This is a genomic window from Phocaeicola dorei, assembly GCF_013009555.1.
In the GTDB taxonomy this organism is placed as follows: Bacteria; Bacteroidota; Bacteroidia; order Bacteroidales; family Bacteroidaceae; genus Phocaeicola; species Phocaeicola dorei.
Genome location: NZ_CP046176.1, coordinates 1450241 through 1506605, shown reverse-complemented (window position 1 = coordinate 1506605; position 56365 = coordinate 1450241). Strand labels below are relative to the sequence as shown.

The window sequence follows — 56365 nt, the reverse complement described above, 5'->3', positions numbered from 1 at the left end:
TGATATGCGAAACCGAGGCCGACACCGTGAGCACCGCCATTGGAGGCGACCACGGACACTGGAGCGACCTCCTCCGGAAATGTTTCGACCATGACCGGCTGGCCTACAACCGGCGCACCAATCACGAATACCGCGAATGTAACGTCACGTTCCTCTGCGTGCTTCTCAGCGGCACGCCTGCACAAATCAAGCCCCTTATCCCATCGGCCGAAAACGGATTGTTCTCGCGCCAGCTGTTCTACTATATGCCTGCCATTGAAGAATGGGAAGACCAGTTCAACGAAGCGGATACAGACTATGACTCCCGTTTTCTGGAATGGGGGGCACAATGGAAAGAAGTGCTGGACGCCATCACCGCCTCGGTGAGCAACATCAACATGAAGCTCACCCACGAGCAAAAAGAGATATTCAACTTCCACTTTGCCCGTGTATTCGGACGAGCCTCCGCCATTCACGGTAACCAGATGAAAAGCGCTGTAACCCGTATTGCCATCAATATCTTCCGCATCATAAGCATTATCGCCCTGCTGCGCTCTCTGGAATCCCTGCTGCCGGGAGGCGAAAGGAGCGGCGAACCACAGGAAAACATCGTGCGTACCCTGCTGAACTGTCCCGGACTGACCCCGTCGGCCCATATTCCACAAGAAAACATAGCAGACGGAATCGTGCCGCAATTCAACCTCTCCATCCGCACCGACGACTTTTATGCCGTGCTGGCCTTGGTGGAACCTCTGTACCGCCATGCATGCCACATTCTCTCGCTCCTGCCCGCAGGAACCCCCAGCGCACCATCGGCGAACATGACTCCCGAAACCCTGTTCGACTGCCTTCCCCTGCGCTTCACCCGCAACGAAGCCATCGACAAAGGAGAACAGGTAGGAGTTCCGGCAGGCTCGGTGGACTCGCTGCTGAAACGTATGACCGAACGCGGACAGCTGGTCAAAGTGGGGCGTGGCGAATACGAATTCAACGCGCGCATGCACACACGTACGTGTGTGGGTGTGAGAGAGAGTGCAAGTTCTGCAAGTTTGCAAGATTCCTGAATTTAAAATGTATAAATATGAAAGATTTCCTTTATTTCCCATCCATGACAAAGGGTAGCCTGGCTCTGCTCTATTTTCCCGGTTCAAATCCCCGGATAGCCACCCGGCATCTGATGAGGTGGATAAACGGCTGTCCCCCTCTGATGGAAGAGTTATCCGCAACGGGTTACTATACCTCGCAAAAAGTCTTCACGAGCCGCCAGGTGACACTGATCAACCGGCATCTGGGCAGCCCCGGATAGCCCTGCAAGCTCTTTGGAACAGGATGAAAGCCATAAAGTGCCACAAGGTGTCATAAAGCGTCAGCACGCATTTCACAGTACCTATCTTTGCAATGTCAACAATGAGGGAGCCGATACGTTACTAACCTTCGGCCTAGCATGTTACTAACATGTAACCCCATACGTTACTAACCTTCAGCCTTACACGTTACCTACGTGCAATCCGCAAGAAAAGTAAAGTATTCTCCTTCTTCACTGACGAAATTCATTTTTTATTTTTCATCTCTTAAAACCCTATTTATCATGATTAACTACAGCACCTGCATGCGTGGTAACCCCACCGACAAAGACGCGGCCAAGAAGGCGTATGCCAACGCCCAGTACTCACAAGTAATGACACTGGACAAGTTCTGTTACCACATTGCCAGCCACGGATGTGTATATTCGCGTGCCGATATCCAGGCCATCCTTATTCTTGCCGTGGACTGCCTGCGCGAGCAGTTGTTGAACGGACAGCAGATACAGATGGGCGATCTGGGCGTATTTTCGAACAGTATCCGAAGCCTCGGCGCCCATTCGATGGCAGAGTTCACTGTGGACAACATCACCGAGGTGAACGTACTGTGGGCTCCGGGCGTCCGTTTCAACAACCTGCGCCAAGATGCCGAATTCCAACTGGTTCCCACACGCAAGGCAGCCGCCGAAGTAGTGAAGGCATTGAAGGCCGGAAAGACTACGGTAGACCTGACAGGCAATTCTTCTGCCGCCGGCATTGCCGCTGACGATGCTGACGCCTCCCGCATTCCAGCCGCTTCCGGTGAACCGGCAGACGAGAATAGCTGACCGGCTTGTTCCGCTCCACAGAGATAGCATGATGTGATTATGGAACACGGGCGACACGGATTCTTCTTTCACTCCCCCGTGTCCGTCCGCCAGTTCCGTAACCTCCTTTTGTTCCATTCGCATTTTAAACTGACAAAAAACAGATATTTCCATGAATAAATCCAACCACGAATCCAAGAAAATCACCTGGACACAAATTCTCCGGGCAGTTATCCAGGCAGCCATCGCGGCACTCACCGCTTTGGGCATTACCAGTTGCGCATCCCTCATCTAAAGAACAAACACAACATTTTCCAAATCTCAATTTATTATGATACAAGAAACATTCCCAATGATAATCGGTGAGGAAGAAATGAAGAACGAACGCCAACTCCTCACCGTAGAGGACGGAGCGCTGATGCAAGGACGCGAATCAGTGCGATACCTCATCCTCCACTGTAGCGCCACACGTTGTGACAAAGACTATACTGCCGAGCAATTACTTCGTGACCATAAGACCCGTGGTTTCCGGACTGTAGGTTACCACTTCTATATCCGTCGCGACGGCACCATCACCCAGCACCGCAAACTGCTGGAAGTGGGGGCACACTGCCGTCCCTGGAACCGTTGCAGCATCGGCATCTGCTACGAGGGCGGTCTGGATGCAGACGGACATCCGGCAGACACCCGGACCGCAGAGCAGACAGAACAGCTTATCTTGTTGCTGATGCGTCTGGCAAAGCTCTTTCCCGGTGCCCGGATAAGGGGACATAGGGATATGAGCGGAAGCATCCCGAAGGCTTGTCCGTGTTTTGACGCGGAAGGGGTGTTCGGATATTTGGAAAGGTAATTTCTTTTCCCAAGGTTTCCTTTTGCCAGTGTTCGTTTCTGCTCTCAAGTAGAGAGTGATACTACTGGCAGAGGGAAGTTCTTTACTAAGATCATCCGGTCGGTACCGACACACCGAAACAGACTATCATATAGATAAAAATTCTTTAGGAGTAAATATAGTAATATCAGAAAATAAAAAATCCTTCCTGTTACGGGTTATTATATAATCTGCGTTTATTTTTAAAGCTGAATAAATCCTAATCGGATAATCTTCTTTATTATTAAAACTCCGGGAACAAGCGCTCTCGTTCCCGGAGCTCCCCCTGCACTTTTCACAAAGGACAAGGGTTCTGATCTAACATTAGTGCCGGCTATGTTCCATTTCCGGCCGGCAGACGGAAATAACAGGCTGCAAAAACAAAGTTTTTTAACTGCTAAATTACTAAGGACCCTCATCGAGAAGGATCGTTAAGAACAGCCCGTTTTACTAATAGGCATTCTTCTCGCCACGGAAGACATTCGCCACCGTCCTGTACATGATGTAAAGGTCCAGACCGAAGCTCCAGTGCTCCAAATACCAGATATCACCACGGATACGGCCCTCCATGTCTTTTAGTTCCTTCGTTTCCCCACGGAAACCCGTAACCTGGCTCCACCCCGTTATACCCGGTTTCACAAAATGCCGCACCATATATTTATTGATCAACCTTGAATATTCCTGCGTATGGAGAAGCATGTGAGGACGAGGCCCCACGATACTCATATCTCCTAACAGCACATTGATAAACTGGGGCAGCTCATCTATATTCGTCTTACGCATTATATTGCCCCAGCGCGTCTTGCGGGGATCATGCTCTGTGGCCTGTATCCTGTCGGCATCTGCATTTACTTTCATACTGCGGAACTTGTAACAATAAAACTCCCTGCCGTTCAGCCCGTTCCGTTTCTGGCGGAAGAACAGCGGGCCGGGCATGGTCAATCCGGTCACTATCGCCACCACAATCAGAATAACCGGAAAAAGCGTACAAAGGAACACCGATGAGACTACTATGTCAAAGGTTCTTTTCAGCAGGCGGTTCCCCGGCCAACTTAAGGGATCGGGGCGAAGGCCCAGGTAAGGGACGTTCCCCATGATGTTGAACGACATACGGTGGTGGAGATAATTGCGCACATTGGGCACACTGAAGAAATGTACCAGATGGTTCTCGCAGTAATCAATCAGAGAAACAATGACCTCTCTGTCTTTTGAGGGCAGGCAGCAGAACAGGTAATGTACATAATCATGTTTCTCCAGATATTCCTGTACCTGCGCCGGCTGGCCCAAATACGGACATTCTACCGGAAAAGCAGGATTCGCCTGACCGTCAAAATAGCCCACGACCGAATAACCTGTATCTTCACTGCCCGACATCTCATGGTAGATTTCCAAGTTGTTGTCCGTACTTCCTACCAGTACCACAAAACGCGTATGTTTCTTGCTCATACGGTAAAGCCTGACGAGAAGACGAAGAGTGAAACGGAACGAAACAAGACACAGAAACAGGAGAAAAAGGTACTCCAGCATGAACAGGGAGGCTATATCCGCATAGTTTCCTACAGAAAGGACCAGACCGCCCAGGAGGACAAACAGGAACATATTCTCGAGCACACGTTTCCATATCTGAAGGGAATGCACTTTCCTCCGGTGAAGCACTACTCCTGAATGGATGGCGCAAAGGGCGTAACATAACATTAGTGTAAGCATGACTTGCAGAACGGTGGTTCCACCAACCTGCAGGCTATCCCACTGCATCTCATTGGACAGCTTGCTGAAAAGCAGGAATAGCAGACCGCAAAGAAAGGTCTCGGTGACAATCACAAAGGTCTCGATCAAGTGGTTGTAGGATGCTAATTTGTCTTTCATAGTGGTATGGGGGGTAAGTTTAAAGATGTATGCCGTATTATCCCCAACTGGGATTCTCATTATCTGTTCTTATACATCGACTCATAATATTTTTCATATTCGCCACTGGTAATATGATCCATCCATTCCTGATTGTCCAAATACCAACGGACCGTTCTCTCTATTCCTTCTTCAAATTGCAAACTAGGCTCCCATCCTAATTCGTGCTTCAGTTTATTGCTGTCAATCGCATAGCGGAGATCATGACCTTTGCGGTCGGTCACATAAGTTATCAGACACTCTGAAGTGCCTTCCGGATTTCCCAACAAACGATCCACGGTTTTGATTATTACTTTTATCAAATCTATATTCTTCCATTCATTGAAACCACCGATATTATATGTATCCGCTGTTCTGCCCTGATGAAAAATAAGATCAATAGCACGGGCATGATCCACAACATACAACCAGTCGCGTACGTTCTCTCCCCTACCATATACCGGCAATGGTTTTCCATGACGTATATTGTTGATAAAAAGCGGAATCAATTTTTCCGGAAACTGATAAGGACCATAATTGTTAGAACAGTTTGTTACAACGGTAGGCATACCATATGTGTCATGAAAAGCACGAACAAAGTGATCACTACTTGCCTTACTTGCAGAATACGGACTATGAGGCTGATATTTGGTTTCCTCCGTGAAGAAAGTCCCGTCAAATTCCAATGCCCCATATACTTCATCGGTAGAAATATGATAAAAACGTTTCCCCTCATACTTTTCCGGCAGGGATTCCCAATACAACTTGGCTGCCTGAAGCAAAGCCAATGTACCCATCACATTGGTTTGTGCAAAAGTAAACGGATCTTTGATACTTCTGTCCACATGACTCTCGGCGGCAAGATGGATAATACCATCCACTTGATATCGCACCAATAATTCCTGAACGGTTCCAAAATCACAAATATCCGCCTTTACAAAAATATAGTTCGGTTTGTCCTCTATATCCTTCAAATTGGCCAGATTACCGGCATAAGTCAGTTTATCCAAGTTTATAATGCGGTATTCCGGATACTTGTTTACAAAAAGACGTACCACATGGCTGCCGATAAAACCGGCACCACCGGTAATGATTATATTGCGTTTAAATGAATCCATAATTTAAAATATTGTTTTAATTAGTTATTGTTGAGTTTCCAATTCTAGCATACATTTCTTTAGAGAATCTTTCCAATAAGGGATAGTGATACCAAAAGTTTCCTTCACTTTTGTTTTATCCAGCACCGAAAAATGAGGACGTTCCACCTTACTGGGGAACTCATCGCTGTGACAAGGCTGTATGTCACAATTATTTCCGCTCAATTCACAAATTTCCTTCGCAAAATCATACCAAGAACATACCCCTTCATTGCTGAAATGATAGACACCTTGACGATCCAGCAAGTTCTCTTCGATTATGTTATAGATCAAAGCAGCCAAATCTCCGGCATAAGTAGGAGTGCCTACTTGATCAAAAACCACTTTCAGTGAATCTTTTGTTGAAGTCAATTGCCGCATGGTTTTCACGAAGTTCTTACCGAAAGGCGAGTAAAGCCAAGCTGTGCGGAAAATAAGATATTTACATCCTGCTTTTACCAAAGACTGTTCGCCCGCCAGTTTGGTTTTTCCATAGACACCCAACGGATCAGTTTCCCAAGACTCACGGCAAGGAATGTTTTTATCCCCTTGGAACACATAGTCTGTAGATACATGAATAAGCGTGGCACCTGTTTCTGCGGCAGCAACAGCCAAATTCTCCACAGCTTTGTTATTCAGCAAATCGGCCATAGCAAAATCATCTTCCGCCCTGTCTACATTCGTATAAGCAGCACAATTTACAATCACATCTATCTGCTCCTTTTTCAACATATTACAGACAGCTGTCGCATCTGTGATATCCAGTTCATTTACATCTGTAAAGAGATAACGATTCCGGCTGTCTAACGACACCCTGCGCATCTCATTGCCAAGTTGACCATTGGCACCTGTAACAAGTATATTCATCATTCATATAGATTAATAGTGTAGTCAAACGGAGAGTCATAGTCTTTCAACAAAGGATGTTTCAAATCCTTCTCACTTAAAATGGCCTCGGCAACGGGTATTTTCCAATCAATACCCAGACTTTCATCGCGCAGCTGAATGCCACCATCAGCTTGCGGTGCATAGAAGTTATCGCACTTATATTGAAAAACCGCTATTTCACTCAATACGGCAAAACCATGGGCAAATCCACGGGGGATAAAGAATTGGAGATGGTTCTCCTCCGTCAATTCCACCGCAACATGCTGCCCGTATGTAGGACTTCCCTTGCGGATGTCTACCGCCACATCAAGTACGGCACCTTTTACACAACGCACCAGCTTGCTCTGCGTATAAGGCATTTGCTGAAAATGCAACCCACGCATCACGCCATACGATGACATACTCTCATTATCCTGTACAAAATTGACAGGCATCACCTTTTCATTAAACTCCCGTTGAGAAAAAGATTCAAAGAAATAGCCTCTTTCATCTTTAAAGATGCGCGGTTCAATGACCACCACACCTTCTATTCCTGTTTTTATAACCTCCATATCTTAATCTAGATTTTCTTTGCCTGTACGTTCCACTTCATCAATCACTTTGAGCAGATACTGACCGTATTGGTTTTTCAGCATCGGTTTGGCAAGGTCACGCATCTTATCTGCCGTTATCCAGCCCTTGCGATAAGCAATTCCTTCCAGACAAGCCACTTTCAAACCCTGACGTTTTTCAATGACTTCTATATAAGTCGAAGCTTCTGCCAATGAATCATGCGTCCCCGTATCCAGCCAGGCAAAACCGCGTCCCAACGTCTGTACTTTCAGTTCACGATCTTCTAGAAAACGCTGGTTCACTGTCGTTATTTCCAGTTCGCCACGTGCGGAAGGTTTGATGTTCTTGGCCACTTCCACTACTTTGTTGGGATAAAAATAGAGGCCCACCACTGCATAATTTGATTTGGGCTGTTCCGGTTTTTCTTCGATGCTCAGGCAGTTACCTTCCGCATCAAATTCTGCCACACCATAACGTTCCGGATCGTTCACCCAGTAACCGAATACAGTGGCTTTTTGTTCTTCTTCCGCCATACGCACGGCTTCACGAAGAAGAGAACTGAAACCGTTACCATGGAAGATATTGTCGCCTAATACCAAACATGCAGAATCATTACCAATGAATTTCTCTCCGATAATAAAGGCTTGTGCAAGACCATCGGGAGAAGGTTGTTCGGCATACTCGAACTTCACACCATAGTCTGATCCATCGCCCAAAAGACGCTTAAAGCCGGGCAGATCATAGGGAGTGGATATAATCAGAATCTCACGGATGCCTGCCAGCATCAAGACTGAAATGGGGTAGTAAATCATCGGTTTGTCAAAGATGGGGAGAAGCTGCTTGCTTACTCCCTTGGTGATGGGGTACAGACGGGTACCGCTACCACCGGCGAGAACAATTCCTTTCATACGAATAAGTTATAGTGTTTGTTATTTTAAATGTACTTTAAATATCACTCCGCCTGACAAATGCTTACATTCTGTCATTTCTACCACAGCATTAATATAATCTTTCCAAAAACTATATTTTAACCCACAGTTTATGGTACGACTGTCGTATTCAGCCATTACATTAAGATTGTTTAATGCCTTCACAAAGAAATTTGTACCCGATAGATAAAAATGAAAATTTACTCCAACAGCCGGACCGTTTAAATGATAGTCTTTCCGTTTATTGTATAAATAAGCAACATGAATGCCTAGCTCTCCCCTATTTTTGAAATAAAAATGCTTAGTACCAGCTATATAATATCGGTTCCAATGTCCATTACCCATCTCTCCTACTCCACCAATGCCATAATCATCTTTATCAGAATTTCCTAATATATCATTGGTACTTGGATCATTCGCGCCCAATACAATCTGAGGAGTCCATTCTTTCCACCACCCTTCCTTCCATATACGCAACCGCCCTGAAAACTGTCGGTCCTGGTTACAATATTTCCCCCAAACGGAAGGTGGGAAATAAGTACTACCGTGTTCTGCCTTATGCAAGGTACAAGTATATCCGATTTCGAGCCAAGGAAAAATGGTGATATTAATGTAGTAATTAAACGTATGATAATTCCAATGGGCAGGAGTAGCAGCCACATCCAAATAAGAAGCTCCGAACAGGAATGTCTTATCCCGTTGCATATCGGCAGTAGGCATGTGCAGAAGTCCGGTGGTTCCATACACATACTGAGAAAAACCTTCCTGCCATATCATACACAGCAGAAAAACAAATAAAATTTTCTTCATTAAAACAAAAGGCAGGAAAAACAACAATCAACCTTGTTCCTTTTCAAATTTATCACGATAAAAATTATAGTTTAAAGAACGGTATCCGGAGAACAGTCTTTTTAAATAATATTGATTGGCAAAATGTACACTTGTCAAACAACGCAACAATCTATAAGGCAAATTGCTTTTGCCTTCATCCAACAACACCATTAGGATGAATGCCGTTTCCTCTTGTGCGGAAAGTTGTCTATACTCTTTTTTTGCCAAAACCTAATTATTCATGATGATATCATGAACAAAGGTAGCAATTTATTGTTTCTGAGAAAGTAACCAATAAAAATATTTTTCGTGTTTATCTATCAAACTTTCCCATGAGTATTCGTTCCGAATTTCTTGCAAATTGTTTTCAATAAACTTATTACGACAAGATTCATTTAATTCATAGATAGAATTCAGTAGTTTAGTTACGGCTTGAGAAGAAGCATAATAGTGTGCGTTATCTTTCAAAACCGCCCTGTTAAAGATATTATCATGTGCCAATATATAACAACTTGACGCCATTGCCTCCAGCAAAGAAGGATTCGTACCACCCACACTATGTCCATGAAAATAAGCAAACGAATAGTATCTGACTGAATTCAACTTTTTAAAATCATAAATCCCCCCTACAAAACGAATACCTGGTTGGCCTGTATACTTTCCTACCAAATACTTGCCATGAGGAGTATTCGTTTTTCCAACTATAATAAATTCCTTTTTGTCCGTTTCGCCAGATGCTAAAAAGCCTTGTATAGCCATTTCAATATTATTTTCAGGTTCCAAGCGTGCCACTAATAAATAATATTTGCGTGGTTGCAAACCAAACTCAGCCAATAATGATATGTCATAATCCTCATGGATATCTGCTCCATAAGCCAAGAACTTACTTTCTTTATTATACTTCTCTTTATAATAATCATGAATTCCCATGTTATCGGCAATCAAATAATGACTATGTTTCACGGTAGTACGTTCTTCCCAAAAAATGAATTTCTGTACCCATTTGTTGAATTTAGTACGCTTATATTCCAAGCCATCCATATTAGTCGTAAATATGGGATATTTGATCTTCTTCACATTGAACCAAATATAAGCAGGTACAATACTTGTATAGCCGGCTTCGTAAATGATATCGAAATGCTCTTTTTTCAATGCATCTTTCAATGACGCAAAATCATAAAAGAAACTCCCTACCGAACTGCCCATCCAAGTTTTGGGACTATAGATGTGCTTTATACGTACTCCTTTATAAGTGTCTTTTTTATAAGGATGGAAATGAGGTGAATATACCACAACCTCATGCCCACGTGCAGCCAACCCCACTGAAATATATTCGGCAAACTGTTCAAAACCTCCATAGTTATTTGGGATACCACGGGTGCTGATAAATGCTATTTTCATAATCTAACGAATTACTTCTTTAATCATTTTTAAATACTTTCCTTTCGGGTCTCCTACAGTAGGTGCTATATATCCGCCCTCGCCATATTCATTCCATGCATATATCAATATCATTTTAGGTTTACAACTTCTTTCATTCACAAATTGCACCGCATTTTTAAGATGTTGTTTAAAGAGTTGAGGTGTCCTGTTCACATAATAAAGAGATTTTTCTTGTTTCTCCCATGGCCTCTGATCCCATCCTGCCATTACCAATGGAATAATATTGTACTCTTTAGGATAAGTGTACCAACTTACTTCCGCATTCTTCGCTAAGATCTCATACTCTTTTCTATAAGCATATCCCGGCTCATGTTCACGAATATTATACCATGAATTTGCACTGTATTTCTTACTTTTATCATTACAGGATATTGAAAACAGTCCTGCGTAATTTTTAGCTTTTAAATAGTCATTCATTTTGGTAAGCGATGGAGCAGCTGCTTTGGCATTAAAGAATGCTACCACAGGCTTATTTTCAACTTTAAGATATTGACTATCTTGAAAATATATTTCCGCCATATAATCCATTGCTTTCAACCAATTATCCTCCCCTTCTATCCGAGCTCCCTGGTGATTGGCTATTAATAAAGCGAATTTCATTTTATGCTTATTGCGAGCTTTCATAAAGAGCTTTAAACTAGTATGCGATGCATGATTTTCTATACTTTTAATATCCATCTCCCCCTTATCTTTTTTCCAATACCAGCAAAACAGGAAAAAAGTAATGCCATTTTGGGAAGCAATATCTATTTGACGTTCCATTATAGCTAAATCATCATTTCTCCACCCCCAAATTGGTTGACGTTCGTTATAATCATTATATAGTTTCTCTGTCAGATGAGTAGGGGCTTCTTGTGCCCATAGTTCTTGAGAATTATTTTTTCCGGACCAACCATCAAAATAGTAGGCACCAATCATAGGAATAGTATTGTCTTGTGTCCAACCGTTCTGCGGACATACTATAAATTCTAATACTATAAGAAAAAACAGACAGAATATCTTAGCTTTCATCTTTTATTTTTTAATTTTCGACAGAACAATCTAAAAGGAACACCTAAAACAGAAATTAAAACAAGCCAATAAGCATAAGAAGGATAATATTTCTTCAAGTTGTTTCTAAAGCCCGTATCATCAAATGTTTCTATTCGAATAATATATTTATTAAAAAGTAAAGACGGAAGAAACTGTACCATAATTCCAAATAATATGTGTTTTTTACATTTCGTTGAAATATGCCCTTTCTTACAACATTCATCCAGCAACGAAGGATACTCAATTGTAAATGCCTCAAATTTATTATGTCCCCCTCGTTTAGGTATTCTTTGTACATCAAATAATAGGTTATCATTTATACAAAATAATTTTGCCTGATGCTGAGTAAGAAACAAGGAAGTGTGAGGAAACAATTTATTTAACTTCAGATTTTTGTCTATTTTATCAAATTCTGATTTCCATATATTAAACCCATTACTCCATGAAGACCAATATGAGAGGTTGTACATAAAATCATTAAAATTAGAATAGGTTTGACTTTTACGACTTCCCAATAATCCATTTGTATAAAAAATTAAAGTCTTATTTTCTATATTATTCTTTATCTCGGAAATAATTTTACTTAAACTCCCTTTTCTAAATAAAGTTTGGCTGTTATGCAGTTTAAAAAATTCTCCTTGTGCATAAGTCAACACATAGTAAGAATTCATGAATCCTTCGCAATTGGTATAAAAATATCTCAGATTAGGATACTTAAATTCTTCTGTCAACACTTTAATTGCCTGATTAGAATCATTATCTGATATAATAACTTCATACTTTTCTAATGGAACATCAGCATTATCTATAAAAATACTTTTCAAAGTTTTCCTAACGTATTCCACTCGTCCATAACAAGGAATACAGATTGATAAAAGAGTCATACAAACGATCTTTTTAGTTAGTTTTCAAGACAGAATCCAAGAATTGCTTAGAATAGTTTTTCTCTTCCTCTATTAATAAATTCACCTTATTAAAGTCATAATTTAAATGAAGTTTTTCTATATCAATATTTTCTGTAATAAAGCGATCCTTTAAATCTACAGAACGCAGCAGGCTCTCCATTCTTGAATTTAAACTAATACCTTTTAGCCCAAATACATAAAAAGGTTTATTAAAATAAACAGCAAAAGCAGTTCCATGAAACGAATTAGACAAGAACATACTACAATTATAAATTAAGGAAAGAAAATCCTGTGGTCCTACCTTAGTAAAATTCTTATCCGCATATAATCGAGGCAATGCGTCATTAATAGAATAAATCTTCCAACCTTTTTTCCTTTTAAAATATAAAGCGACACGCTTCATCAAATCACTTCCCTCAAAGTCATAAATTAAGATATAATCCTTTTCTGATCCTTTATGCATAAATGTTTCCCAATAATTTCTATCAAGAAGAAAGACCGGATCTAATACTTTTACTCCATTTTTAATATCTAACGACTTCAGGATATCCACTCCTTGATATTCTCTTACTGAAATACGATTCATTTTAGCTAACATTCCTTTTACAAATTCTTTATCTGCATCAGAAATGTATTCTACAGAAAAACTAGCAGCATACGACACGCGTTTTGTTTGTGATAAAGCAAAATCAATGTAATAACTGGGATCTTTACCATTAGGAAATAAAGGATTCCATATTTGGTCACTTCCGGCTATAATGATATCAGCACAAGGAGGATTCATCTTTAATTCTTCAAAAGTGTAATAGGTCTTATCGGTCAACTTCAAATAATTCTTTGTGAATTCGTCAAAACATTTTTTGCGTCCTAGCGAAAATCTTAAATAAGACCATTTAGCTATACGAAACATCCACCTTGTTACAAAGAAACTATTAAGCTTATCAAACTTTTTACTTGTAAATGATTTCCAATCATATTTTTTATATAAATAGCCGGGACGATAATCAATAATCTCCACCTCATGGCCCAATTCTTCCAGATAATGCTGTAAAGCATAGGCTTGCAATGATGCACCGAAATTATATACATCATGACAAGTGATAATACAAATTTTCATAGTATACTGTTTTTCCCAAATTATATCCAGAAATATCACTTTGTATTTATTTATCAATAAATATCTACCTATACAAAGCAAAGCGAAACTATAAGTTTCATATTTTTTATCCCATATTATCCTTTATGGTTTTAATAACTTGAATTCCAGTCTCTCCCACTATACCTTTGGCTATAATTTGTTTCGCTAAACGCCCAGGAGATATTTTTGGCTTCACCATATATCGAATCGTATGTAATGCTTCATTCTCATGCACATTATCTGTAAACACTTCAAACACCATTGGTTTGTCAGCATGTTTATCATTAAAGAAGTCCTTATACAATTTAAAAAACTCTTTTTTACTGGATGCTGTAAGATATCTAAAGCCCATACTCTCTGCATAATACTTTACAAGAGTGGGTGATTGCTTTCCGTAATGCCCTCCTGCAGCCACATACTTATCACAATCATCATCCAACAACGAAGCCGGATGTTGATAATTGCGGAATTCCTGCCCCTTGCCATTGTTAACTAACAGCAACCGGAGATTATTTCTTATATGCCGATTGCCCAAGGCATTCATGTCATAAAAGAATGCAAGATCACCAATAATACCAAAGTATAGTCTGTCAGGATGCACCAATGAGGCTCCAACTAATGTGGACAAACCTCCATCGATGCCAAATCCTCCTACATTACAACTTCCAGTTACGCTGGAAGGCAAAGGAAAATAATTCCATGATCTGAACGAATTATTGATGGCCGCATGTATCACACTGTTTTCCGGAATATGCTTATACGCAGTCTGAGCAATCCATAGATTTGAGAATGGCAAATCAGGAATAGCATCAATCATCGTACTACACTGTTTCTTTAGTTCTTCATACAGACTTGTTTCCTTATATTCGCCAATAGAATAGTTCTCAAAAAAATCTACCTCTTCCATTGAAATCATCGCTGTTAGCTTGTAGAATCTATCATGATAAATACCATCTTCATTGACCATCCACCACTCTTTAGCACAACACATAGCCTCAGATGTATAATAATCACCGCAAACAGTACCAATATAGATTAACAAAGCAATGTCCGGAAGCAACTTCGAACATCCTTCTTGGGTTGCAACAATAGAATAATTGACACGATATTTGCCTGTGTAATTACTGGTCAAATCACAAAGCACAACAGCGTTGTTCTTCTCACAAAAAAGTTCAACTGCTTTTACAGTCTTAGCATTCCATTTCTGATGAGCCCCAACCAAAATAGCGATATTGCCCTGTGGTAAAGGTGGAAGTTCTTCTTTCTTCTTATATGTTTTGATTACCCTTACTTTAGGCAATTCCTTCACCAAGAATCCAAGACTGTCATACGATTCCATAACTACACATACCGGACCACCACCGCCTGTATATAAATTATTGATAGCCTCATTCAGTTTGGTTGTGACTATTCTTTCATCTTTATGATTTCTACATACAGGAATATTCACCCTGTATTTTGCCACATCATTGGGTAATACCGCATTGTCAATGGATTGCGGTTCATAGCTCCCCGTACGATTCTCACCACGTCCTGTCATAATAGCCAATATAGGTAATTTGCGATAGAAAGCCTCGGTTAGCCCAGGCAGATAATTTCTTGACGCAGTAGCCTCCGTACAAGTTACCACAATGGGCTCTCCAGATTCTGCAGCTATGCCACAAGCCATATAAGCAGCAGACCTTTCATCAACACATGAATACATTTCAAAATAAGGATCGTGTTGCATACTAACCACTAAAGCCATATTCCCTGTACCCGGTGAGGCTACCACCTTCTTGATCCCATACTCTTTAAGAAGAGCCATAAGCACCAAAGTTCCTTTATCATCTGTATAATAATCATGTCCCATAATTAGGTATGTTTTTATTTGATTTTTTCAAACATTAATTATAATAGCTATTTTAATAGATACTATATAACTTCTGCATTCGACTTAATATTATCAGTAAAAATCAGAAGCTTATAAAAACAAATCCACTTTATTTGATTTGAAATTTTACGACAGATTTTAACGCTTCTAAATAACCATGTCCCCATTTTAAATCCGGTTCCATATAATTCCCTTCCCCCCATTCATTCCATGCACTAAGAAATACCAAACGATGATCATCATCTTTATCTTGAATAGATTTACATACTTCGGCTACATGCTTCTTAAAATTTTTAGGAGATGAATTTACATATATACCAGCACGTCTTCCTGCACGTGGTGTTCTATCAAATCCTGGAGTAATAACCGGATAACAGTTTTCCAACTTATTTTCTGGTGTATCATAATTTCTTACAACCTTATTGTAATCGTATTTCATCAAAGAGATACCCAAATGCCATCCCAATAATGACTGCATACGACGAACAAAACGAAAACCTGCAGCTTTAGCTTCAGCCTCCCAACGCCTATTATGACAAACACCATCGAATCCTAAATTTGTGACAATTTTATAAGAAGACTGCCTCCCTGTAGTAACTCCAATAAAATAAATACCTTTCAAATTATTCTTCTTCGCTAGAAAATTCCACCTATTCATAAACTCCTTAACATTAGGAAAACTTAACGGATCATAAATAAGGAAAATCGGCTTACCTTCAATAGTGATATAACGGTGATCCTTAAATGCTCGCAAACAATACTCAAAATGCTTTATATCATCTTGTTCACCAAGATATTCTTGTTGGGCAATCATTGTATTATTCACCATAGAAGAGCCTTTCACCCAAGTTTTAGTTGTCCAATCATGATTAGCCCAACACAAACAAAATGGAAAATCTGGTTTGCCTAATCGCAAAACTTCTTCAAATGGTTTTTGCAAAAGCATTTTTCCATTTCCAAACCAATAATGATAATAACAAAATCCTTCTATGCCTGCATCACGAGCCAGTTCTGCTTGAGCTTCTCTTACTTCAGGAAGCCTTAAATCATAAAAGCCTAAATCCGCTGGTATATGTGGTTGATAGTGTCCACGGAATAATGGTTTTGCTTTAGCTACATTTGTCCACTCTGTAAATCCTTTTCCCCAATATTTATCATTCTCAGGAATAGGATGATATTGGGGAAGATAAAATGCTATGACCCTTGCTTTGTTTTCTTTCATATCATCGTTTTTTATATTGGTCTATATTTTTTTTAGTTTCTTCTAAATATTTTCTTCCCCATTTTTGGTCTGGTTCCAAATGGTTTCCTTCCGCCCATTCATTCCAAGCATTTATAAAAATAAAATTTTCTTCCTGACTATAAGGCTTGAATTTTTCAAAGACACTGCTAAGCCATTTTCCATATAATTGAGGAGTACTTCCTATAAAAGCAGTGAATCCCTTATGCATACGTCGAGAAGCATTGTCAAAATTTGGTGTAACACAAGGAAATTGCCGATAAGAAGGCAAAGGAGTTTTAATACGATACTTTACATATTTCTTGTATGAATGCAGCATCGTGATTTTTCTATTTAAAAGCTTGCTTAATGTTATATTGAATAACATTTTACAATGCTGAAACTTACCCATGCAGAAAGGCTGAAAATTAATGGACATATCAAAACCCTTGGATAAATATTCCGGAATATTATAGCCAGTGTGTTCAAAAAGAGCTAAATACAATTCCATCTGATGCTTCTGAGCTACCTCGCGCCAAATTTTAATAGTCTTTTCCGCATTGGGCAATAAATGGGCTTTATAAATCGCAAAAAAAGGCTTACCATTAACCCGTATATATCTTCTATCTGAAAATATATGAGAACATAAAAAATCCATGTGAGCTGCATCATCCTCATCCGTATATTGTTGCTCCATTAAGAGATGTTTAAAACCACCATCCCAGTTTCTTGCCCAATTTTCATTTGCCCAACATATCATGAATGGAAAATCCGGTTTCCCGCTTGAAATAATTTCATCCACAGGCCTTTCCATCAGTCGTTTACCATTAAACCAATAGTGATAATAACAAAAACCATAAATACCATATTCTTTGGCCATAGCTGCCTGCATTTCCCGTGCTTCAGGCAAACGCAAATCATAAAATCCAGTGTCAGAAGGTAAATGTGGCTGATAATGTCCTGGAAAACGAGGTCTTGCTTTTGTTACATTAGTCCATTCTGTAAAACCTTTGCCCCACCATTCATCATTTTCTTGAAATGGATAGAATTGTGGAAGATGGATAGCAATCAATCTTTTATTCATAATATAACTAAATTTTCACCATTAAAGCACTTTAATCTTTTTGCAAGGAATAGCAGCTTGTACACTTATACGTTAAACATGATTTATTAAAGATACGGCCACAACAAAACCAAAAAACGATGCAATGCTGGCCTGTAACTGACAAACAATTAGCTCCGGTCATAGCCATTAAGTAAAAGAATATAATGCCTAATTCAAATAGGTTATCTTTAAAGTTCCTTATTCCACGAATGACAACCAAGAGTATAAAAATAGAATAACATATTATCCCAAAATATCCTGTTTCATACATTATCTTCAAATATTGCTGGTCAGTTATTGCCATCTTTCCACTATAATATGCTTCATGTCCATAACGACCGATGCCATCTCCCCAAAAAGTAATTTTCTTAGAATAGAAATCACTAAAAATATTTGTTCTTTCCTTTAAAAATGAAGCATTTCCACCTTCTATTAAGCTCTCAAATTTAGAAAGCATAAATATCAAACGTTCTTGATCTAAAAAAGAAAATACAATACTAATGCAGCAAACCAAGATGAGTAATAAAAAAAGTACGTATGTACTAAAAGATCGTTTCTGCCCATTGAAAAGACTATTCACTAACAAAGCCAAAGTTATTAATGCCACAAAAGCAATAGGGGCACGTTGCTGTGCTAACACCATAATAACAGCCAAAAAAATCAAAGCGAATGCAATTTTAGTTGTTATCCGTCCTTCCTTATAAGATTTAAACAACAAATAGAAATAAATAATACCACTTCCATAACTAACCCAATATGGATAAGTCCAAAATGCAGATAAACGTGTCATTTCCAAAAAACGACCTCCTTCATTATCTGTAAATCCAGAAAGTTTAAAATCCACGTACCAGCTTGGAGACGTAATATATAATATTAATCCAATGAAACATACCACAAGTACAGGGATTATGGATTTGTCAAAAAAATCCCAATCTTTTGAAGTGCTACTTTCACCTACAAAAAAGAAAATAATAGAAAACAGCTGATACCTAACACCTTCAAACCAAAAAGCCTGTGGATAAATATTGGAAAGACTAGCAATAGCGATAGAAATAGAAAAAAATATAATAAACAAGTCCATTCTTGTTGTTTGATTCCGCAATTTATTAAGACTAATGATAATAGCGCTCAATAAGATTATTAGTTCAAACTTTGCAATTACAGCTAAACCACACCATACAAGAAGCACATCCACCGTCATTAATAAAAAATAGTTACATACAAAATATTTTGATAGAAATTCACTAACAGAAGACGATACCATACTTTAAAGACACTATTAAATTTATACTCACTCTATTCTATCAATCCACAAACTTCAAAATACTAGATCATAAACTATCCAACATTTTTTTAGCTTCCCAAACCTGAGAAGTATATTCAGAAATAATATTTTCTAAATGTTTGCGTATCTCTAATTTATGGTCATTCACATATTGAAAAGCATTTAAAAGTTGCTGATCATTAATGAGATGAACACCATCAACAAGAGTAGTTTCAGGAAGTTGCAAATCTTTAGCAATACCTCTACTTTTAATGCTATATCCAATAGCAACGGTGGGTACACAAGTACTGTAAGCAGAAATAACAGCATGAGTTCTTGCTCCCATAAATATTGTACAGTTAGAAATTACGTAGCGTAATTGACAATAATTCAAACAATCAGCATCTAATAAAGAAATCCGTTTCTTACTTATATATCTATCCTTTACCAAATTACAAATAATCCGGTCATCCTGTGCCCCCCAAAACACATGTGGCACGAGTAGAATATGATAAGATGTATTTTCAATAATATAATCTATTAATTTTATTAGATTCTTTCCAAACAAAGTATTAAATCCATCTTCAGAAGAAACAAAATTACTAATATTAATACCTACAACTTTGCCAGATGCAAAACAAGACGGTAACTTACAGGCTTCTGCTTTAAGAATAAAGGCAGGGTCCGGAAATAAAAAGATATTTTTCAATCCCTTTTTCAGTAGTAATTCTTTTGTAAGCGATTCTCTTGCGTATATAGCAGAAAAATGCTTCAAAGTTTCAAGTTTGCGAAATGTAAGGTTTTCCTCTCCAATTGAACACCCCCAAAGAACAGTTCGTATTCGTCGATCATAAAGATACTCATTTGTATAAATCACTTCATTATCTGCATAACACATCATATCCCCTCCAGTGGACAACATAATATCATGTTTGGTAATCTTCCGTAAAAAAGGGTTATATAAATAGTTATATGTGAAGAGATTTCTACTATATTGTTCTTTAACAAAAACATTTCTGATTTTTCTAATTACCTTAAATAGAAAAGAAAACTGTTTTCGTGCTACTAAAGTTACTCTTTGTTCCAATCCTAAAGACCTGTCAATTTCTATATTACTACTATAGACAACCAATTGTTCCTTAGTACATCCCAAAATATCCATAGTAGCTTTTGTTATAGCTTCGCAACCCCTATTTCCCCCGTTTATATGAATTGGTAAATAATATTTCATATTTAATGATATTTATTAGTTCTATTAATACTTTTTCTACTTGAAACTGCTACATTAAAATTATCCAATATATAACCTGCACCTATTATCACAATCGGAATTTCATTTCGAGGTATATCAAATTGAGACAAATTATCTAATTTATCATATCCAAATGCAACCGACAATGGAATTGTACCAATACCTAGCGAATGAAGAGCATTAATTAAATTCATTGCATATAGACCTCCGTCAACATATGCTTGATGAACCTCATAAAAAAGAAAGGCTCTTAAATCTGTAGTGACAAGTATAGATGTATTAACTTGATCCTCAAAACCATGACATCCCCCTTGCCATTCAATCAGCTTATGACTATTTTCACCTTGAAAAATATGCGTTTTCCAACCTTGACGATTGCAAGCTGATGGGGTTTGTTGAGCCAATGAAAGTGCCTTCTCAAGAACTTCTTTTGTAAGAAGTGTATTTTCAAAATATCGTAGCGAATGTCGGCTATATAGTAATGATTCAAAATTTTTATTACATTCAGAAAGAATATGTTCCTTTGTTTCAGGTTTTATACCTGAAACTATGTTTTTATATGTATGATTATCCAACCTATTAAGTAAAGTATTAAACTTCAATTCAATATCTGATATATCAACTCCTGTTTGTTTTGTATATGTTATATAATAATGTATTGTTGACAGCAAATAGTCGACAAACTCCTTATCCTTATTGTAATACAATGTTACATATTTATCAAGCCTTATTAATAGATTTAACACTTTTTTTTGCCCAAATCCCTTTCGGGGATTTCTCATAGAAAGTCCTTTTTCAATAGTATGATTCTCACGCAACAGAGTATATTGCATCTTCGCTATATCTCTATCTGTATTGATAGAAGCGTTATACTTAACTAGCAACTTAAAAAAATGATAAGCCTCTAACATAAATATTTTTCTAAGGTAATATTTCTCAAGGCTTTTTCTAATTAAAAGTTTTAGAGTTTTAATCATGGTATTCAGCGTCTTATAATTTGTTTAAAATAAACCATATCCTTCCACCCCCAAAACATTGCATAAATTTGAAGTTTTAGAATTTTATGATATGATGGAATAAATATATTTGAGATACATCCTGTGAAGAAGACAGTGATAACAGTAACAATTGCAGAACCAATAATTCCATACTTTGGAATGAACAGATAATTTAATATCACACACAAAAAACATCCCAAAACATTCCGTATAAAAGCCCATTTCTGAATATGCTCTATAATAATAATCTGCCCTCCAGCAGCAGACAATGCCATACCTACAGCTTTAAATGCCATAATTTGCAATACAGGTATAGCCAATGCATATTTTTCACCATAGGTATAAATTATCATCCAATAAGCAGATAGTGAAATGGCAAGTGCCATTAGCAGTGATACCCATGTAGTTATACCTACAAAAGTACGTTTCTTTGCTTCATAGCTATAAGAATCACATTCTTTTTCCCGTACAAGTATAGGAGTTATAGTCTGCACTAAAATAGCAGGAAGAAATAAAATCAAATCAACAAATTTTCCAGCCGTTGCAAAATACCCAACTTCTGTTTTATTCAACATATTACCTATCATAACTTGATCTATACGCTGATAAATTACTATTGCAGCACCGGATAAAAGTAAAGGAAATGATTCTTTAATAAAAAAAGGTACTATTGTCTTATCAAATGTCCAATTTCTTACTGAGCCCACTATAACTTTATAGCTATAATAATAGCCACTTGCTACCAAAAATGTATCAAAAACCTGAGCTATAATAAAATACTCTAGGGGTGCTTTAAGAAACAATAATCCGATTTTTACTATCGCACCAACCAGGGTTCTAAATATCTCAGATTTGACAATATATTTATTCTCAACTATAGATATAAAATAATTTCTCGACAGTTCCGATATTCCAGTGAAGAGTGTAAGTCCATAAACCAAAATCATTATCGTTGTAAATCTATCTATCTGAAAAACAAATAAAGATAATACTACTCCTAAATAAGCTATTAAAGAAAAACATACACGAATTATAAAACAAGTGCCAAGAATCGAATTTTTTTTTTCTTTGTTACGCGAAAGTTCTCTTATTTCAATATTACTCATTCCAAATGTAGCTACTATTGTAAATATAGACACATAGCTGATAACATAATTCATAATACCATAATTTTCTGGACCCAAATAACGAGCTACAAGAATCCCCACAAATAAGGCACTAACCATGTTCACTATTTTACCTCCTAAAGACCATACAACATTTGTAACTATGGCTTTCTGTTTAAATGATAGAGTAAGTTTTCTCTTCATTTCAGCAATAAATTTATCATAATATAAAAAATTAGGAATTAGCACAAAAGGAAAATATTTTCTAGCCAAGGTGTTCATTCTTGGCACATTTTAAATCCACCCTGCAAATTGTAGGAATTTAATCTGCGCAGTGTAAATCATTTAGACTTTTTATCTCCTATTTCATAACCATAACCATACCCATACTTGTGTCCATATCCATAACCATATTTATGACCATACCCATAGCCACTCTTTCTTGAATTCAAATCAATGCTATTAATAACTGTAGCCAATTTATCAAATTTCTTCTGATCCCGCAGCACATTAATATACTGATACCCCAACTTCGGAGTTACATCTGCACGACACACATACACGCACATATCAGCCACACGACTGGCAATAGCAGTATCGGTCACAATAGCAATAGGAGCCGTATCAAGAATAATGTAATCGTAACGCTCTTTCAATTTCTCTATTGCATCTTCCAGCACCGTACGCGCCATCAACTCTGTAGGATTGGGAGGAATAGGACCACCCGGAAGAATATCAAGATTAGGACTTACATCCGAATGTTGTATCATATCAAAAAGATTGGTATGCTCGGGATCAGCCAAATAATTGGTAATACCTTCCGTGCGATGGGACAGATTAAAAACCTTGTTCAGCCCAGGCTTGCGGATATCCAAACCCACAATAACAACTTTCTTACCCATATAGGCCAGACTGACTGCCGTATTGCCAGCAATAAAAGATTTACCTTCACCCGGCTGTGTGGATGTAAAAAGCACCACTTTCTGACTGGCACCAAGCATGAACAACATATTGGTACGCAGACCACGAAAAGCCTCCTCCATCATACCATTCTGATTCTCCTGAACCACAATGGAACCTTTTTCGGGCTTCTTACTTAAAGGAAGCTCACCCAAAATAGGAACATCCGTCATCTTCTCCACATCCTCGGCATTCTCTATCTTATATTTTAATAAATCCTTCAAATAAATAAGACCTACAGGAATACCCATACCCAATACAAGAGCGGCCAACATAACAACCATCTTCTTAGGAGAAACCGGCTTTTTACTAGGAAGAGCAGCTTTGATGATACGTCCGTTATTAGCAGTGGATGCCAGGGTTATTGCGTTTTCCTCACGCTTCTGAAGCAACATAATGTAAAGGGTCGCCTTGATTTCCTGCTGGCGGGAGATAGTAAGAAATTCTTTCTCCTGCTGCGGTGCACTGCTGATCCTGCCTTCAAACTTCCGTGCCTGACGTTCAAGGTTGGACTGCGCTATCTGCAACCCTCTCAGTACACTGTTCACGGTAGTCTGCACATTGTGCCGCATGGACTCGATGCCCGTATTGATATTGATTACTGCAGGATTGTTTTCGGAAGAGGTACGAAGCAAACGCTTGCGTTCGATCAGCATCGTGTTATATTGGTTGATGATAGAACCCAAATTCTGGTCCTGCAACCCTACATTGGCGGGAATCACCTCGTTTGCATTCTTCGGGTTGTTCACGTAGTTACGCAAGGACTCCACCAGTCTCAACTGGGTGGCATTCTCGGTCAGCTGCTGTTCATATTTCGAACTCTCCTCCAAAGCCAGACGGGCATCGCTGGTCAAATCGGTCAATCCGGAGCGTTGCTTGAAATCGGCAAGTTCCGTTTCGGCAGTACCTAACTCCCGATTGATAATGCCAATACGTTCGTCTATAAACTCTGCAGATTTTTGAGCCACTTCATTCTTCTCGTCATTCGCGTCCAGATTATAAAAGTCAACCAAACAATTGATGAAATCGATACCGCGCTGCTTTACCGTATTCTGCAAGCTGATGGCAGCAATTGTGGTAGTCTTCGAAGTGGGTTCCACTGACAAATTCTCTACATAACTTTCCGTCACATCTGTAGGAGAATTAACGTATGCCACCAGATTCATATCTTCTTCCAAAGGCGGGACCGAGTCATTCTTTGTAAAACTGAAAACTCCTACTGGAGTGGGGAAAACAGCCGGAATACTGTCAAAACTTACCTCAGCCTCCTGCTTCTCCTCGTCAAGCATATATTCCACTTTTACATCCAATTTTCCATTCATGGTGTATTTTAGATGAAGCTCGGCTCCTTCTTCCAGATTGTCTGCCTCTTCAGGAGTCATATAAACTTTTACCGGAGTGGACTTATATAAAGGAGTGTTATAGCCGAACATACGTTCCTCAGCCACTGAAATATACAAATTCAAATGATTCACCACCTTTTTAATCAAGGTTCTTGACTTCAGGATTTCCACCTCATTGTCAAAATTGTTAGTCATGGAGAACATACCCAGATCCTGAAGGGCTCCCATAGGATTATTGCTGCTTCCACTTTTCTTGTCACCTTCTTTGATGAGTACGGCCGCATCAACATTATAGACGGGGGCCTGATAGCGGAGATAGATGAAAGCAGATATAATACAAACCAGCACACTGGCTACAAACCACGGCCAATAGGCAAAATATTTAAAAAACAAGGCATAAAGATCAACGTTCTCCTCACGTTGCTCGGTACCCGAAGGGGTGTTCTTCTGTTCGTCAGTCATATCAACAGTTTGTAATCAACAATTATATTTATGAGTTTTATTTCAAGATGGTTGCCAGAAGGCTTGCAAGAGATACCAAAATGGATGTAGCACTGATCCACATGCTGGTGCTGCTGCCAATGTCCGAGTTCTTGGCTTTTGTCTTATTGGGCGTTACATAGATGATATCGTTCTGGCGCAGGTAGTAATAGGGAGATACAACCAGCTCTGCATTATTAAGATTCAAATTGATAATCTCACGCTTGCCTTTTGCATCCTCACGAATCAGTTTCACATTGTCACGGACGCCATAAACAGTCATATCTCCCGCCATGGCAAGGGCTTCAAGGATATTTACCTTTTCATTTCCTACGGTAAAAGTACCCGGACGGTTCACCTCTCCCAATACCGAAATTTTGTAATTTGCCATACGGACTGTAACGATAGGGCTCTCTTTCAGATAGGGCTGCAATTGCTCCCGGATCAAATCTTCCGCCTCGTTTTTCGTAAGGCCGCCTACCTTCAGACGACCGATAACGGGGAAATCTATCTCACCCTTGTTATTTACCAGGTACTGCTGGAGAGTGGGTTGTGTGGTAGTATTAATATTGGTCAGGGCTGCATTCAGAGGAGTCTGTACCGTCAGGTTAAAAGGAGCGGCAGCCTGAGGGTCACTCGTGTTCACAGTTATACTCAGCAGATCTTTCGGCATAATCTTTGCGTCATAAAGGGGAAGATCTTCCCTGTAACTGTTCACGACCTCGGGATTCTGCATGTAAGGTACATTTTTATAGGAGGTGCAGCCTGCCAACAAGGCGGACGCCACAACAAACAATAATAGTTTCTTTAAAGTCTTCATATCAGTTTTTTCATTTATTATTCAATCATCTGCCAAACAGGCGCGAGAAAAGGCCTCTGCCGGGATTCTCCGAAACAGAAGATTCACCGGCACTACGTATCAAATCCGAAAAAGTGGTTCCGTCATGAATCATTCCATAAATAGTACCCCAATCGGGAAGGCCTCCCAAGTTGCGGTCATCTATAAAAAGATCGGCTTTGAGCTTGCGTGAGTAATGATTGTTACGCCCTTTCTCCTCCTCCGGATAGTCGCGGTTCACGGCATAAAATTCAAGACCGCGATCACGGCAAAAGGCAAGAGCCTCGTCAAGCAGACGCCCTTCACGCACTGTCCATAGAATCAACCTGTGATGTTCGTCACGCAATTTTTTCAATGTCTCAATGGCAAACGGCAACTCCCTGCCGATTGCCGGATACTTGTGCTCAACAATAGTACCGTCAAAGTCTACTGCTATGGTCATTGTATGTCAATATATAATTTATATGTTAACTGAGTTTTTTTCCGCTATAGGTTCCAGCAATTCTCTAGCAATGGTAACTTTAGCACATCCAAGAATATCAATTTTTACAACCAGACTAGTAGAACCATCTATCTCACGACATATATTCCCTTCCAATCCTACCAGTTTGCCACCGTTTACACGGACACGATCGCCCAAATGCAGAGGGCATGACTCAATAGTGACGTGTTCTTCGGCATCATTGACCATACGCATCAAGCTGTACATCTGATGATCTGGAATAATAGCTACGGGACGGCAAGTATTTCGGGAAGAACCGGCTATGTTAACCATGAAACGTTTTATATAAGGAAGGCAGACTATTTCTTTCCGTCTTACTGAATCTGTGCAGCGAATGAAAACAAGAGCAGGAAAAACAATACGGTCCACTTTTTTACGTTTACCATCATGACGAATACTCATCTCCTGTTGGATAGGGACATAAACTTCATAAGCTTTCTCACTATCAGTTTCGTTCTTCAAACGTTTTCGTAATCTATCCTGACAGGCTTTTTCACTTCTGTTATTTACAACAGCCACATACCAATGCTTTTTTTCCTGATCATTTCGGAATATGCCTACGGCGTCGTCGGTCTTTTGAACCATCGTTCCCAAAATTTGTTGTGGCATGTCTTTGCCCTTGTTATTTACAATACTCATAGTGGAATAATCCGACTAAAAACAGACGCACTCTTATATAGAGAGCGTCCGATTTCTTAAATTTCTGATTTCCATTAATGTAGTAAGTTGTATGAATTAAATCAGCCCATAAGTTTATGATATATATAGAGAGAAAAAAAACTTTTTTATCAGTTTACAGTTTGTAAATGCTAGAAAATGAAAATAAATCTATACCTTTGCAGCCGATAGACGCTCTCTATATAAGAGTGCGTCCTAATTTCAAAATAATTCAAATATTCCCCTTCTTATAGATCTTTTAAAATATTTCTATTTGCATTATCTATCTGATTAGTCTGTATAGACGAAAGATAGATTTGTGTAGTAGTTTCTGAATCATGCCCCATCGCTTCGCTAATAATACCAATCGAGATATTTTTCGTCTTGGCTATACTTGCCCAGGAATGCCGAGCTACATACATAGTAAGTGGTGTGGTCAATCCTGCCCGGGCTGCAATCTTCTTCAATTTACGGTTCACCAGCAACATTTTATTCCGGTATTGTCTGCGCTCCGTGCCATCTTCTCGTTCTATAATAGGTAAAAGATATTGTGTTTCCGAATCTCCGTATCTGTCAATAATCTCCTGCATCTGTTTTTCCCACCGTATAATGAGTTTCTTACCTGTTTTACGACGGCTATAACTCACAAAGCCACTATTGAGATCTTTTTTGCGCAAATAGGCAAGATCTATAAAAGACATTCCTCGCATATAGAAAGAAAAGAGAAAGATATCTCGTGCAAATTCCAACGATTTATGATCGGAAAGATCCAACTGCTTGATGTGTTTGATATCTGTCAGGGTGGCAGCTCTCTTTGAGGTCTTGTCCACACCAGTATATACATTCTCAAAGGGATCTGCAGGAAGGGCCAGTCCCTCACCCACTGCCTTGCGATACACACAACGCAAAATACGCATATAAAAAGAAGTGGTATTACGACTTAAATGGTGAGTGGAGCGCATCTCCGTTTCATAATGTTCCATCAAATCTGCATCCATCTCATCAAAACATAAGTCTATGCCGTCACGGAACTTCATGAAGCTGTTCAATGCGGACTGATATGTTTCGACTGTCCGTTCTTTTCCTTGCCCTCTAAGACGCTCTATCTGCTCCTGCATGTATTCAAAAACGAAAACGCCCTTACTCGGACGATACTTTAATTTTACTAATCTCATATTTGCCATTACCTAGGTTAATTAAATAAATCATCAAAGAAAAATATAATATCATGATTTATATTTTAATGAGGACTTAAATACTTGTAATGGCAAATAGATTCTTAAGAATTAAAGAGAAAGAACTCAGTGTCCTTATATCGACAAGTATATAACAATAAAAAACACAAAAGCGCGCAGTTCTGATAAACTGCACGCTTTTGCTTATTATTTATGTCCTTGTCTGAATTACTTCACTTCCTCAAATATAAAGTATATTGATAATCAGTTAGTTACTGTTATCAAGATACAAATGATATGCAAATGTAAGTATAAAACCATATAGAAAAAGTACAAATGGACATTACTTTGTATGATAACATCCTTTTCTACAGATTAAGGGTTAACACAATGTTATACTACTGATATTCAGCATATTGAAGCTGTTCTTCCTTGCATTCAACAAAGAGTGTTAAATTATATTAAATCCTACAGGGCAATTATGATTCGTGCAAAGATAATATTTTGCAGTCAAAGGAAGAAAGACTTCTTGAACCACTTCTATGGTTCTATACTTCTGTTTCTGACGTAAGCTGACCCGTACGGTTTTCGGGTTTTAGACGGACATATATACAGTTTACTTTAGGTTAGCATATATATAAGAGCTAACCAAGGTAAACTAAAGTGTTTTTGTCCTGTAGATACTGCACTTTGTGGACTCTTTTCTCCTTTGACTGCAAAAACCTCTTATAGCCTTATCTCCACCTATAACGTCACTTCACACTGCTGTACCATGCAGTCTGCCATGTACCACCCCATCGGGCTTTGATAAGAATTGTGTTGCAAAGGTACCTGTCATGGCGTTCATCCTGCAAGGTCGGTGCCTGTGGTTTGTCCGTGAAATCTCCACGCTCTGATTGTGGCAGAGGTAGTATTTGACGGCAAAACCTTGCATTGATGAGCCATAACACCTTTTGGGGCAACATAATTCTTTAATCAATCCCGATGGTAGTTGGTTCTACATAAGGGAAGAAAATAAAAATTTTATCTTATGGCTAACATTTGCGACACTCAGTACAAGGTGACAGGCTCACGCAAAGCCGTGGCAGACCTTTGGAACACACTCCAAGAGTTGGAGGTGAACAGTAATAATGTGTATCTGTATCTCTTGGCAGAACACTATGGCATTGACTACGAGAAGAAAGGCATCTCGGTGAGAGGACACATCTATTGGGCAGAGTATGAGGAGAACGTGGAAGACGATTATGCCCTCTTGTCCTTTGACACCGAAAGTGCTTGGTCTTCATGCGACTTGTTCTTTGAGGAGGTGAACAAGGCACTTGGCGATGAACTTTCAATCAGTTGGCGAGAGGTTGAGCCAGGTTGCGACATCTTCTATACGCACGATGAGAACGACTTCTTCCCCGAAGAGTGCTACGTCACTGCATACGGAGAACTCTTTGAGGATTGTGAGGGTGCTTACTCCACCTTTGGTGATGCTATCAAGTTGTGGTGTGAGAAGACTGGTGTCTCACAGGACGGAAGAAGCGAACAGAAGATGATTGACTTCATCAATGAATACGAGTATGAGGCAGAGGACACGAATTTCTGCATCAATCCAATCACATTCGGCTAACAAGGAGGAACGGATATGGCAACGATAGACATGGAGCAGTTGGACGGCGTTGTAGGGTGTTTCTGCACCTTGCTTTATCCCCGAAGAGGTCAGACAGAGGGAACGATTGTCGAGGACTTGGGTTGTGAGGTCATTGTCCAGCTCATCAACGGCAAGGAAGTGACGGAGTACAAGGATGATGTTGTCATCTGTGAATAATCAGGAGAGAGTCTGTTGGCTATGTGGCTTGCAGACTCTTTCTTCCTTTGACTGCAAAAACTCTTTTAGGACAATCCTCCAATGAGGTTATGGCTGTTGTAACTGAAATACCTTGGGAGCAAGTTGTGCGGTTTGCTCACTTGCTCCAGTCCTGTTATAGAAGCGATGCTTCGACACCTGTATAGCGATACGTCGCCAAAGTCCCTTCGCCGTTTTAAGCGTCTCTGTACCTTGTTATAGGAATGGTCATTTCGCCTTTTGGTTTTACTCGTCTGTCTTTTGCGACTCTTCCTTGTCGGACACAGAACTTGGTCTTAGCATGATGACAGTGCTATCGCCAATCCTCTGATGTCTGTCCTCTTTTGGCTTGATGCCTCTATTGCTAAGCTGACCCTTAGGCTTGTCGTTCATCGTGCATCAGTGTTCATGCTCCTCACTCTTCTGATGATACAGCTGTAAGGTCGGATTTCCCGCTTCGTTTCTCCAGGCATACAGCCATAGCAGTGCCCCTGTCTGTTGCATACGGATTGCCTCCTTGCTTACAACCTTTGTTCCATTGTTTGGCCCCGTCTTTTTCTGAATTGAGCTATTTGAAAGCCACTTATTTTTACCATGCAAAGGTAGCGTGATGCTGCGAAGGACTTCCTCCTTCTTGTGTGGCCGCTATCGCTGTGACCAATAAAATAGTGCGTAATCTTCCTTTTTCTCCCTTACCGCCAACGACAAAAAGAGTATTGCGAACGATTTTCATGGTGCTTCCCACATGGTGCCACATCCCTGCTTTTGAATGCATGTAAAAATTAAGTTTCACTTTTAAATTCAATTCAAAATGAAAAAGATCGAGAACAACTTCACAGTTTCAGGTTTCGTAGGTAAGGATGCAGAAATCCGTCAGTTCGCAAACGCCAGCGTAGCACGCTTCTCATTGGCAGTAGGCCGTCAGGAGAAGAACGGCGAGGAAACCAACCGCGTATCGGCTTTCATGAATATGGAGGCATGGCGCAAGAACGAGCACACCGAATCATTCGACAAGCTCACCAAGGGCACGTTGCTCACCGTCGAGGGTTTCTTCAAGCCAGAGGAGTGGACAGACAAGGATGGCGTGAAGCACTCCAGAATCATCATGGTTGCAACCAAGTTCTACGAGTGTCCCGACAAGGAGGAGACTCCTGCGGAAGAGCCGGCCAAGCCAGCAACCAAGAAAGGCAAGAAATAGCCTTTCCTCTCCATAACAAGGCGACCTTCGGGTCGCTTTTGTTTTGCTCAGGGACATCAATCTGCTGTTATAGCGTGTGATAATCTTCTCTAATAACAACCATGTGCATTTATTAACCATAACGGCAACGCCGTCTTCCTTTATTCTAACCACTTCGTCCCTCACCATTTGCGAAACGTCACCAAGATGGTTGGCATACAGATATTCCCGGCTGATGGCGACAAAGTCGCTATTAGCCAAGAAAGACAGTATGCCAAGGTCTGAACGCGAGAGGACTGCCATCTATGCCACAAGATGCCGAAGCCGAGGCTTCTGATAATTGTGTCCTTTACTGGCTATCCACTCGCCTTGATATTCAGACCGTCAATCTTGCGACAGCTTCACTACCCACCCACACCTGCTTTACTATTCTTCTTCTCTTTGACTGCAAAATATTTTCTGTTATAAGCGGTGGTTTCGTCCAAGTGCGTTGTATCGCTTCGCCCCACACCTTCAGAACGGCATTACTGTACGGACACCGCACGAATCCCATGTGACAGGCAGCCAACAATGTCACTATCAGAAACTGACACTTCTGATAACTGCCTTTATTGCTGTCTGGCTGTCCCATTATCGGGCTTCGGCAATGTCCGTGTAATGCCATTCTGCCCACCCATACCACCTTTACCACTAATCAACTGTTTTACAATTTCTCTTCTGCTATACAAGAGGCAGTTCTTGTCCACTCAGGCATATTGAATGTGGCAGACATGTCTGCTACGTCCAATCTGCCTCAGTGTCCTGCGGCAAGGACAAGGCACATTTGTCATGCTGACAGGAGTGCCCGATTTGTCCGTTGCGCAACTGTCTCTTCTTGCCTGATATACGTTACTATCTACTTCTAAATTATACTGCTTTGCCCCACGCCTTTGCGAAGCGTTACATGGTCTGTCGTCATACAGACATCCTTGGCTGATGGCAACACGTTGCTATTAGCCAAAGCTGACAGTATGCCGAAGTACCGACGCGAGAGAATTGTCTGTCCGTGCTACAAGCTATCAAGGCTGAAGCTTTGATGACTTGCATCCCGGTCAGCCAACACACTCGCTTTATGTCGGTACAGCAGACCTGCAAACACTTCACTGCCCACCCTTACTGTTTCAATCTTTCTTCTTACCTCTTTATATATAACACATCATTCCTCTTGCAGCCAATATCAATAATCTTCTTCCAATCAGCGCAGTGGTAGGCATATTTCCTGCAAAGTTAGCCGCGTCTGAGACAATCGTCAAATTCTGCTTGAGGTCTTGTGACTGTGAACAATCTTCCTTTTCCTCGGAAAAGAGTATTCTTCACACATAATTTGTCTTTATGTCTTTTCTTGCGGCTTGTGGGAGCAGAAAATATCCCTCCACAGGCTGAAAGGTCTCGAAAGGAGGGAAGAGAAAGAAACGGTTAAGCGAACGCAGAGGGAATTTATTCACTATGCTGAGCGTAAGTTTCTTCAACGTAGTTAAACAAGTCCAGCGACATGGGCGACAAACTTATTTGTATCACTAAAAATAGAAAGGCAATGAAGATTATCATCCTGCATGATGCTGACGCACGCATCGAGTATCTTGACGTAGCCGACCACCTTCTCGGCTCAGACATCGAGGAGTTCCTCACCAGACAGGGCTTCTCAGTGAACAACATCACATGGCTTGTCACATCGGCAGACCATATCCCAGTGGTTTACCACAAGTATGACATCGACTGCAAGACCGGCGAGGCAACCCACACCAAACGAGAGGCAGAACTGCAAGACCTCACTATCCACGGACAACTCCAGGCATTGCAGCACCGGGAGCAGGACGAGCTGAAAGCGGCTCTTCGCAAGTACGGCACGGAGGTGGACGGAGGCTTTGAGGTGCATTTCGAGGGAGAGCAGCCCATCGTGGCAGGTTATCTCTTTGACGAGCCTCGTGACATCGTCATAGACGCAGCACGTTTGGATGCCGACGGAAACTTGTCGCTTCTTGGAGAGGACAAGGAAGTGAGGGATGGACAATACGACATAGAGCCAAGCGACATATTTGGCGGTCAGTTGGACTATGTCACGTCGAGTATAGGTGCATGGATGAAGTAGGAGCATGTATGACCCAGTGCATCGTATATGACGAGACGACCAAGGAGAGCGAGACCTTTTGCTCATTGACCGCAGCCAAGAAGTGGATGCGAGAGCGCATCAAACAGAAGCATGAGGTAAGCGGACAGAAGTACAGAGTCTATTCCGACGGAGAGTTTGTTAATTGCGGCTCTATCAGTCTCACAGGCAGCAACAAGTCTTTTGTCGCCAATACAAGGCAGACGAAGAAAGGATATTAATAACAAGGTAACGGCAAGCCTAACCAACTTGCCACACATATATTGATATGGAAAAGCAAATATTGAGTTTTAATGACTTGCCATCAGCATTGTCATTAGTAATAAACAAGCTGGAGATTTTAGAAGAAAAGTTTTCCACACTAATGACTCAAATTCAGCCCGATAAGGGATTGGAATGGCTTAGTGTTTCCGAATTGAGTGAGTATCTCCCTACCCATCCAGTTGAACACACAATCTATTGTTGGACAAGCAATAAACAAATACCATTCCATAAGAAGGGGAAACGTATCATGTTCCTCAAATCTGAAATTGATGAGTGGATGCAAGATAACAAGAGTAGGTCACGAGCAGAAATTATGAATGAAGCAATAGCTTATGTTCAATCAACAAGAAAAGTCATTTAAATAACAAGGTAACGGCAAGTCTAACCAACTTGCCACTATAACATTTTCACATTATGATTTACACTCACACTATCGGACGCATCGGAGCAAAGGATTGCCGCGTCATCACAGGTACACACGGAACATTCATGGCTGTTGACATCGCAGTGGACGACTACAGTAAGGGCAAGCAAATCACCACTTGGGTAAGGGTGAAGAGCAGCAAGGAGAACCATATCCGTTTGGCTGAATACCTCACCAAGGGTCGTATGGTGCTTGTGGAAGGCACACTGACTTCTTCCATTTGGACAGACCGCAACGGAGAGAACCACATACAGCATAGCATCATAGCTGACTCCATCGCCTTTGTCAATGCAGGGAAGAAGGATGCAACCGACACACCTGCAACAAAGGCACGCAAGGCAGCCAAGGCAGAGGGCGAGGCTCCCGTACCGCCAGCCGATGCACCGCAGGACAAGAGCGAAGACCTTCCCTTCTGAGGGTAGTATCAACTGAGAGTAGTACGTACTAATCGTAGTAAATCCGCTTTTACTATGGTTAGTATGTACTATCAGTAGTAGAATAGTAAAGTAGTATTCACTAATAGTAGTATCATGTTATGACACAGATAATTGCAGTATTAAATCACAAGGGTGGTGTAGGGAAAAGTACGACCGCAGTAAGCCTTGCGGCAGCTCTGCAACTGAGTAAGAAGAACGTCTTGGCTATTGACATGGATGGACAAGCCAACCTCACGGAAGCCTTGGGATTGTCCATCGAGGAAGAACAGACAGTCTATGGCGCAATGTGTGGACAGTACACCTTGCCGTTGGTCAAGTTGCACAACGGCATCACCGTCTCACCCTCATGCCTTGACCTGTCTGCGGCTGAGTTAGAGCTTATCAGCGAGCCGGGACGGGAGCTTATCTTGAAGGGACTTATCACCAAAGCCATCGCCAAAGAGCATTTCGACTACATCATCATCGACTGTCCACCGTCATTGGGCTTGCTGACCTTGAATGCCCTCACCGCAGCCGACTACATCATCATCCCTGTTCAAGCGCAATACCTTGCCATGAGAGGTATGGCAAAGTTGATGGACATCATCCGCATCGTTCAGGAGCGGCTCAACTCCAACCTTAAAGTGGGCGGCATCGTCATCACCCAGTTCGATCGCCGCAAGACGTTGAACCGAAGCGTGAGGGAAATCGTCAATGACAGTTTTCACGAGAAGGTTTTCAAGACCGTCATCCGTGATAATGTGGCTTTGGCAGAAGCACCCATCAACGGCAAGACTATCTTTGAGTATAATCCCAAATCCAATGGTGCCAGTGATTATATGTCTTTGGCAAAAGAAGTGTTAAACTTAAAATAGCATAGCCATGAGCAAGAGCAGTATGTTGAAAGAGGGAATGAAAGGCGGTCTCAACGGACTCCTTTCTTCCACAAAGAAGCCGAGTAAGGAGCAGATAGTCACAGAAACTACACCAGCACCACCTGTGTCTGTTTCTGAGACTACCGAAGTGCCGGTGCATTGCAATTTCCTTATCAACAAGAGCATCCACACGAGGATGAAGTACCTCGCCATCAAGAAAGGGATGTCCTTGCGTGATATTGTCAATGAGGCAATGACAGAATACCTAAAGCGGCATGACACATGAGTGCCGCGCGGTATCATCGCCGAACAGACGATGATACCGCTATCTCTTCTATAAACAGACTTTACTATCCGTAGTATGGTAGTAAAAACTATTCGACTATTATACTATTCGTAGTCGATACTACTTTTAGAAAATACTATCCAACTCATTTTTAGGGCAATAGTTTTCTCTGCTTGTAGGACTGTCTCCATGCTGATAAAAGGCAATGTCGTTCCCTATTACAAGATTTTCTCTTTTTCCCTCATATCAACTATCGTCCTTCCCCATATACAGCTTCGCCCCACGCCATCCCGCCCGTTTCCTCTTTTACATAACAGATTTCTTTTCGCCTGCCTTGCCGCTGCGGATATTGTTTTGCAAAGGTAATGCTGGCGATTGTTCAAACACCAAATCGTCCATTGCATTTGACCGAAAAATCTTCCTCTGCGTGCAGAGCGTATTTTTCGCTCCCGATTTGGCTTTTTGATCGCCATCACTCTTGGAAAGCAAAAAATATCCCTTGGGCAGGCAGGAAAAGCCTCCGAAATAAGGGAAGAAAAAACATAAGAGCAATGGCACACAAGAATGACTATCAAATCCAAAAGCAGTTAGACAAGCCTCAGACTTGGTTCTGCAAATACTATCCCGCACGCATCCGCAATGTGGGTGAGAAGGAGATTGCCGACAGACAATTAGTGTTTGACTTCAAGGACGGAAGAGCCTACGAGGAAGTGGCGCAGCGCACCGCAGAGAATATGCTGACACTCTACGGCAAGGGTTGCGTGAACATCGTCTTCGCCCCCGTTCCAGCATCCACAAGCGAGAGCAACGAACTCCGCTACAAGGCTTTCTGCCACAGGGTGTGTGAATTGACAGGAGCGGAAAACGGCTACGAGCACGTGAGGGTATGCGGAGAGCGTAAGACCATCCACGATAACCGCAAGAACGAGGATGAAGTCCGCAAGGCGAATGTCGTTGAGTTTGATGAGCCGTTCTTCGACAACAAAATGGTGTTGGTCTTTGACGATGTGATAACCAAGGGTCTCAGCTATGCCAAGTATGCCAACCAACTCGAAAGGCTCGGGGCATGTGTTATTGGCGGTATGTTCCTCGCACGCACACATTATAAAGTAAGGTAAAGTATGACAAAGTACGACAAGGCAGTGTCCGTATGCTTCAGCGGACACCGCAGCGTACCTTTCGCCAAGCGGAGGGAGTTGAAGCAATGTCTCAAATCGGAGATAGCCAAGGCGTATGCCGACGGCTACCGGTATTTCTATTGTGGCATGGCAATGGGATTTGACCTGCTGGCGGCAGAAGCCGCCCTTTCGTTGCAATGCGAGTTGAAGGACTTGCAGGTGATAGCCGTTGTGCCGTTCCGTGGTCAGTCTGACCGGTGGAGCAAGGAAGAGCAAGCCAAGTATGATGCCATCCTGCGCATCGTGGATGACGTGGTCGTATTGAGCGAGCAATACTACAATGGCTGCCTTCTGAGGCGCAACGACTATATGGTCAACCGCAGTTCACGTCTCATAGCCTACTTCGATGGCAATCCCAAGGGCGGCACGTTCTACACCGTCAGAGAAGCCAAGAGGCAGGGATTGGACATAGTGAATCTTCATAATAGTGTATAACCCATAAAACAGAAAATGCTTATGGACGATATTGTTGCAATCATCGTTTGCTACTTCGTGTTCGGAGCTTTGGGCAATGTGCTCAGAGCTTTGTTCGGCGGAGAGAGACGAAACGACTTCCGCCGTGACCGCTAAGCGTCTTTAAACCAAGATACGCTGACAGCCATACGTCTGCACCTTACCCCAAAAAGATGCAGCGGATAATTGTGTCCGTAGGCAAGGATATTCAGATTCCTCACCTTAACATTTTGATAAAAATAAAGATACTGCTGCCTATATTTCAAGACAGCAGTATAAACCTTACTCTGCAGGTGCCCATTTGCAACGCACAGGAGAGACGATTGCACCCTCTGCTTTCAGCTGCTTCATGGCTGCATCTACCTCTTTGCGGTCGAGACCGCTGAGTTCTGCGATTTTACCTGCGTTGAGAGGCTGACCAGCCTCTTTCATTGTTGCCAATACTTTTTCTTTTGCGTCCATTGTTTTGATGATTTGATGTTTTGTTTATAATCTTGTTATTAACTCTTGTATTTTGTCTTCCCTTATAATCTTCGGTTGTGCCTTACCTGCCAGAACGAGAATTTTCTTCCCGTTTCTGTAGATGTGCAGCTGTCTGCTTCGTACCACTGCTGTCAAGGTCTCATCATCCTGCATGGCTTGCCATATAGGATAATACACACCTTCTGGTTCAAACAACTTCTTCTGAAGGTGTGAGCACATGTTGGTTGTATCTATTGTCATATCGTTACGTCATATCATTAACATGATTCTGCCAGCTTCTTTTGTGAACATTTCAGGGAAACGGCAGATTGTTGCATACACCTGCTTGCTTGTCACAGGCTGACCGTCCTTTCTCAGGTGCAGCCTATGACGATTGATGGCATCGGCAATCTGGTCGGTTGTCATGCCGCCATTTCGCTTTACCATCACATATACTATGGCTTCTTCTATCTTCATCCTTTATTCATCTGTTTTTCAATCCATGCCATCAATACGGCAACAGCATATTCCTGTTCTTCCTTGGTCAGTGCCCTGCCTGCTGAGATGTGATGCCACTTGAAGAAGCATCCCCGGCAACAACAGCCAGTGGCATGTTGAGCCAGGAAAACAGGATGCCCACGCATGGGAGTCTGCTTGCCGTCGTTCGGTATGACAGCCGGAGCAAGTCTTTTTGCCACAAAGTCCTCTGCGTGTTTTCGTATCGTCGGCAATCCCTTTTCCATTACATACTCCCTGTCTTGCTTGGACAGATGGAACCGGCTGCGAAAATCAGACTTTGCCAATCTCTCAAAGAGATTCGTCAGGTCATACTCTTTCTTATCACCAGGAACGCTTTCTTGCGGCTCTTCCTCTTGGAACAACGATGGATATATGTATTTCTGTGACATCATTATCTGTTGCTTCTGATTTCTAATGTTATATCCATATATGACCGCTTGCCGTCTATATAGTCTGCATAGAGTATTTCTTCGCTTCTGCCTTTCAGAATATGGCACTTACCGCACAGCTCACAGTTGTGCAGACATCTCCATTCATTCAGAACGTAATCCAAACGTTCCTCTCGTGTAGATGATTCAATAGAGGGTGTGCTCATAATCAGTGTCTCCCACAGCGTGGTCAATCAGTGCCTGAAACTCTTCTTCCGTATAGTCTTCTTCCCAACCATACGTTACGTCCTTTATGCCCAAAGTAAACCCTAATGCCTCAGAATAGGATATGCCAATTTCAGCTGCAAGGTCTCTTGCCGCTTGAAAAATCTGCTCTTCTTTGCTTAAGGGCAGTTGTTTCGCTTTCTTATGTTTTTTCTTTGGTTTCCCCATTTGAGTATATTCGTTTAATAATCAGCGTTGATGGGCATCTTGAAATTCCTGTATTTCTTTCGGAGTTCCTCATTTTGCGCCTTCATTTCCTCATACATATCATTCAGTGCGTCAGGAAATCCCCATCCACAAGGGCTTGCCCAACGAAGGCATTGCTTGATTCGGGAATCATACTTGTCCCAAAGGTCATAAAGCACGATGTGGCGCAATGTCTTGTCGAAATTACTCTCAACAGAATCATAGAATTGCTCCCACATGTCTCCATAGTCATAAGTGAACTGACAGGCATTCTCCATATAGAACACCATCAATTCTGCGACTGAATCTTCCGAAGGCTTCAGTTTCTTGAAGTCGGACAATGCCTTGCGGCACACTGAGAAGCGTGTCTTTGGCTCTCTGTTTCTGCTCGGATAGAACTCTTCCCGTATGATGTGCTTATACTCTTCCAGCTTCTGGCCCTCATTCGGCTCTGCATAGAAGTCAAGATATTCCTTTGCCTCTTTCCGTGCAGAATAAAGTTCCAATACCATTTTTATTATTTCACTCTTGTCCATGGACATGAGGACAGACTTTAATTTAGATTTTGACATTTCTGCTCTTTTATCTTAAAAACGGGTCAATCGTTGCCAGCAACTCTGATTTCTGCATCACACCGCTCGTCCTCCACAACACTTCGCCGCGTCTGAACAGCATCAATGTGGGCACAGACTGTATGCCATACTGACTTGCAGTCACCCCATACTTGTCCACATCTACCTTGATGATGCGGATTCTGTCACCCAACACTTCCTTCACCTGCTCAAGGATGGGGTGCATCATCTTGCATGGCTGGCACCAGGTGGCGAAGAAATCGACCAAGACAAGTTGGTCACTTGATATAACGTCTTTGAATGTTTCCATTACGATTTTCTGTAAAATTATGCTATTTTCTTTCCTGTTATCTTACAATACTGCCCTGCAAATGTTAAAATCGAGAAGAATTCAATGAAAAACCTTCGTTATTTCAAAGAATATTCGTACCTTTGCAGCGCTCATCTATAGATAGAAGGAGTTTCGAGACCCGGTTGCCTTTGATGCAATTCGGGTCTTGCGTTTTATAGTGGTGTCTGCAATCTCTTTTTCATCTTCTTTTCCAAAGCCTTTAGTCCATACTCTTTGTTAAGATGGTATGCTGTCAACAGATAGAATCCGTTGCTACGTTGTTGTTCCAAGACAATAACATACTTTTCCACTTTATCATAGATGTATGTTTTCTTGACCTTACGCTTTTTGCCGTCCCTCTCTTCTATGGTAAATACATCCAGATTGTCTGGTGTCAATTCTCTCACATGGTGATTTATCCAATGAAGCCTTTGTGAACGAGCCATCTCGAATACTCGCTTTGGATAAGTCGTACCGTCTTCGTTCTCAACCATGATTTCTTCACAGGTAAGATGCTTGAACAATCTTGCCATGTCAATCTCGCCATCTGTCTTTATAGGATAGATGCGCCACCCTCTGAATGAGAATTGACAGTTATCTTCTATATCACGCTTGAATATTGCATGAAGATCATGCTCTCTTTCTCGTTCACTGAGATATGCCAGTTCCAGCAGCTCAGGGTATTTCTTGATAATATTCAAACTGCTCATTGGCTATTTCAGTGCGATAAAAAACAAATTAAACTTCTTTCTAAATTTGGGAGTTGTGGTGTTGAGACTGATATTACTGTGTTTTTTTATCTTTTCAATCAGCTTCATTTTGGCTCTCACCCTTCCTTCAACTTCTCCCTTTTCATATCTAAGGTTGTAGTTGATGGCTCCCATTAGAACATCTGCCAATTGGATGAAGACACTTTCGTGTGAACGTATAAACTGAAACCTGCCAATGGAAGAGTTGTATTCCATTATTTTTCTGAGCCTCTCCAGCTTATCGCTACTGCATGTGTCCTTGATATCCATATATATGTTATATGTATAATCCATGTCCATCTTGTGATGCAGCAATTGGTAGTACATGCGAAAGTAGAAATCATTAAACGTATAGTCTTCTCGTTTCTCGTCAATCTGACTCTTGTCAACAACCACAGCCCTAAATTCCATGTCATTCATAAAGAACCAGTCTATAAGCTCTGCATAGACTTTATACGTGGCCTCGTGGACATTTGTCCATTTCAGCTCATCACTATAGCCGTGCTTCTTCTTAATATCTTTTATGGCATCTTTTGCCATGCGGATTTGTGTGTATGCTATACTTGTACATCCCAAAAGCATGTAGGGATGACCGTCATGCACCATGTGGGTGCTTTCATCACAGTAGATGTTGAATGTCTTATTCATTGTATCTGTTTTTTGTTTATTCTTTATTCCTTTTCTTCAGCGGTCCACTATGAGGTCCACGGTTCAGCGTCACACCATGCTTGTTGAGTATGCGGAACACGGAACTTCGGCTTGTGAAGCCGCTGATGGCAAAGATGTCATCTATGCTGTGCCCCTCGTTGTACATGTTCACGATATTCTTCTCACGCTCCAGTTTCGACAGTGCCCTTTCCGACTTCTTGGGCGGCCGGATATTCTGTTGCAGATGGATGATGTGTGCCGATGCCTTGCGCAGCACGGCACACTCCTCAGAGAGTGACCCGAACATACGGATGACCTGTGAGGGCTTGGTGTCGGGGAAAAGTTCGTCAAACGTATCGATGCGGTCTTGGATGGAGATGATGCGAACCACCTTCACACGGCAGTATTCTATGAATGTAGCCAGTTCACGGGTGCCACGCAGTGCGTTACTGAACCTCGACACCACCAGCTCGTCGCCGCGCTCCAGACTCGATATGAGCTGCTTCCACATCGGGCGCAGCCTCTCGTGTTCGGACAGTTCCTCTATCACCTGAACACAGCCGTATTGCTGCATCCAAGCCTTGTCTTCTGCATACTCTTCGCCATTGGTGGCGATAAAGATGTAACCTACTTTTGCCATACTGTTGTACGCTATTAAATGAAATCAAGTGCAAAGGTACACTATTTTTCCGAGAAACAATCATACTTGAACGAAAAATCATACTTAAACACGATAATTTGCCATTTTCTTTTCACTTGATTTCATTGAAAATCATACTCGCAAGTATGATACACAAATAAGATTAAACTTACTGTCATTCTTGCAAATATATCGCTGAAACGCATTAACTTTGCACCGTCAATTTCAAAATCAGACTCAAAATAATGACAACAATGAAATATGAAACCCAACTTTTCGGAGGACAAACCAACCTCCATTGCATGAAGCAAATATTGCATAATGCAAAATCAAACTCGCATGGCTGTATCAGACTTGCCATTTGTATTGCCACTGCGTTTGCCGTAGTCATGCTGACAGCATGTTCAGACGGAAACGGCACGAAGTCGTTCCATTCGAGCGATGAAGCCATCAGAGAGTATCATGGCTTTCTGACCACTCTTCGACAGAACGGCAAGGTCTCAATTCAGACATTAGTTAAGATTGTCAACGAATGGCGCGTGTTGGACGATTCCGTGACATCGTGCATCTCACGTGACACTGTCAGGAAAGCCCACTCATACCCGTTCACGGTATATCATGAGTTGAACGACTCCATCCACATCGAGCTGTGCCGTATGGCGATGTCTAAGCAACGCACCTTTCACGACCTGCTCTATCTCAGAGAACAGACCTCTTCCCATGTTGGTGATGAGGAACTACAGCAAGCCGTGAAGGAAGCACAGCCATTCTTCGCTTCCTTGGATAGCCTGCCTATATATAATAAAGGTGGTAAACAGGCGGTACTGAAGCGTTACCTGCTGTTCCTGCAAAAATCCGCCAAGCAAGGCATTCACGGCAAGGAAGACCTGCTCGCTTTCATCAAGGAAGAGCATTTGTATTTCAAATCCTTCCTGCAATACCTGCCGGATTTTGCTGACGATGACATCGGTGACATCAGACGAAACACCGAACACTGCTGTCGGGAGATACTCCGTGCCGCCGACCGCAAGGATTTGTCCCACAAGGATGCAATGATATACCTCTCCATGCGCACCAACCACCGTCTGCTGCGCAACGCACAAGCGGCTATCGAGGATCTGAATAGTGGCAGGGTAAAGGACGAGCACACCATGCACGCCTACCTCCTGATGATGATGCAGCCGTTCATGACGATGGATGACCTTTCCGTGAGCGTGCTCTCCGACAAGGACAAGGCAGACCTCTACAAAATAGCCGATGCGCTCCCCAAGGAGATGGACGGTCTGGCCAAGAAACTGCACCTCGACAAGCAACGCCTGTCGGATATGCCCATGCTCATGATGAAGATTTATGTCACAAGATTATAAACACCCCAAACAGAGAATACGATTATGTTAGAACAGTTTTGCGATGATTTCCTTGCCGTCGTGCCTTTGCAGTTGCCAGAACTGCTGGACAAGCGCAAGATGGAGAAGCCTGTCAAGTATGACGATTACGTGCTTCTTACTTTCCAGTTGAACACCCCTTTCACGATAGAGGAGGTGATGGATATGCTCGAAGACGAGATGGAAATGATAATCCTCTATCACCACATTCCAAGCCGTCATACGGAGTTCGGACACAGCTGCTGTGCCTATTCCAACCCTTCTTTCGGACGGATGTTCAAGGTCAACGGCTCCACAGATGAGCGTGGCATGGTCAGCCAGATAAAAGTGACCATCTATGACTCGCTGGAGCACATGTCGGCAGATGTATGCCTCGACCTCAGTCTGCATTGCAAGAACGGGTTCTTCAAATACATGAAGCCCAAGGAGGAAGTCCTGCTCGACTTCATTTGAAAGTTACATTTGCCAGATGACAGTCCTGTTCTACCGCAACAACGCTCCATTCTGTTGTCCACAACAAAGGCCAAAGTCATGCCACAAGCTCCCGACCATCTGATGAAGGAAACGCTTTACATGAAGATTATCCATCTTCTCGACCGTCACCGCACATGGCTGGAGATTGAGAGCATCGCCACTGTCCGCAACCACACGATAGTCAGGAACGGCAGAATGACCGACATCCTCAGCCGTGTGCTTGTGGTCAAGGCCATCCACCATCATTTCCCCTACACGAGAGGGCAAGTGTGGCAGATAGCCGAGTACGACTTGGAACAGGCTATCAAGAGCCTTCGGACAACCGACGGAGCTTTCCGTCAGAGAATAATCAAGGGAGAACTGACACTGGAGGATGTGGAGCGTATCATATCCACTGCCACACACGGTGTCGTCCAGCCCGACCTGAGTCCACTTCCATTATTCACATGCTATACATATTATGACAAGTAAGATACTGTTTCTCATCCTGATGTCAGCGTTCTTCTTTGTGACGATGATTCTGCACAGAAGCCGCAGACAGTTTATGACACGGTTCTATCTGCGCATGACCGCGCTTGTGACAGCAAGGAAGCTCTACCGGTTGATGCTGCTCATCCTGCTGTACGTGTTCCACTTCCTCTACCTCTGTGTACACTATAACGACATAGGCGTAGTGGCTTCCACCATAGCGTTTGCCATATTCTTTGTCTTTATGGATGTGGAGAGGTGGCTACAGCGTCTGCACGAGGAGCGGACACCCTTCTGCATCGCCGCGTTGGCGGCAGTGGTGTTTGTCTTCACTCCTCATCTGTTCACGCTTGCTGTCACCATCTCCTTTGTCCTTCTGGCATCACTGTTCTATCCCTCGCGCATAGTCATATCGCTGTGGAAGAACAAGGCTGACCGCAAGATGCTCCTCGAAGACACAGAAATGCTCATCATATACTACTATTAAGTATCACCTGTATCATGCCGTTCCTTTTGTATAATGGAGCTGGCGACAAACAACAGTATTCACCAAACAGATTATTGAAATGAAGAAACAGAAACATAGAACGAGTTCCGGCAAGATGTCTGAACGGATGTCCCTGTTGGAGTTCTTGAAAGAGAGGTCCGGGATAAGGCTGTCGAAGCTCGAAGCCTACCTTGACCTTGTAGACAAGGCTTCTGTACAGTACATCCCCAAGGATCTGTGCAAGCAGGAGTTCAGCCTGTCCAACGGGCAGTTTGTAATCACCATTACCGAACTGGCAGGATGCTGGCATTGGCACCGCGCCACTGTCCGCACCTTCATCGAGCAGTTGGAGAAGATGAACCAGATTTCCGTCACCCGTCTCACGAAGAGCCAAATCATCACCATCCCGATGTTGGCTGAGACACCTGCCGTTTCTCCGATTGACGCAGCCTTGGATGTGTTCCGCCAGAAGATGTGTACCGCATTGGACGAATGGCGAAGCGGCAAGATGTCCGCATCGGCTTGCGCCTCGGAATGTGAACAACTCTACGAAGATGCAACAGAGGAAGTAGCCATTATCTTGCAGAAAGCCGACAATGGCAATTCAATTGGCAAGGTGCCATGCGGAAGAAACATTCCCGAATCTGTAGGACACGCCTTTTGTATGACTGCACTCACAGCTGTCTGCGAAGCCACCTTCCATCAGGTGCTTTCGCAGGAAACAGATAACGCCCTCGTTACCTCCCTTCTTCCCTTCTTTTACAAAGACCTGGGAGGAGACTGGCTCTCATTCATCGAGGCGGCAAAGGCAATATCAGAATTGGCATTGGATGGCAGCTCACCAGCCTTGCATCAGGAAAGCGCAGCCATCAAGTCACAGTTTCAGTCACTCTGCCGACCGTTCCTTGCCATTGTAGCCAACCAAGAGGGCTCCTGTCCATCAAAAGGCTGTATTAACCTCTAATAATCACCGTACAACGCTTCTTCTTTTCTACTGGCACAGTGTTTACACGTCTGCCATTGCTGTAAAATAATCGGGCTTGCCCGTTGGTCGGAAATGAGGGAATTTGGGTAGCCTAATACCCCTCTTGGTCTCCGACCATCGGGAGGCTGTCCTTACAAGCAGCAAGCTGGAGACAGGAGAGTTGTACACACATAAAAGGAAATAGGTTATGGCAACACCAAAACAGGTTATGGATTTCCGACCATCTAAGGGAATCACCACAGCACAGAGCAACGAGCACCAACGCCGTTGGACGGAAAAGGGTTGGGGATCCGCTGAATCAACAGGCAACTACGACCGCAGCCGTGAGCGGCTCAACTTCGAGGTTCGGGGCGGCAAGGTTTGTCCTATAGACAAGAGCCGAAGCATCCCGGAGCGCATGGCAGACATCCTGCGGAGCCGTGGAATCAAAGACCCCAACGAGGGACTGGCAGAGCCACGCTTCCGCACAGTGGTCAATTTCATCTTCGGAGGCTCACGAGAACGTATGACAGAATTGGCATTCGGTGACCAGAAGGTGAATCTCACTCACGGAGCGGACAATTCGCATCTAACCCGATGCAAGGACATTGAGGAATGGGCAAAGGATGTTTACCGCTTTGTTGCGGACAAATACGGTGAGGAGAACATCGTCGCTTTCATCTTACACTTGGACGAAACCAATCCGCACGTTCACTGCACCCTCTTGCCAATCAAGGACGGCAAGTTTGCATACAAACAGATATTCGCCGGAAAGGACAAGTACGAGTTTTCTGCCAGGATGAAAGCCCTGCACAGCGAATTTGCCGATGTCAACAAGCGTTGGGGCATGGAGCGCGGAACTTCCGTCTCAGAGACGGGAGCACGCCACCGCACCACCGAAGAATACCGCCGCCAGCTGTCAGAACAGTGCACCACCATTGAGCAGTCCGTCGCCACCCATCAGCGGACACTCGCCTCGCTCCAATCGGACATCCGTCTGGCAGAGCGGAGAGTAAAAGGACTCACCTCAATGGTCAACAACCTCTTGCAGGAGAAGGCTGAGAAGGAGGCGGCACTTGCTGAATTGCATCGGCAGATTCTTGCAGGTCACGACAATCCTGATGCTCTCCGTCAGCAAGTCCAAGAGCTGGAGCAGGAACTGTCCGCTATCCAGTCGAAACTGGACGACAAGCAGGAGAAGCTCTCAGAGGCTGACCGCAAGCTCGATGCCCTGCGTGAGGAGATGACCGCCATGAAGGAGCGCACGGAGGAGTTGCGGCAGGAGGCACACAGATATTCCGATACTATCCGACAAGGTGCGGACACCGTTCTCAGAAATGCCCTTCTCGAAAACATGGTCAGCGAGTTCTCCGAACGTGTGGCACGGCTTTCCAATGAGGGCAAGGACGTGTTTGACGGTTCCCTGCTTCAGGCCTTTGCGGAGAATGGAACGGAGGTGATGTACTGTGCCACGCTTCTATTCCTCGGCTACGTCGATGATGCCACCACCTTTGCCGAAGGTCATGGCGGTGGCGGCAGTTCGTCCGACCTCAAATGGGGACGTGACGATGACGAGGATGAACGCGCTTGGGCACGCCGTTGCATGATGAAAGCTGCACGCATGATGCGCCCCTCTTCCGGCAAAAGGAAGAAACGATAAGCGGCACTGTCACGTATCACCTGTTATAGTATTCACCAGATTAAATTGAACAACATGAGAAAAATACTTATTCTATCCCTTGGCTTCGCCCTTTCATTGGGTGCGCAAGCCAAAGACTATCACCGCACGGCGGACACCACCACCGTTGTATGCAGACTTTCGGCAGACGGTATGCTTCGTCCGCTTAAACCTTCCTACATGAAAGGGGCATTGGTAGCTTCGCCATGGACGGACAACTGGTTTGTCCAAGCGGCAGGAGGAACTACGGTCTTCCTCGGCAAACCGCTCGGATGCAACGACCTATTCGGTCGCATGAAACCGGCATTCTCCGTGTCGATCGGCAAATGGTTCACACCTTCCGTCGGCGGTCGTCTGAACTATGGCGGTATGCAGTTCAACGACTGCAACAACTCCTCGCAGGACTACCAGTACCTGCGTGCTGATTTCATGTGGAATGTCCTCGGCAACCTCTACAAGGACGATGTACACACTCTTGCCAGATGGAGTGTCATTCCATACGTGGGCGTGGGTATGCTGCACAACAAGGTGAATGCCCACAAGCCCTTTGCCATTTCCTACGGCATACAGGGGCAGTATCATCTCTCCCCACGCATTGCTGTTACGGCAGAGATAGGCAACATGACCACCATGCAGGATTTTGACGGCTATGGCAAGGCACACCGCCTTGGCGACCATCTGCTGTCCGCATCCCTCGGCCTCTCTGTCCGCATCGGCAAGACTGGCTGGAAGCGAGTGATAGACGCTCGCCCGTACATCGCACAGAACGAATGGCTTTCGGCATACGCCTCATCCCTTTCTGACAGCAACAGCCGCTATCACGCCCAGCACGATCGAGATTGTCAGACTCTGGAGCAGCTGCGCAAGATTCTTGCCATCGAGGGACTTCTGGACAAGTACGGCCACCTCTTTTCTGACGATGCCGCTTCTTCCGTCACAAATGGCTATCCTCGAAACGACTACAGCGGTCTCAACTCGCTGCGTGCAAGAATGAGAGACAAGTATGGTAATGGTCAAAAGACAAAGGTCATGGAGTCCGCCTCTTGTACAGAAGAATATGGCAATGCTGAAGGTGAGCCGGAAGACGATTACCTATCGCTCATCCACTCAGGAAAGGCTTGCATAGGTGCGCCCATCTATTTCTTCTTTGAACTTGGCACTGACAGGTTGCTCAACAGGTCACAGCTCGTCAATCTCGACGAAGTAGCACGCATCGCCAAGAAATATGGCTTGAAAGTTAAGGTCATCGGCGCTGCCGACAGTGCCACAGGCAGTGAAGCCATCAATGATAACCTCAGCCGTTCCCGTGCCAGATTCATTGCAGAGGAACTGATGAAACGTGGTATGGAAAATGGCACCATCTCTCAGATTTTCGATGGCGGCATTGACGATTACTCGCCCAATGAGGCGAACCGCCATACCAGAATCCTGCTGTATCTATAGCCAGACATACAGCTCCGAACAAGAGCACTAAAACTTTTTTTTCATTGATAAATTTTAGAAAGGGAGGGCTTGTCCGTGATGGATAGGCCCTCCCTTAATCATATATGTATTAACGCATATTCTATGCGCATATCTTTTTTTTATCCGTGTTTCTCAGTACTTGACCAGTCAAGCAGGAAGTCATATATACTCATTATCTGTATGCCGTTTTCGTCGCTCCACTGCTTGGTATGTTCTCCCACGATCAGCAGTTTGCGGAAAGAGTCATCTACAAGACGCAACGACCGTTTCTCCTGTTCCATCTTTTCTGCATCGGGCATACGCCACGCCGACTGGATGTAGATCCGCTCGCTCCCTTTGTTGCAGACAAAATCCACTTCCAATGTCACCCTCTGCTGCTTTCCTTCCGTATTCCTCACTCGATGATAGACGTTACCCACATCCACGAGCCATCCTCGCATACGCATCTCATTGTAGATGACGTTCTCCATGATATGTGTCGGCTCGCTCTGACGGAACGACAGAATAGCATTCCTCAGACCTACGTCCTGGTAATAATACTTGGACAACGAACCTATGTATTTCCGTCCTTTGATGTCGAACCTTTCGGATTTTTCGATAAGGAAAGCATCCTGCATATATTCCAGATAAGCCGACACTGTCTTGTCGGTTATGCTCTGCACATTGCTTACGGACTTGAACGTATTGGCTATATTCAGTGCATTGACAGGTGCTCCTATACTGGATGCTACGGTCTTCGACAATTCTTCAAATTCAGGTCTCAGTTCTATGTTGTTCCGCTCGTAGATGTCACGTAGATATACCGTGCGATAAAGGCGACGCAGGAAATCAGCCTTCTTCTCATCCCCAACCTGTGTAAGTAGTTGCGGCAAACCTCCGTACAGTCTGTATTCAGCCCAACCGTCTTCTTTCGAACCATCATACACCGTCATGAACTCCTTGAAGGATAGTGGCCACACATGTATCTCGTCACCTCTGCCTCGGAATTCCGTCACCAGGTCAGAGGACAGGAAACGCGAGTTGGAGCCTGTGACATACACATCCGCCCCTTCGGTAACTGACAAGGAAGAGAGCACCTCTACAAAGTCTTCCACCTCCTGCACCTCGTCGATGATGATATAATAAGTCTCATAGTCAATCATCATCTTTTCCACCCAGTCCAACAGGTAGTCCGGGTTCTTGAACTCTCTGTTCTTCCTACTCTCCATGTCGATGACGAGAATATGGTCTTCTCTCACGCCCTCATCCAATAGATGCTGATGAAAGAGTTTCTTCAGAAGGAACGACTTGCCTGAACGTCGCAATCCTGTGATTATCTTTATGAGCCCGTTGTTCTTTGAACGGCTCAACTGTTCTATGTATCTATATCTGTTTACTATCATATTTTACGAAAAACTGTCACTTGTGACACTTTTTCGGAGGCAAAGTTATATATTTTATCCTAAATCAAAGAAAGAAATAAAGAAAAATGCACTAAAAATCAATGATTTTCCTGTTTTGTAGTGTCTATTCCACTTGCCGATGCCCATTTTTCTTTGCAAAGTTACTGCCCGGGCGAATGGTCAAGTACCGCCATGCTAACAGGCAGAGGACTGAACGACAGCTTTCCGCAAATCAAAGATTTGGGTATTTCATTAACTCCTCCGTCTGTTTTCTTGCCTTATCGCCCTCATTCCGCAGTCTTTTGATGCACGAAAAATCAGTTCCCGACAAGAGGAGCCGAAAGGCTTCAAAAGGAGGGAAGAAAAACAAGTTGAACAAATAATTTCTTTGCGTATGGAATTACACAGATTATCAGAAAACGAGCAGGCATTTGTCGAGTGCTTCTCACGGTTCGTAAACGGTCAGATGGGGTCAGCCGCCAAGGTAGGCAATGCCCTTGCAGATGACCATCGCTATCTTATCAACGAAAAGGGCAAGGTGGTGTTTGCCTTCTTGGAACGCCTTGCCAACGACTATCAAAAAGGTCGTTATGACCAGCGTGACGAGTGGGTGTGCCGATTGGCAGCAGAGGCCATCGAACACCTTGTAGAGAACAGAATGTATTACAGAACACTTAACAACGATTGACTATGGCAAGCAGATTGATTACACCCGTATTGGAGGAGATACTGAAATCCTATCCTCTGTATTCACAGGACGGCAAAGGCAAGGATGCCGTTTGTGTGGCAATATTCTTCATCGGACACGTCCGTTGGTTCGTACTTGAAGGACAGCCGGAAGGTAACGACACCACGTTGTTCACCATCGTATGCGGTCTGCATGAAACGGAGTATGGCTATACCTCCGTCAATGAAATGGAGAGCGTAAAGGTGGATGGCTCCAAATATGGAGTGGACGAGATATTTCAAGTGGAGCAGTTGGACGGCTTCAAGCCGGTGAAACTGAAGAGCATTCCAGACGAGGATTTACAAGCATTCCTTCATAATATGGAATGACCCCAAATTAAATCAGCCGCAGGGACATTACTCCTTGCGGCTGACTATTGTTAGTACCTACTATGAGTAGTAAAGCCTACGATTAGTATATACTACGATACTACTCTCATCTTCGGAAAGCGGACTTGGCAACGTGCTCCTCTTGTACCTCTTCCTTCTGGTACTCCTCCATGTCAAGCAGTTGCTCATACGCAGAGCTGATGTTTGCGTCCATAGAATGGTTGTGGCTGAAAGGGAAGGTATGCTTCACAGAGAGTCCTGCATTGGTCACAGTCCCCACATCCAGGCTATCCTTATCCTTGTTATATTGCAGGTTCAGCAAACCACCATTCGGCATTTGGAATATCGGCATTTTTCGCTGCGCCAATTCCGAAAACTCTTCGGCGGTCATCTCCCTCGCCACAGCCTTCACGTCCTCACTGGCACGTCCTATGCCATAGCGAGTGATATGGTCACGCACTTCTTGCTCCGTATGCTTCAGGAACACCTCATACGTACCGCCGACACTCCCGTTATAGACCACTGCAAAGTCCTTGTCCTCTATTAGCAGGTCATCGCCTCTGTTCTGGCACGGCTTCCTGTAGGTCTGCTCCTCGTCCATGCCGTTCCCGTCATAGTATTCCTTGGCAAGCGTCAGCAGTCCTTGATAGTCACCTTTCTCCTTTAGCTTATCCAGTTCCGATGTGTCATCCGTTGATTGGAGATAGGCGATGGAGGCATAATAGACGTTTTCTTTCGATTGTGAAGGCTCTGTCAGGCTTTTGTACTGGGCAAAAGCCTCCTGATAATTGGTGTCAAGGTCTTTGCCGTGGTCGTAAGGAACAGAGAGTTTCACTTCCAGACCGTTACTCGTCGGCACAGCAATCTTTACAGAGTCCTCCTTCTCATGATGCTGGATATATACAGCAGAACCATTATATGCCAAGACTGCATGGTCGCCGTCATCTATGGATAGATAACTTTTCCCTTGCCCGTTTTCCTGCTCAGCCTTTTTCTCCTGGTCTATCTCCATAGCAATCTTGTCGATATGCTGCGTGAGCATTGAGGTAGCTTTTTTCACATCGAGTAGCGTGGTCTTGATGAACTGCGGCGACTCCTTCAGCGAATCCAGCCAAGACTTCAAATAGGCAGCCGAATCTCCTTTCAGATGCTTTGTCATGCCATACCGCTGAGCGGTCAGCGCAGCCGTCAGTTCTGCCACCAGTTCCTCGCGTGCATACTCTGCCGAGCCGAAGGTAGCGGGCTTGATGCGGTCTAACTGTCCCTCCGCACCCGTGGAGTGTCCCATCTCGTGGAAAAGGTTCGAGTAGAAAGACTCCCCATCCTTGAACTGCCTTTTCTCAGGCATCACAATCTCATTCTTGCTGATGGAGAAATAGGCGGAATCACCGAACATCGGTTTGATGGGACATATCCAACGGTTGTCCGCTATCATCCTATCCACGGGTTCAAAGGCAAACTGCTCGTCCTTCTCTACCTTGGGCATCGAGTATTCCTGTTCCAGTTTCTCCCAAAACTCTGGTCTGACCTCCTTCAGGTTGGTCTGCGCCACATTGAAGACATGGTAAGTCTGAAGCTTTGGATATACATTGTACTTTTCGCGCTCTTCCTGAGAGAGCAGTTTGTAGTCCTCCCACTTGATGTGTTCCTTTGTTTCCTTATTGACCACCGTAAACGTGGTGAGCATCACGGGGAAAGAATGCTCACCTTTCAGTACTGACACACGGGGCTTCTGTTCCTCGTCTTTCTTGCCAGTTTTGTTAAACTGCTGTATGCGGTCGAAGGTACAGAAGCGAGGAATCTTGTAACCCTCCTTCTCGCAATGCAGGAGCAACATCATAGCGTTCATGCCATTATATTCTCGTCCGTTCAGGTTTTTCGGCCATTGCAACGCACCTTCAGTAAACCAGGGCTTTTTCCATCCGTCTTTGCCCGACAGCGACTGAATACGCTCAATCATCATATCGGCAAACAGGTCGAGTGCCTTGTCTTCGGCACTCGGACCTTCCTTAGCATAAGGCTTTCCCATAGTCAATTAACCATTATAGGGCTGCGGAACATATTCGCTCATTTCAGACACTCGGCAGGAGAAGTCCAGTTTGTCATTGAAGACACTGACAGACAATGCCCCTTTGATGTTCGCTTTCACGCCTGGTTGCAGCCATGCCTCGCATTTGCCATCGAATAGGAAGAAACTTACCCAGATGTATTCAAATCCGTCCTGTACTTTCTCTGCGCTGAAAGCGGAGAACTGGCAGTACGGCACACCATTCTTGTCCGTCTTGTCCTCAATGCTCTTGCCCACCTTGCCGCGGAACTCCATCACGCCCTTGATGCAGTCCTCTGCCTCGTCAGGCTGGTGGCTGATGCTGCTTGCCGACAGGTTGAAATAAAGGACATCGCCCCATTTTCTTGGTACCAATACACCGGCTACCTCAATGCGTTCGCCGATGTTGCAGCTGCCCACCTCCGTCAGTGTCCCATCTTTGATGACCGACACCTCGATGGTCTTGTTAATCCCGCTCTTCGCTGGAATGACTACGTTCATGGCAAAGCTCACGAATGCCTTGCCCTCCTTGTTCGTGCGGCAGGTCGCAGCCTTGCTGACCGTTCCGCACACTGTTACATTACATTTGATCATTGCTCGATACTATTTGAATTATACATATCCATCGTCCAAGTGAAATGTCTTAGCAATGACAATAATCTCTTTTCAATCATCATATACTAGCGCACGTATCAGTTCATAGACTATCCACGCTGCTATGATAAGTTGGAAGCCGAGATAGATGATGGCCACGGTCTGACCGAAAAGCCATTGGGTAAGCATGAAGTGTCCTGCCACAGCTACCATACCCACCAGCAATGTACACAGATGACTTGCTATCCTTTTCATTTCCTTTGCAGATTTTGTTGTTGACTCTCAGCCTCCATCCCTTGCTCGAAGTTCTGCGAAGCCTGCTGTGTCGCCACGATGCCTGTCACCATTCCCGCAATCTTCGTCCGTTTGCTTTCTTCCGACAGATTGGCATTGCCCAAAATGAGCGACAGGCGGTTCATCTCCGAGGAGGTCAGTTCACGGTCAATCTTCACCGTACCGCTCTCTGCATGAAGCACAGTCTTGCCGTTCTCACCCACAGTAATGGTGCATTGCCTCATGCCTGGAACAAGCGAGGTCAAATCTACGAGCCGGTTGGCTGCCATGGCAGAGATAAGTCCTTTTTGTCGTTCCTCATCATTGCTGTCAATCTGCGCTGCCAACATCATCAGCGACATGAAGGTGGTCATCGCCATGTCGAGTATAGGGTCATTCGTTCCCGAAATGCCCACGCCGCTGTCCTCCGAGGAAAGGATTTTCTTCATCCAGTCCTCCGACGAAACCTTCTGCTCCTGTGGCGCATTGCTCTTGTATTTTGCCAACAGGTCATTGCCGTTATGCAGGGCCTGTAGCTTGATGTTGCCTTTCTGTCCGATTTCTGCCAGATAAGCGGCTGGATCCATATCCCTTTTTGAGCCGTCAGCCGATACACTCTTCACTCCGAAATGCAGATGCTCGCCAGTGGTTCTGGTGCCGGTATTTCCCGACACCCCCAACTTCTGACTGGCATTAACCACGTCACCTACCTTTACTGCTATGTCAGACAGATGCAGGTAGGAGCATTGCACCTTGCTGCCATCCTCACGGCTGTATTCCACGGTGACGGATTTCCCTCCTGCCGTGTTCGCATTATGGTTCACCGCCACCACCTTGCCGCCGTTCTCCGTGGCCAACACCGCCTCATGGTTCGTCTTGATGTCAATGCCCTTGTGCATCTGCTGCTTGGTGGCATCCATCGGATCCTGGCGATTGCCGAAAGGCGAGGTGATGAAGAGAAACTCCTCTCGCTCCACAGGAAAGGAATACCCGGCAGACTGCGGTACATGGGCAGCAGGCATTTCTCTACGAGGATTATTCTCCACCCCGAACGACCGACCTTCTGCCCGCATCTCAGCCATCACCTCACTGTCATACTTGTCCAGTCCGTTGGCTTCAATGATGCGCTGCAGACTTGCAGCATAACCGCCGCCCGTGGCATAGCCGGCACGCTCAATGCCCTTCGTCCATCCCTTGTAGTCGTCAGGCGACAGCGTGAAGCACTGCGCATAACGCTTGTTCTGCTTCAGGAACTGCGAGTGATGCTCATAACTGTCACCCACGCTTTTGTACTTACAGAATTTCTCGTTGGGCCTATCATCCGTATAGACTCCATACTCTCCGCCATTCTTCAACCACGATGCCGTAGCCTTGATGCCAAAGTGGTTGTTGCATTCGCGCGACAGTTGGCTCTGTCCGTTGCTGCTCTCCAGTATGGCTTGCGCCAAGATGACGGAGGCAGGAATCCCATACATCCGCATCTGTTCTTTGGCTTCCTCCGCATATTGTGCGGCATACGCTGCGTTCTTTCCCATAAGCCTATCTCCTTAGACTGGTGTGTTGTTCTGTTTCTTGACTTTCCTGTGCCATCTGCTTTCCTGTCTCTTTTCCAGGTGACACCATCTCCGTAATTCCACGCTTCGATGATGTTGTCTGCTTCGGCATTTCCAACTGGTCACAGATGGCCACCCGTTCACCAGCACGAATGAGCTTCGGCAGATAGGTGTCGAGGGCATGATATGGGAATCCTGCCATTGCCAACGGCTTGCCTTCATCATCCTTGCGCCCATTGCTCTTTGTCAGCGTAATACCCAATATT

Annotated in this window: 68 protein-coding genes (2 of these 68 cut by a window edge); 25 read left to right on the top strand and 43 right to left on the bottom strand. The window is 43.3% G+C overall.

The window, feature by feature from the left end; all coding sequences use genetic code 11:
• From GKD17_RS06100 to GKD17_RS06080, 5 genes are all read left to right on the top strand, one after another.
• Positions 1-1043 carry the 3' portion of a DUF3987 domain-containing protein gene (locus GKD17_RS06100; RefSeq protein WP_007837533.1) on the top strand. Its footprint begins 901 nt before the window's first position, so the window shows 1043 of its 1944 coding nt (coding positions 902-1944); its start codon lies beyond the left edge, outside the window; it ends in the stop codon at positions 1041-1043.
• 17 nt (positions 1044-1060) lie between these two features.
• On the top strand, positions 1061-1285 hold the full coding sequence (locus tag GKD17_RS06095; protein ID WP_007837531.1) for a DUF4248 domain-containing protein: 225 nt from the start codon (positions 1061-1063) through the stop codon (positions 1283-1285).
• 282 nt (positions 1286-1567) lie between these two features.
• Positions 1568-2107 (top strand): HU family DNA-binding protein, encoded by a 540-nt coding sequence (locus GKD17_RS06090; RefSeq protein WP_007842533.1) that lies wholly within the window; start codon positions 1568-1570, stop codon positions 2105-2107.
• Between the two features lie 151 nt (positions 2108-2258).
• Positions 2259-2381, top strand: a complete 123-nt coding sequence (locus GKD17_RS06085) for a smalltalk protein (RefSeq protein WP_007837526.1) — start codon at positions 2259-2261, stop codon at positions 2379-2381.
• 36 nt (positions 2382-2417) lie between these two features.
• Positions 2418-2936: an N-acetylmuramoyl-L-alanine amidase gene (locus GKD17_RS06080; protein ID WP_007837524.1), complete on the top strand. Its 519-nt coding sequence runs from the start codon at positions 2418-2420 to the stop codon at positions 2934-2936.
• Positions 2937-3404: 468 nt separating this feature from the next.
• Here the strand turns inward: GKD17_RS06080 and GKD17_RS06075 are convergent, their stop codons facing one another.
• The 24 genes from GKD17_RS06075 to GKD17_RS05960 all read right to left on the bottom strand — a co-directional run bounded on the left by GKD17_RS06075 (position 3405) and on the right by GKD17_RS05960 (position 29429).
• Positions 3405-4880, bottom strand: a complete 1476-nt coding sequence (locus tag GKD17_RS06075) for an undecaprenyl-phosphate glucose phosphotransferase (RefSeq protein ID WP_007837520.1) — start codon at positions 4878-4880, stop codon at positions 3405-3407.
• Positions 4880-5956, bottom strand: a complete 1077-nt coding sequence (rfbB, locus tag GKD17_RS06070) for a dTDP-glucose 4,6-dehydratase (protein ID WP_007837519.1) — start codon at positions 5954-5956, stop codon at positions 4880-4882. The genes GKD17_RS06075 and rfbB overlap by 1 nt, the downstream gene beginning before the upstream one ends.
• 24 nt (positions 5957-5980) lie before the next feature.
• Positions 5981-6841 carry a dTDP-4-dehydrorhamnose reductase gene (gene rfbD, locus GKD17_RS06065; protein WP_032936674.1) on the bottom strand — a complete coding sequence of 287 codons (861 nt, stop codon included), beginning with the start codon at positions 6839-6841 and terminating at the stop codon, positions 5981-5983.
• Positions 6841-7413, bottom strand: a complete 573-nt coding sequence (rfbC, locus tag GKD17_RS06060; RefSeq protein WP_007837512.1) for a dTDP-4-dehydrorhamnose 3,5-epimerase — start codon at positions 7411-7413, stop codon at positions 6841-6843. Before rfbC ends, rfbD begins: the two co-directional genes overlap by 1 nt.
• A 3-nt stretch (positions 7414-7416) precedes the next feature.
• Positions 7417-8322: a glucose-1-phosphate thymidylyltransferase RfbA gene (gene rfbA, locus GKD17_RS06055; protein ID WP_007837511.1), complete on the bottom strand. Its 906-nt coding sequence runs from the start codon at positions 8320-8322 to the stop codon at positions 7417-7419.
• Positions 8323-8343: 21 nt separating this feature from the next.
• Positions 8344-9153, bottom strand: a complete 810-nt coding sequence (locus GKD17_RS06050; RefSeq protein WP_007837510.1) for a YjbH domain-containing protein — start codon at positions 9151-9153, stop codon at positions 8344-8346.
• Positions 9154-9180: 27 nt separating this feature from the next.
• Complete coding sequence (locus tag GKD17_RS06045) at positions 9181-9402, bottom strand: hypothetical protein (RefSeq protein ID WP_005840528.1); 222 nt, start codon at positions 9400-9402, stop codon at positions 9181-9183.
• Positions 9403-9444: 42 nt separating this feature from the next.
• Entirely contained in the window at positions 9445-10575 is a 1131-nt protein-coding gene (locus GKD17_RS06040; RefSeq protein WP_007837508.1) for a DUF1972 domain-containing protein, read from the bottom strand.
• Between the two features lie 3 nt (positions 10576-10578).
• Positions 10579-11628 carry a glycoside hydrolase family 99-like domain-containing protein gene (locus GKD17_RS06035; RefSeq protein ID WP_007837507.1) on the bottom strand — a complete coding sequence of 350 codons (1050 nt, stop codon included), beginning with the start codon at positions 11626-11628 and terminating at the stop codon, positions 10579-10581.
• Complete coding sequence (locus tag GKD17_RS06030) at positions 11625-12533, bottom strand: glycosyltransferase (protein ID WP_050764902.1); 909 nt, start codon at positions 12531-12533, stop codon at positions 11625-11627. Before GKD17_RS06030 ends, GKD17_RS06035 begins: the two co-directional genes overlap by 4 nt.
• A 13-nt stretch (positions 12534-12546) precedes the next feature.
• Positions 12547-13671, bottom strand: a complete 1125-nt coding sequence (locus tag GKD17_RS06025; RefSeq protein WP_032936494.1) for a polysaccharide pyruvyl transferase family protein — start codon at positions 13669-13671, stop codon at positions 12547-12549.
• A gap of 106 nt (positions 13672-13777) precedes the next feature.
• Positions 13778-15544 (bottom strand): thiamine pyrophosphate-binding protein, encoded by a 1767-nt coding sequence (locus GKD17_RS06020; RefSeq protein WP_007837504.1) that lies wholly within the window; start codon positions 15542-15544, stop codon positions 13778-13780.
• Positions 15545-15674: 130 nt separating this feature from the next.
• The gene (locus GKD17_RS06015; protein ID WP_007837503.1) at positions 15675-16787 is read right to left on the bottom strand and encodes a glycosyltransferase WbsX family protein; all 1113 of its coding nucleotides are present in this window, start codon (positions 16785-16787) and stop codon (positions 15675-15677) included.
• A 1-nt stretch (position 16788) separates the two neighbouring features.
• A complete protein-coding gene (locus GKD17_RS06010; RefSeq protein WP_007837502.1) occupies positions 16789-17868 on the bottom strand; it encodes a glycosyltransferase WbsX family protein in 1080 nt (359 codons plus the stop codon).
• 31 nt (positions 17869-17899) lie between these two features.
• Entirely contained in the window at positions 17900-19153 is a 1254-nt protein-coding gene (locus GKD17_RS06005) for an O-antigen ligase family protein (protein WP_032936493.1), read from the bottom strand.
• Positions 19154-19220: 67 nt separating this feature from the next.
• The gene (locus tag GKD17_RS06000; protein WP_007837500.1) at positions 19221-20384 is read right to left on the bottom strand and encodes a polysaccharide pyruvyl transferase family protein; all 1164 of its coding nucleotides are present in this window, start codon (positions 20382-20384) and stop codon (positions 19221-19223) included.
• 2 nt (positions 20385-20386) lie between these two features.
• Entirely contained in the window at positions 20387-21382 is a 996-nt protein-coding gene (locus GKD17_RS05995) for a nitroreductase family protein (RefSeq protein ID WP_007837499.1), read from the bottom strand.
• A 5-nt stretch (positions 21383-21387) separates the two neighbouring features.
• Positions 21388-22791 carry a flippase gene (locus GKD17_RS05990; protein WP_007837498.1) on the bottom strand — a complete coding sequence of 468 codons (1404 nt, stop codon included), beginning with the start codon at positions 22789-22791 and terminating at the stop codon, positions 21388-21390.
• A 59-nt stretch (positions 22792-22850) separates the two neighbouring features.
• Complete coding sequence (locus tag GKD17_RS05985) at positions 22851-25274, bottom strand: GumC family protein (RefSeq protein WP_007837492.1); 2424 nt, start codon at positions 25272-25274, stop codon at positions 22851-22853.
• Positions 25275-25311: 37 nt separating this feature from the next.
• Positions 25312-26112 carry a polysaccharide biosynthesis/export family protein gene (locus tag GKD17_RS05980; protein WP_007837491.1) on the bottom strand — a complete coding sequence of 267 codons (801 nt, stop codon included), beginning with the start codon at positions 26110-26112 and terminating at the stop codon, positions 25312-25314.
• Between the two features lie 25 nt (positions 26113-26137).
• Positions 26138-26572, bottom strand: coding sequence for a BT0820 family HAD-type phosphatase (locus GKD17_RS05975; RefSeq protein WP_007837490.1), 435 nt, complete (start codon positions 26570-26572; stop codon positions 26138-26140).
• An 18-nt stretch (positions 26573-26590) separates the two neighbouring features.
• Complete coding sequence (locus tag GKD17_RS05970; RefSeq protein WP_005848430.1) at positions 26591-27241, bottom strand: UpxY family transcription antiterminator; 651 nt, start codon at positions 27239-27241, stop codon at positions 26591-26593.
• A 296-nt stretch (positions 27242-27537) separates the two neighbouring features.
• Positions 27538-28473: a tyrosine-type recombinase/integrase gene (locus GKD17_RS05965; protein ID WP_007837488.1), complete on the bottom strand. Its 936-nt coding sequence runs from the start codon at positions 28471-28473 to the stop codon at positions 27538-27540.
• A 743-nt stretch (positions 28474-29216) separates the two neighbouring features.
• On the bottom strand, positions 29217-29429 hold the full coding sequence (locus GKD17_RS05960) for a hypothetical protein (RefSeq protein WP_007837487.1): 213 nt from the start codon (positions 29427-29429) through the stop codon (positions 29217-29219).
• Positions 29430-29494: 65 nt separating this feature from the next.
• Here GKD17_RS05960 and GKD17_RS05955 point away from each other — a divergent pair, with 65 nt between their 5' ends.
• The gene (locus GKD17_RS05955) at positions 29495-30079 is read left to right on the top strand and encodes a hypothetical protein (protein ID WP_005816332.1); all 585 of its coding nucleotides are present in this window, start codon (positions 29495-29497) and stop codon (positions 30077-30079) included.
• A gap of 15 nt (positions 30080-30094) precedes the next feature.
• Complete coding sequence (locus tag GKD17_RS05950; RefSeq protein WP_004319908.1) at positions 30095-30277, top strand: hypothetical protein; 183 nt, start codon at positions 30095-30097, stop codon at positions 30275-30277.
• A 607-nt stretch (positions 30278-30884) separates the two neighbouring features.
• Here GKD17_RS05950 and GKD17_RS05945 read toward each other — a convergent pair.
• Positions 30885-31070, bottom strand: a complete 186-nt coding sequence (locus GKD17_RS05945; RefSeq protein ID WP_005816330.1) for a hypothetical protein — start codon at positions 31068-31070, stop codon at positions 30885-30887.
• 36 nt (positions 31071-31106) lie between these two features.
• Here GKD17_RS05945 and GKD17_RS05940 point away from each other — a divergent pair, with 36 nt between their 5' ends.
• On the top strand, positions 31107-31493 hold the full coding sequence (locus GKD17_RS05940; protein WP_004319910.1) for a single-stranded DNA-binding protein: 387 nt from the start codon (positions 31107-31109) through the stop codon (positions 31491-31493).
• Positions 31494-31848: 355 nt separating this feature from the next.
• Here the strand turns inward: GKD17_RS05940 and GKD17_RS05935 are convergent, their stop codons facing one another.
• Positions 31849-32163, bottom strand: coding sequence for a hypothetical protein (locus GKD17_RS05935; protein WP_224204806.1), 315 nt, complete (start codon positions 32161-32163; stop codon positions 31849-31851).
• A gap of 993 nt (positions 32164-33156) precedes the next feature.
• Here GKD17_RS05935 and GKD17_RS05930 point away from each other — a divergent pair.
• From GKD17_RS05930 to GKD17_RS05905, 6 genes are all read left to right on the top strand, one after another.
• The gene (locus GKD17_RS05930; RefSeq protein WP_224204807.1) at positions 33157-33600 is read left to right on the top strand and encodes a PI-PLC domain-containing protein; all 444 of its coding nucleotides are present in this window, start codon (positions 33157-33159) and stop codon (positions 33598-33600) included.
• On the top strand, positions 33588-33839 hold the full coding sequence (locus GKD17_RS05925; RefSeq protein WP_007837480.1) for a hypothetical protein: 252 nt from the start codon (positions 33588-33590) through the stop codon (positions 33837-33839). The genes GKD17_RS05930 and GKD17_RS05925 overlap by 13 nt, the downstream gene beginning before the upstream one ends.
• Positions 33840-33886: 47 nt before the next feature.
• Positions 33887-34243 carry a helix-turn-helix domain-containing protein gene (locus GKD17_RS05920; RefSeq protein WP_007837478.1) on the top strand — a complete coding sequence of 119 codons (357 nt, stop codon included), beginning with the start codon at positions 33887-33889 and terminating at the stop codon, positions 34241-34243.
• Positions 34244-34296: 53 nt separating this feature from the next.
• Positions 34297-34722: a single-stranded DNA-binding protein gene (locus GKD17_RS05915; protein WP_005816321.1), complete on the top strand. Its 426-nt coding sequence runs from the start codon at positions 34297-34299 to the stop codon at positions 34720-34722.
• A 119-nt stretch (positions 34723-34841) separates the two neighbouring features.
• Complete coding sequence (locus tag GKD17_RS05910; RefSeq protein ID WP_005816319.1) at positions 34842-35597, top strand: ParA family protein; 756 nt, start codon at positions 34842-34844, stop codon at positions 35595-35597.
• A gap of 7 nt (positions 35598-35604) precedes the next feature.
• Positions 35605-35883 carry a plasmid partition protein ParG gene (locus tag GKD17_RS05905; protein ID WP_005816317.1) on the top strand — a complete coding sequence of 93 codons (279 nt, stop codon included), beginning with the start codon at positions 35605-35607 and terminating at the stop codon, positions 35881-35883.
• Positions 35884-36189: 306 nt separating this feature from the next.
• Here GKD17_RS05905 and GKD17_RS05900 read toward each other — a convergent pair whose 3' ends face one another.
• Positions 36190-36441, bottom strand: coding sequence for a hypothetical protein (locus GKD17_RS05900; RefSeq protein ID WP_225494525.1), 252 nt, complete (start codon positions 36439-36441; stop codon positions 36190-36192).
• Here GKD17_RS05900 and GKD17_RS05895 point away from each other — a divergent pair.
• Both GKD17_RS05895 and GKD17_RS05890 read left to right on the top strand, forming a co-directional pair.
• On the top strand, positions 36435-37001 hold the full coding sequence (locus GKD17_RS05895) for a hypothetical protein (protein WP_005816315.1): 567 nt from the start codon (positions 36435-36437) through the stop codon (positions 36999-37001). The two genes, GKD17_RS05900 and GKD17_RS05895, sit on opposite strands and share 7 nt — an antisense overlap.
• Positions 37002-37004: 3 nt before the next feature.
• Complete coding sequence (locus tag GKD17_RS05890; protein WP_005816313.1) at positions 37005-37496, top strand: SLOG family protein; 492 nt, start codon at positions 37005-37007, stop codon at positions 37494-37496.
• Between the two features lie 300 nt (positions 37497-37796).
• Here the strand turns inward: GKD17_RS05890 and GKD17_RS05885 are convergent, their stop codons facing one another.
• The 10 genes from GKD17_RS05885 to GKD17_RS05840 form a co-directional block, all read right to left on the bottom strand.
• Positions 37797-37976: a transcriptional regulator gene (locus tag GKD17_RS05885; RefSeq protein ID WP_005816310.1), complete on the bottom strand. Its 180-nt coding sequence runs from the start codon at positions 37974-37976 to the stop codon at positions 37797-37799.
• Positions 37977-38000: 24 nt separating this feature from the next.
• Complete coding sequence (locus GKD17_RS05880) at positions 38001-38237, bottom strand: hypothetical protein (RefSeq protein WP_005816304.1); 237 nt, start codon at positions 38235-38237, stop codon at positions 38001-38003.
• A gap of 9 nt (positions 38238-38246) precedes the next feature.
• Positions 38247-38453, bottom strand: coding sequence for a hypothetical protein (locus tag GKD17_RS05875; protein WP_005816302.1), 207 nt, complete (start codon positions 38451-38453; stop codon positions 38247-38249).
• The gene (locus GKD17_RS05870; RefSeq protein WP_005816300.1) at positions 38450-38887 is read right to left on the bottom strand and encodes a DUF4186 domain-containing protein; all 438 of its coding nucleotides are present in this window, start codon (positions 38885-38887) and stop codon (positions 38450-38452) included. The genes GKD17_RS05875 and GKD17_RS05870 overlap by 4 nt, the downstream gene beginning before the upstream one ends.
• A 183-nt stretch (positions 38888-39070) precedes the next feature.
• The gene (locus GKD17_RS05865; RefSeq protein WP_005816298.1) at positions 39071-39316 is read right to left on the bottom strand and encodes a hypothetical protein; all 246 of its coding nucleotides are present in this window, start codon (positions 39314-39316) and stop codon (positions 39071-39073) included.
• A gap of 14 nt (positions 39317-39330) precedes the next feature.
• Entirely contained in the window at positions 39331-39876 is a 546-nt protein-coding gene (locus GKD17_RS05860) for a DUF6155 family protein (RefSeq protein WP_005816296.1), read from the bottom strand.
• Between the two features lie 40 nt (positions 39877-39916).
• Positions 39917-40216: a thioredoxin gene (gene trxA / locus GKD17_RS05855; protein WP_005816294.1), complete on the bottom strand. Its 300-nt coding sequence runs from the start codon at positions 40214-40216 to the stop codon at positions 39917-39919.
• Positions 40217-40410: 194 nt separating this feature from the next.
• Positions 40411-40947, bottom strand: a complete 537-nt coding sequence (locus tag GKD17_RS05850; protein WP_005816292.1) for a hypothetical protein — start codon at positions 40945-40947, stop codon at positions 40411-40413.
• Between the two features lie 3 nt (positions 40948-40950).
• Positions 40951-41634: a DUF3800 domain-containing protein gene (locus tag GKD17_RS05845; protein WP_005816290.1), complete on the bottom strand. Its 684-nt coding sequence runs from the start codon at positions 41632-41634 to the stop codon at positions 40951-40953.
• A 16-nt stretch (positions 41635-41650) separates the two neighbouring features.
• The gene (locus GKD17_RS05840) at positions 41651-42274 is read right to left on the bottom strand and encodes a recombinase family protein (protein ID WP_005816288.1); all 624 of its coding nucleotides are present in this window, start codon (positions 42272-42274) and stop codon (positions 41651-41653) included.
• A 254-nt stretch (positions 42275-42528) separates the two neighbouring features.
• On the opposite strand from GKD17_RS05840, the gene GKD17_RS05835 reads away from it, so the two are divergent.
• The 7 genes from GKD17_RS05835 to GKD17_RS05805 all read left to right on the top strand — a co-directional run bounded on the left by GKD17_RS05835 (position 42529) and on the right by GKD17_RS05805 (position 49173).
• Entirely contained in the window at positions 42529-43641 is a 1113-nt protein-coding gene (locus GKD17_RS05835; RefSeq protein ID WP_005816286.1) for a hypothetical protein, read from the top strand.
• Between the two features lie 24 nt (positions 43642-43665).
• Positions 43666-44112: a hypothetical protein gene (locus tag GKD17_RS05830; protein ID WP_004319947.1), complete on the top strand. Its 447-nt coding sequence runs from the start codon at positions 43666-43668 to the stop codon at positions 44110-44112.
• Between the two features lie 78 nt (positions 44113-44190).
• Positions 44191-44604, top strand: coding sequence for a hypothetical protein (locus GKD17_RS05825; protein WP_005816283.1), 414 nt, complete (start codon positions 44191-44193; stop codon positions 44602-44604).
• Positions 44605-44677: 73 nt separating this feature from the next.
• Entirely contained in the window at positions 44678-45088 is a 411-nt protein-coding gene (locus GKD17_RS05820; protein WP_008766906.1) for a hypothetical protein, read from the top strand.
• Positions 45089-45167: 79 nt separating this feature from the next.
• A complete protein-coding gene (locus tag GKD17_RS05815; protein WP_005816280.1) occupies positions 45168-46052 on the top strand; it encodes a hypothetical protein in 885 nt (294 codons plus the stop codon).
• 208 nt (positions 46053-46260) lie between these two features.
• Positions 46261-47712 carry a MobV family relaxase gene (gene mobV, locus GKD17_RS05810; protein WP_005816278.1) on the top strand — a complete coding sequence of 484 codons (1452 nt, stop codon included), beginning with the start codon at positions 46261-46263 and terminating at the stop codon, positions 47710-47712.
• Between the two features lie 54 nt (positions 47713-47766).
• The gene (locus GKD17_RS05805; RefSeq protein WP_005816276.1) at positions 47767-49173 is read left to right on the top strand and encodes an OmpA family protein; all 1407 of its coding nucleotides are present in this window, start codon (positions 47767-47769) and stop codon (positions 49171-49173) included.
• A gap of 140 nt (positions 49174-49313) precedes the next feature.
• Here the strand turns inward: GKD17_RS05805 and GKD17_RS05800 are convergent, their stop codons facing one another.
• Complete coding sequence (locus tag GKD17_RS05800; protein ID WP_005816273.1) at positions 49314-50576, bottom strand: ATP-binding protein; 1263 nt, start codon at positions 50574-50576, stop codon at positions 49314-49316.
• A gap of 394 nt (positions 50577-50970) precedes the next feature.
• Between GKD17_RS05800 and GKD17_RS05795 the strand changes: the two genes are divergently transcribed.
• Together GKD17_RS05795 and GKD17_RS05790 are read left to right on the top strand one after the other, a co-directional pair.
• Positions 50971-51264, top strand: coding sequence for a hypothetical protein (locus GKD17_RS05795; RefSeq protein WP_005816271.1), 294 nt, complete (start codon positions 50971-50973; stop codon positions 51262-51264).
• A 2-nt stretch (positions 51265-51266) separates the two neighbouring features.
• The gene (locus GKD17_RS05790; RefSeq protein WP_005816269.1) at positions 51267-51632 is read left to right on the top strand and encodes a DUF2958 domain-containing protein; all 366 of its coding nucleotides are present in this window, start codon (positions 51267-51269) and stop codon (positions 51630-51632) included.
• Between the two features lie 106 nt (positions 51633-51738).
• On the opposite strand, the gene GKD17_RS05785 is transcribed toward GKD17_RS05790, so the two are convergent.
• The 5 genes from GKD17_RS05785 to GKD17_RS05765 form a co-directional block, all read right to left on the bottom strand.
• On the bottom strand, positions 51739-53661 hold the full coding sequence (locus GKD17_RS05785) for a zincin-like metallopeptidase domain-containing protein (protein ID WP_005816267.1): 1923 nt from the start codon (positions 53659-53661) through the stop codon (positions 51739-51741).
• A gap of 6 nt (positions 53662-53667) precedes the next feature.
• Positions 53668-54273 (bottom strand): hypothetical protein, encoded by a 606-nt coding sequence (locus GKD17_RS05780; protein ID WP_005816265.1) that lies wholly within the window; start codon positions 54271-54273, stop codon positions 53668-53670.
• Positions 54274-54345: 72 nt separating this feature from the next.
• The gene (locus GKD17_RS05775) at positions 54346-54528 is read right to left on the bottom strand and encodes a hypothetical protein (protein ID WP_005816263.1); all 183 of its coding nucleotides are present in this window, start codon (positions 54526-54528) and stop codon (positions 54346-54348) included.
• On the bottom strand, positions 54525-56081 hold the full coding sequence (locus GKD17_RS05770) for a glucosaminidase domain-containing protein (RefSeq protein WP_005816260.1): 1557 nt from the start codon (positions 56079-56081) through the stop codon (positions 54525-54527). The genes GKD17_RS05775 and GKD17_RS05770 overlap by 4 nt, the downstream gene beginning before the upstream one ends.
• Positions 56082-56085: 4 nt before the next feature.
• On the bottom strand, positions 56086-56365 hold the 3' portion of the coding sequence (locus GKD17_RS05765) for a MutS N-terminal domain-containing protein (RefSeq protein ID WP_005816257.1). It continues 2177 nt past the right edge of the window; the window shows 280 of its 2457 coding nt (coding positions 2178-2457); its start codon lies beyond the right edge, outside the window; its stop codon occupies positions 56086-56088.

Excerpts from the sequence above, each read along its gene's own strand:
- GKD17_RS06095 (WP_007837531.1), top strand. The coding sequence starts at position 1,061 with ATGAAAGATTTCCTTTATTTCCCATCCATGACAAAGGGTAGCCTGGCT.
- GKD17_RS06090 (WP_007842533.1), top strand. The coding sequence starts at position 1,568 with ATGATTAACTACAGCACCTGCATGCGTGGTAACCCCACCGACAAAGAC.
- GKD17_RS06085 (WP_007837526.1), top strand. The coding sequence starts at position 2,259 with ATGAATAAATCCAACCACGAATCCAAGAAAATCACCTGGACACAAATT.
- GKD17_RS06080 (WP_007837524.1), top strand. The coding sequence starts at position 2,418 with ATGATACAAGAAACATTCCCAATGATAATCGGTGAGGAAGAAATGAAG.
- GKD17_RS06075 (WP_007837520.1), bottom strand. The coding sequence starts at position 4,880 with ATGAGAATCCCAGTTGGGGATAATACGGCATACATCTTTAAACTTACC.
- rfbB (WP_007837519.1), bottom strand. The coding sequence starts at position 5,956 with ATGGATTCATTTAAACGCAATATAATCATTACCGGTGGTGCCGGTTTT.
- rfbD (WP_032936674.1), bottom strand. The coding sequence starts at position 6,841 with ATGAATATACTTGTTACAGGTGCCAATGGTCAACTTGGCAATGAGATG.
- rfbC (WP_007837512.1), bottom strand. The coding sequence starts at position 7,413 with ATGGAGGTTATAAAAACAGGAATAGAAGGTGTGGTGGTCATTGAACCG.
- rfbA (WP_007837511.1), bottom strand. The coding sequence starts at position 8,322 with ATGAAAGGAATTGTTCTCGCCGGTGGTAGCGGTACCCGTCTGTACCCC.
- GKD17_RS06050 (WP_007837510.1), bottom strand. The coding sequence starts at position 9,153 with ATGAAGAAAATTTTATTTGTTTTTCTGCTGTGTATGATATGGCAGGAA.
- GKD17_RS06040 (WP_007837508.1), bottom strand. The coding sequence starts at position 10,575 with ATGAAAATAGCATTTATCAGCACCCGTGGTATCCCAAATAACTATGGA.
- GKD17_RS06035 (WP_007837507.1), bottom strand. The coding sequence starts at position 11,628 with ATGAAAGCTAAGATATTCTGTCTGTTTTTTCTTATAGTATTAGAATTT.
- GKD17_RS06030 (WP_050764902.1), bottom strand. The coding sequence starts at position 12,533 with ATGACTCTTTTATCAATCTGTATTCCTTGTTATGGACGAGTGGAATAC.
- GKD17_RS06025 (WP_032936494.1), bottom strand. The coding sequence starts at position 13,671 with ATGAAAATTTGTATTATCACTTGTCATGATGTATATAATTTCGGTGCA.
- GKD17_RS06020 (WP_007837504.1), bottom strand. The coding sequence starts at position 15,544 with ATGGGACATGATTATTATACAGATGATAAAGGAACTTTGGTGCTTATG.
- GKD17_RS06015 (WP_007837503.1), bottom strand. The coding sequence starts at position 16,787 with ATGAAAGAAAACAAAGCAAGGGTCATAGCATTTTATCTTCCCCAATAT.
- GKD17_RS06010 (WP_007837502.1), bottom strand. The coding sequence starts at position 17,868 with ATGAATAAAAGATTGATTGCTATCCATCTTCCACAATTCTATCCATTT.
- GKD17_RS06005 (WP_032936493.1), bottom strand. The coding sequence starts at position 19,153 with ATGGTATCGTCTTCTGTTAGTGAATTTCTATCAAAATATTTTGTATGT.
- GKD17_RS06000 (WP_007837500.1), bottom strand. The coding sequence starts at position 20,384 with ATGAAATATTATTTACCAATTCATATAAACGGGGGAAATAGGGGTTGC.
- GKD17_RS05995 (WP_007837499.1), bottom strand. The coding sequence starts at position 21,382 with ATGATTAAAACTCTAAAACTTTTAATTAGAAAAAGCCTTGAGAAATAT.
- GKD17_RS05990 (WP_007837498.1), bottom strand. The coding sequence starts at position 22,791 with ATGAACACCTTGGCTAGAAAATATTTTCCTTTTGTGCTAATTCCTAAT.
- GKD17_RS05985 (WP_007837492.1), bottom strand. The coding sequence starts at position 25,274 with ATGACTGACGAACAGAAGAACACCCCTTCGGGTACCGAGCAACGTGAG.
- GKD17_RS05980 (WP_007837491.1), bottom strand. The coding sequence starts at position 26,112 with ATGAAGACTTTAAAGAAACTATTATTGTTTGTTGTGGCGTCCGCCTTG.
- GKD17_RS05975 (WP_007837490.1), bottom strand. The coding sequence starts at position 26,572 with ATGACCATAGCAGTAGACTTTGACGGTACTATTGTTGAGCACAAGTAT.
- GKD17_RS05970 (WP_005848430.1), bottom strand. The coding sequence starts at position 27,241 with ATGCCACAACAAATTTTGGGAACGATGGTTCAAAAGACCGACGACGCC.
- GKD17_RS05965 (WP_007837488.1), bottom strand. The coding sequence starts at position 28,473 with ATGGCAAATATGAGATTAGTAAAATTAAAGTATCGTCCGAGTAAGGGC.
- GKD17_RS05960 (WP_007837487.1), bottom strand. The coding sequence starts at position 29,429 with ATGTTGCCCCAAAAGGTGTTATGGCTCATCAATGCAAGGTTTTGCCGT.
- GKD17_RS05955 (WP_005816332.1), top strand. The coding sequence starts at position 29,495 with ATGGCTAACATTTGCGACACTCAGTACAAGGTGACAGGCTCACGCAAA.
- GKD17_RS05950 (WP_004319908.1), top strand. The coding sequence starts at position 30,095 with ATGGCAACGATAGACATGGAGCAGTTGGACGGCGTTGTAGGGTGTTTC.
- GKD17_RS05945 (WP_005816330.1), bottom strand. The coding sequence starts at position 31,070 with ATGCATTCAAAAGCAGGGATGTGGCACCATGTGGGAAGCACCATGAAA.
- GKD17_RS05940 (WP_004319910.1), top strand. The coding sequence starts at position 31,107 with ATGAAAAAGATCGAGAACAACTTCACAGTTTCAGGTTTCGTAGGTAAG.
- GKD17_RS05925 (WP_007837480.1), top strand. The coding sequence starts at position 33,588 with ATGGATGAAGTAGGAGCATGTATGACCCAGTGCATCGTATATGACGAG.
- GKD17_RS05920 (WP_007837478.1), top strand. The coding sequence starts at position 33,887 with ATGGAAAAGCAAATATTGAGTTTTAATGACTTGCCATCAGCATTGTCA.
- GKD17_RS05915 (WP_005816321.1), top strand. The coding sequence starts at position 34,297 with ATGATTTACACTCACACTATCGGACGCATCGGAGCAAAGGATTGCCGC.
- GKD17_RS05910 (WP_005816319.1), top strand. The coding sequence starts at position 34,842 with ATGACACAGATAATTGCAGTATTAAATCACAAGGGTGGTGTAGGGAAA.
- GKD17_RS05905 (WP_005816317.1), top strand. The coding sequence starts at position 35,605 with ATGAGCAAGAGCAGTATGTTGAAAGAGGGAATGAAAGGCGGTCTCAAC.
- GKD17_RS05895 (WP_005816315.1), top strand. The coding sequence starts at position 36,435 with ATGGCACACAAGAATGACTATCAAATCCAAAAGCAGTTAGACAAGCCT.
- GKD17_RS05890 (WP_005816313.1), top strand. The coding sequence starts at position 37,005 with ATGACAAAGTACGACAAGGCAGTGTCCGTATGCTTCAGCGGACACCGC.
- GKD17_RS05885 (WP_005816310.1), bottom strand. The coding sequence starts at position 37,976 with ATGGACGCAAAAGAAAAAGTATTGGCAACAATGAAAGAGGCTGGTCAG.
- GKD17_RS05880 (WP_005816304.1), bottom strand. The coding sequence starts at position 38,237 with ATGACAATAGATACAACCAACATGTGCTCACACCTTCAGAAGAAGTTG.
- GKD17_RS05875 (WP_005816302.1), bottom strand. The coding sequence starts at position 38,453 with ATGAAGATAGAAGAAGCCATAGTATATGTGATGGTAAAGCGAAATGGC.
- GKD17_RS05870 (WP_005816300.1), bottom strand. The coding sequence starts at position 38,887 with ATGATGTCACAGAAATACATATATCCATCGTTGTTCCAAGAGGAAGAG.
- GKD17_RS05865 (WP_005816298.1), bottom strand. The coding sequence starts at position 39,316 with ATGGGGAAACCAAAGAAAAAACATAAGAAAGCGAAACAACTGCCCTTA.
- GKD17_RS05860 (WP_005816296.1), bottom strand. The coding sequence starts at position 39,876 with ATGTCCATGGACAAGAGTGAAATAATAAAAATGGTATTGGAACTTTAT.
- trxA (WP_005816294.1), bottom strand. The coding sequence starts at position 40,216 with ATGGAAACATTCAAAGACGTTATATCAAGTGACCAACTTGTCTTGGTC.
- GKD17_RS05850 (WP_005816292.1), bottom strand. The coding sequence starts at position 40,947 with ATGAGCAGTTTGAATATTATCAAGAAATACCCTGAGCTGCTGGAACTG.
- GKD17_RS05845 (WP_005816290.1), bottom strand. The coding sequence starts at position 41,634 with ATGAATAAGACATTCAACATCTACTGTGATGAAAGCACCCACATGGTG.
- GKD17_RS05840 (WP_005816288.1), bottom strand. The coding sequence starts at position 42,274 with ATGGCAAAAGTAGGTTACATCTTTATCGCCACCAATGGCGAAGAGTAT.
- GKD17_RS05835 (WP_005816286.1), top strand. The coding sequence starts at position 42,529 with ATGAAATATGAAACCCAACTTTTCGGAGGACAAACCAACCTCCATTGC.
- GKD17_RS05830 (WP_004319947.1), top strand. The coding sequence starts at position 43,666 with ATGTTAGAACAGTTTTGCGATGATTTCCTTGCCGTCGTGCCTTTGCAG.
- GKD17_RS05825 (WP_005816283.1), top strand. The coding sequence starts at position 44,191 with ATGCCACAAGCTCCCGACCATCTGATGAAGGAAACGCTTTACATGAAG.
- GKD17_RS05820 (WP_008766906.1), top strand. The coding sequence starts at position 44,678 with ATGACACGGTTCTATCTGCGCATGACCGCGCTTGTGACAGCAAGGAAG.
- GKD17_RS05815 (WP_005816280.1), top strand. The coding sequence starts at position 45,168 with ATGAAGAAACAGAAACATAGAACGAGTTCCGGCAAGATGTCTGAACGG.
- mobV (WP_005816278.1), top strand. The coding sequence starts at position 46,261 with ATGGCAACACCAAAACAGGTTATGGATTTCCGACCATCTAAGGGAATC.
- GKD17_RS05805 (WP_005816276.1), top strand. The coding sequence starts at position 47,767 with ATGAGAAAAATACTTATTCTATCCCTTGGCTTCGCCCTTTCATTGGGT.
- GKD17_RS05800 (WP_005816273.1), bottom strand. The coding sequence starts at position 50,576 with ATGATAGTAAACAGATATAGATACATAGAACAGTTGAGCCGTTCAAAG.
- GKD17_RS05795 (WP_005816271.1), top strand. The coding sequence starts at position 50,971 with ATGGAATTACACAGATTATCAGAAAACGAGCAGGCATTTGTCGAGTGC.
- GKD17_RS05790 (WP_005816269.1), top strand. The coding sequence starts at position 51,267 with ATGGCAAGCAGATTGATTACACCCGTATTGGAGGAGATACTGAAATCC.
- GKD17_RS05785 (WP_005816267.1), bottom strand. The coding sequence starts at position 53,661 with ATGGGAAAGCCTTATGCTAAGGAAGGTCCGAGTGCCGAAGACAAGGCA.
- GKD17_RS05780 (WP_005816265.1), bottom strand. The coding sequence starts at position 54,273 with ATGATCAAATGTAATGTAACAGTGTGCGGAACGGTCAGCAAGGCTGCG.
- GKD17_RS05775 (WP_005816263.1), bottom strand. The coding sequence starts at position 54,528 with ATGAAAAGGATAGCAAGTCATCTGTGTACATTGCTGGTGGGTATGGTA.
- GKD17_RS05770 (WP_005816260.1), bottom strand. The coding sequence starts at position 56,081 with ATGGGAAAGAACGCAGCGTATGCCGCACAATATGCGGAGGAAGCCAAA.